The 57671-nt window shown below is 47.7% G+C and carries 47 protein-coding genes (1 of these 47 running past the window's edge); 28 read left to right on the top strand and 19 right to left on the bottom strand.

All coding sequences use genetic code 11. The features are described from left to right. On the top strand, positions 1–689 hold the 3' portion of the coding sequence (gene dnaA / locus IAQ59_RS16365) for a chromosomal replication initiator protein DnaA (protein WP_209331920.1). It extends 748 nt beyond the left edge of the window; the window shows 689 of its 1437 coding nt (coding positions 749–1437); its start codon lies beyond the left edge, outside the window; its stop codon occupies positions 687–689. A 21-nt stretch (positions 690–710) separates the two neighbouring features. On the opposite strand, the gene IAQ59_RS16360 is transcribed toward dnaA, so the two are convergent. From IAQ59_RS16360 to IAQ59_RS16350, 3 genes are all read right to left on the bottom strand, one after another. Further along, positions 711–1493, bottom strand: coding sequence for a DUF3298 and DUF4163 domain-containing protein (locus IAQ59_RS16360; protein WP_209331919.1), 783 nt, complete (start codon positions 1491–1493; stop codon positions 711–713). Between the two features lie 122 nt (positions 1494–1615). Continuing rightward, positions 1616–2623: a methylmalonyl Co-A mutase-associated GTPase MeaB gene (meaB, locus tag IAQ59_RS16355; protein ID WP_209331918.1), complete on the bottom strand. Its 1008-nt coding sequence runs from the start codon at positions 2621–2623 to the stop codon at positions 1616–1618. Beyond that, entirely contained in the window at positions 2620–3030 is a 411-nt protein-coding gene (locus IAQ59_RS16350; protein ID WP_209331917.1) for a hypothetical protein, read from the bottom strand. Before IAQ59_RS16350 ends, meaB begins: the two co-directional genes overlap by 4 nt. A 50-nt stretch (positions 3031–3080) precedes the next feature. Between IAQ59_RS16350 and IAQ59_RS16345 the strand changes: the two genes are divergently transcribed. Genes IAQ59_RS16345 through IAQ59_RS16335 form a run of 3 tightly spaced genes read left to right on the top strand, consistent with a single transcriptional unit; the run spans position 3081 to position 4747 of the window. Further along, positions 3081–3617: a CopD family protein gene (locus IAQ59_RS16345; RefSeq protein WP_209331916.1), complete on the top strand. Its 537-nt coding sequence runs from the start codon at positions 3081–3083 to the stop codon at positions 3615–3617. Between the two features lie 34 nt (positions 3618–3651). Further along, on the top strand, positions 3652–4314 hold the full coding sequence (locus tag IAQ59_RS16340) for an SCO family protein (RefSeq protein ID WP_425342617.1): 663 nt from the start codon (positions 3652–3654) through the stop codon (positions 4312–4314). Further along, positions 4301–4747, top strand: a complete 447-nt coding sequence (locus IAQ59_RS16335) for a c-type cytochrome (protein ID WP_209331914.1) — start codon at positions 4301–4303, stop codon at positions 4745–4747. Before IAQ59_RS16340 ends, IAQ59_RS16335 begins: the two co-directional genes overlap by 14 nt. 9 nt (positions 4748–4756) lie before the next feature. Here IAQ59_RS16335 and IAQ59_RS16330 read toward each other — a convergent pair whose 3' ends face one another. Beyond that, entirely contained in the window at positions 4757–5173 is a 417-nt protein-coding gene (locus tag IAQ59_RS16330; RefSeq protein ID WP_209331913.1) for a hypothetical protein, read from the bottom strand. Between the two features lie 115 nt (positions 5174–5288). On the opposite strand from IAQ59_RS16330, the gene IAQ59_RS16325 reads away from it, so the two are divergent. Next, on the top strand, positions 5289–6110 hold the full coding sequence (locus IAQ59_RS16325) for an aminotransferase class IV (protein ID WP_209331912.1): 822 nt from the start codon (positions 5289–5291) through the stop codon (positions 6108–6110). A gap of 392 nt (positions 6111–6502) precedes the next feature. On the opposite strand, the gene IAQ59_RS16320 is transcribed toward IAQ59_RS16325, so the two are convergent. The 5 genes from IAQ59_RS16320 to IAQ59_RS16300 are packed head-to-tail and all read right to left on the bottom strand — an operon-like array spanning position 6503 to position 13456. Beyond that, positions 6503–6928 (bottom strand): hypothetical protein, encoded by a 426-nt coding sequence (locus IAQ59_RS16320; protein ID WP_209331911.1) that lies wholly within the window; start codon positions 6926–6928, stop codon positions 6503–6505. 23 nt (positions 6929–6951) lie between these two features. Further along, positions 6952–8172, bottom strand: coding sequence for an ABC transporter permease (locus tag IAQ59_RS16315; protein WP_209331910.1), 1221 nt, complete (start codon positions 8170–8172; stop codon positions 6952–6954). After that, on the bottom strand, positions 8169–8801 hold the full coding sequence (locus tag IAQ59_RS16310) for an ABC transporter ATP-binding protein (protein ID WP_342450719.1): 633 nt from the start codon (positions 8799–8801) through the stop codon (positions 8169–8171). The genes IAQ59_RS16315 and IAQ59_RS16310 overlap by 4 nt, the downstream gene beginning before the upstream one ends. 11 nt (positions 8802–8812) lie before the next feature. After that, a complete protein-coding gene (locus tag IAQ59_RS16305) occupies positions 8813–9988 on the bottom strand; it encodes a hybrid sensor histidine kinase/response regulator (protein WP_209331908.1) in 1176 nt (391 codons plus the stop codon). Between the two features lie 39 nt (positions 9989–10027). Then, positions 10028–13456 (bottom strand): sensor histidine kinase, encoded by a 3429-nt coding sequence (locus IAQ59_RS16300; RefSeq protein WP_209331907.1) that lies wholly within the window; start codon positions 13454–13456, stop codon positions 10028–10030. Positions 13457–13586: 130 nt separating this feature from the next. Here IAQ59_RS16300 and sucD point away from each other — a divergent pair, with 130 nt between their 5' ends. The 13 genes from sucD to tsf all read left to right on the top strand — a co-directional run bounded on the left by sucD (position 13587) and on the right by tsf (position 29280). Continuing rightward, positions 13587–14468, top strand: a complete 882-nt coding sequence (sucD, locus tag IAQ59_RS16295; protein ID WP_209331906.1) for a succinate--CoA ligase subunit alpha — start codon at positions 13587–13589, stop codon at positions 14466–14468. A 213-nt stretch (positions 14469–14681) separates the two neighbouring features. Continuing rightward, positions 14682–16646, top strand: coding sequence for a DUF1592 domain-containing protein (locus tag IAQ59_RS16290; RefSeq protein WP_209331905.1), 1965 nt, complete (start codon positions 14682–14684; stop codon positions 16644–16646). Positions 16647–16737: 91 nt separating this feature from the next. Continuing rightward, entirely contained in the window at positions 16738–18120 is a 1383-nt protein-coding gene (locus IAQ59_RS16285; RefSeq protein WP_209331904.1) for a DUF1552 domain-containing protein, read from the top strand. Between the two features lie 55 nt (positions 18121–18175). Then, on the top strand, positions 18176–19696 hold the full coding sequence (locus IAQ59_RS16280; protein ID WP_245189655.1) for a c-type cytochrome domain-containing protein: 1521 nt from the start codon (positions 18176–18178) through the stop codon (positions 19694–19696). Positions 19697–19900: 204 nt separating this feature from the next. Continuing rightward, on the top strand, positions 19901–21229 hold the full coding sequence (locus IAQ59_RS16275) for a PhoPQ-activated pathogenicity-related family protein (protein WP_245189654.1): 1329 nt from the start codon (positions 19901–19903) through the stop codon (positions 21227–21229). 129 nt (positions 21230–21358) lie between these two features. Next, positions 21359–22744 carry an MBOAT family O-acyltransferase gene (locus IAQ59_RS16270; protein ID WP_209331902.1) on the top strand — a complete coding sequence of 462 codons (1386 nt, stop codon included), beginning with the start codon at positions 21359–21361 and terminating at the stop codon, positions 22742–22744. Between the two features lie 3 nt (positions 22745–22747). After that, entirely contained in the window at positions 22748–23689 is a 942-nt protein-coding gene (locus tag IAQ59_RS16265; RefSeq protein ID WP_209331901.1) for a hypothetical protein, read from the top strand. Between the two features lie 137 nt (positions 23690–23826). Next, positions 23827–25587, top strand: coding sequence for a hypothetical protein (locus IAQ59_RS16260; protein WP_209331900.1), 1761 nt, complete (start codon positions 23827–23829; stop codon positions 25585–25587). Between the two features lie 155 nt (positions 25588–25742). Further along, positions 25743–26453 (top strand): RluA family pseudouridine synthase, encoded by a 711-nt coding sequence (locus IAQ59_RS16255; protein WP_209331899.1) that lies wholly within the window; start codon positions 25743–25745, stop codon positions 26451–26453. Between the two features lie 192 nt (positions 26454–26645). Beyond that, positions 26646–27089, top strand: coding sequence for a 50S ribosomal protein L13 (rplM, locus tag IAQ59_RS16250; RefSeq protein ID WP_209331898.1), 444 nt, complete (start codon positions 26646–26648; stop codon positions 27087–27089). A gap of 12 nt (positions 27090–27101) precedes the next feature. After that, on the top strand, positions 27102–27488 hold the full coding sequence (rpsI, locus tag IAQ59_RS16245) for a 30S ribosomal protein S9 (RefSeq protein WP_209331897.1): 387 nt from the start codon (positions 27102–27104) through the stop codon (positions 27486–27488). Between the two features lie 57 nt (positions 27489–27545). Then, entirely contained in the window at positions 27546–28307 is a 762-nt protein-coding gene (gene rpsB, locus IAQ59_RS16240; protein ID WP_209331896.1) for a 30S ribosomal protein S2, read from the top strand. Positions 28308–28449: 142 nt separating this feature from the next. Continuing rightward, the gene (tsf, locus tag IAQ59_RS16235) at positions 28450–29280 is read left to right on the top strand and encodes a translation elongation factor Ts (RefSeq protein WP_209331895.1); all 831 of its coding nucleotides are present in this window, start codon (positions 28450–28452) and stop codon (positions 29278–29280) included. 102 nt (positions 29281–29382) lie between these two features. Here tsf and IAQ59_RS16230 read toward each other — a convergent pair whose 3' ends face one another. The 4 genes from IAQ59_RS16230 to IAQ59_RS16215 form a co-directional block, all read right to left on the bottom strand. Beyond that, positions 29383–29964, bottom strand: coding sequence for a peptidylprolyl isomerase (locus tag IAQ59_RS16230; protein WP_245189653.1), 582 nt, complete (start codon positions 29962–29964; stop codon positions 29383–29385). Between the two features lie 81 nt (positions 29965–30045). Continuing rightward, positions 30046–32406: a S9 family peptidase gene (locus IAQ59_RS16225; RefSeq protein ID WP_209331894.1), complete on the bottom strand. Its 2361-nt coding sequence runs from the start codon at positions 32404–32406 to the stop codon at positions 30046–30048. 82 nt (positions 32407–32488) lie between these two features. Beyond that, a complete protein-coding gene (locus tag IAQ59_RS16220; RefSeq protein ID WP_209331893.1) occupies positions 32489–33580 on the bottom strand; it encodes a glycerate kinase family protein in 1092 nt (363 codons plus the stop codon). Positions 33581–33680: 100 nt separating this feature from the next. Further along, on the bottom strand, positions 33681–35036 hold the full coding sequence (locus IAQ59_RS16215; RefSeq protein WP_209331892.1) for an alanine/glycine:cation symporter family protein: 1356 nt from the start codon (positions 35034–35036) through the stop codon (positions 33681–33683). A gap of 107 nt (positions 35037–35143) precedes the next feature. Here IAQ59_RS16215 and proB point away from each other — a divergent pair, with 107 nt between their 5' ends. The 6 genes from proB (at position 35144) to IAQ59_RS16185 (ending at position 43078) form a co-directional block, all read left to right on the top strand. Beyond that, complete coding sequence (gene proB, locus IAQ59_RS16210) at positions 35144–36220, top strand: glutamate 5-kinase (protein WP_209331891.1); 1077 nt, start codon at positions 35144–35146, stop codon at positions 36218–36220. A gap of 28 nt (positions 36221–36248) precedes the next feature. After that, positions 36249–37496, top strand: coding sequence for a glutamate-5-semialdehyde dehydrogenase (locus IAQ59_RS16205; protein WP_209331890.1), 1248 nt, complete (start codon positions 36249–36251; stop codon positions 37494–37496). 62 nt (positions 37497–37558) lie between these two features. Further along, positions 37559–38398 carry a sulfurtransferase gene (locus IAQ59_RS16200; RefSeq protein ID WP_209331889.1) on the top strand — a complete coding sequence of 280 codons (840 nt, stop codon included), beginning with the start codon at positions 37559–37561 and terminating at the stop codon, positions 38396–38398. 228 nt (positions 38399–38626) lie between these two features. Further along, on the top strand, positions 38627–41179 hold the full coding sequence (locus IAQ59_RS16195) for a DUF7133 domain-containing protein (protein WP_209331888.1): 2553 nt from the start codon (positions 38627–38629) through the stop codon (positions 41177–41179). A gap of 9 nt (positions 41180–41188) precedes the next feature. Continuing rightward, positions 41189–42253 (top strand): sugar phosphate isomerase/epimerase family protein, encoded by a 1065-nt coding sequence (locus IAQ59_RS16190; protein ID WP_209331887.1) that lies wholly within the window; start codon positions 41189–41191, stop codon positions 42251–42253. A gap of 42 nt (positions 42254–42295) precedes the next feature. Continuing rightward, on the top strand, positions 42296–43078 hold the full coding sequence (locus IAQ59_RS16185) for an SDR family NAD(P)-dependent oxidoreductase (protein WP_209331886.1): 783 nt from the start codon (positions 42296–42298) through the stop codon (positions 43076–43078). A gap of 63 nt (positions 43079–43141) precedes the next feature. On the opposite strand, the gene IAQ59_RS16180 is transcribed toward IAQ59_RS16185, so the two are convergent. The 5 genes from IAQ59_RS16180 to recA form a co-directional block, all read right to left on the bottom strand. Beyond that, positions 43142–45655: a PAS domain S-box protein gene (locus tag IAQ59_RS16180; protein WP_209331885.1), complete on the bottom strand. Its 2514-nt coding sequence runs from the start codon at positions 45653–45655 to the stop codon at positions 43142–43144. 7 nt (positions 45656–45662) lie between these two features. Further along, positions 45663–47957 (bottom strand): PAS domain S-box protein, encoded by a 2295-nt coding sequence (locus tag IAQ59_RS16175; protein WP_209331884.1) that lies wholly within the window; start codon positions 47955–47957, stop codon positions 45663–45665. A gap of 195 nt (positions 47958–48152) precedes the next feature. Then, positions 48153–49484 (bottom strand): GntP family permease, encoded by a 1332-nt coding sequence (locus tag IAQ59_RS16170; protein WP_209331883.1) that lies wholly within the window; start codon positions 49482–49484, stop codon positions 48153–48155. A gap of 110 nt (positions 49485–49594) precedes the next feature. Further along, positions 49595–52060, bottom strand: a complete 2466-nt coding sequence (locus tag IAQ59_RS16165; RefSeq protein WP_209331882.1) for a DUF3857 domain-containing protein — start codon at positions 52058–52060, stop codon at positions 49595–49597. 490 nt (positions 52061–52550) lie between these two features. Beyond that, on the bottom strand, positions 52551–53585 hold the full coding sequence (gene recA, locus IAQ59_RS16160) for a recombinase RecA (protein ID WP_209331881.1): 1035 nt from the start codon (positions 53583–53585) through the stop codon (positions 52551–52553). A gap of 187 nt (positions 53586–53772) precedes the next feature. Here recA and IAQ59_RS16155 point away from each other — a divergent pair, with 187 nt between their 5' ends. The 3 genes from IAQ59_RS16155 to IAQ59_RS16145 all read left to right on the top strand — a co-directional run bounded on the left by IAQ59_RS16155 (position 53773) and on the right by IAQ59_RS16145 (position 56466). Then, positions 53773–54561, top strand: a complete 789-nt coding sequence (locus IAQ59_RS16155; protein WP_209331880.1) for a DUF3108 domain-containing protein — start codon at positions 53773–53775, stop codon at positions 54559–54561. A 146-nt stretch (positions 54562–54707) separates the two neighbouring features. Then, positions 54708–55397 (top strand): response regulator transcription factor, encoded by a 690-nt coding sequence (locus tag IAQ59_RS16150; protein ID WP_209331879.1) that lies wholly within the window; start codon positions 54708–54710, stop codon positions 55395–55397. A gap of 4 nt (positions 55398–55401) precedes the next feature. Continuing rightward, entirely contained in the window at positions 55402–56466 is a 1065-nt protein-coding gene (locus tag IAQ59_RS16145) for a sensor histidine kinase (RefSeq protein WP_209331878.1), read from the top strand. Here IAQ59_RS16145 and IAQ59_RS16140 read toward each other — a convergent pair. Next, positions 56463–56651 carry a hypothetical protein gene (locus IAQ59_RS16140; protein WP_209331877.1) on the bottom strand — a complete coding sequence of 63 codons (189 nt, stop codon included), beginning with the start codon at positions 56649–56651 and terminating at the stop codon, positions 56463–56465. The two genes, IAQ59_RS16145 and IAQ59_RS16140, sit on opposite strands and share 4 nt — an antisense overlap. A gap of 325 nt (positions 56652–56976) precedes the next feature. On the opposite strand from IAQ59_RS16140, the gene IAQ59_RS16135 reads away from it, so the two are divergent. Continuing rightward, a complete protein-coding gene (locus IAQ59_RS16135) occupies positions 56977–57486 on the top strand; it encodes a winged helix-turn-helix domain-containing protein (RefSeq protein WP_209331876.1) in 510 nt (169 codons plus the stop codon). The last annotated feature ends 185 nt before the right edge of the window (positions 57487–57671 follow it).

Genomic DNA, 57671 nt, shown 5'->3' with positions numbered 1-57671 from the left:
GAAAAGGCCGCACCCAAGAAATGTTTTTCCACATCTTCAATCACCTCCATCAAAACAAAAAGCAAATCGTAATGACCTCCGACTGCGCCCCCAAAGACCTCATGGGGTTAGAAGAGCGTCTTTTGTCCAGGTTTAAATGGGGCCTGACAACAGATTTGCAGATGCCCGACTTTGAAACCCGTGTGGCTATAATCAAACGAAAAATGCAGAGTGAGGGAATTTCGATTCCCGAAGATGTTATCGAATACTTAGCCTACACCGTGGACACGAATGTACGTGAACTAGAAGGTGTCATGATTTCGCTCATCGCCCATGCATCGCTAAACCGCGTAGATATAGACCTTAGCCTGGCTAAGGCAATCATGAAGAACATTGTCAAAGACATCGAGGCTGAGGTCGGTATTGACTTTATCCAAAAAACTTGTGCGGACTATTACGACATCAAACTCGACGACCTAAAAGCCAAAACCCGCAAAAAAGAAATTGTGACTGCCAGGCAAGTGGCGATGTACTTTGCAAAAGAATTCACAAATCACTCCTTAAAATCCATAGGGTACCATTTTGGAGGTAGAGACCACAGCACGGTCATCCATGCAGTGCAAACTGTGAATGACCTGATGGAAACTGACAATTCTTTTAAGGCCTCTATTTTGGAACTTCGAAAGAAGTTTAAAATGAAATCATATTAATCGGATACGAAATAGGTAACCTCAGGGAGACAGAGGCTGTCTCACCACACCCTCCAACTTGCTGATCGGAATACTGAGTTCCGTAATTCCCATGACATAGGGGCCTATTTCGTAAGGATTATATAGCAGCACAAAATCCCCCTCCGAATACCCCATTGCCTGCGGGAGAAAGAAACTTCCATTGTCTAAAAAAAAGCGCCCATCATCCTCCAGAGAAACTCCATCTGCCACATCATGGTGAATACGAAACGCTGCGATGGCTCGATCAAGCAATGCTTCTTTATCTAAAATAAGGGCATCATTTTTCAATTTGATTCCGCCCTGCGCCAAATCGAAGGTCACGAAGGAATAAGAACTGTTCGGGTGGGCTCCGCCGGTGAAAGAAAACATCGTAAACTTTAGGGTAATCAAATCCCCCGACCGAAACACCTCCTTTCCGTCAAATTCAATCATCCAGTCTACGCTATTGTACCCATCCCGCTCGACTGTCTCAAAGGAGGCCATAAAATCGGCTATCGCTGCCTCGTAATTTTCAAACGGGGTAGTTTCTTCTCCCCAAGTGAGGCTAGCAGTTAAAAATTCTTCTACTGCCTCATTTATACTGGTATAAGCGGGACTATTTCCGGCATACCGAGGAAATGCGATATCTACCGTCACGCAATTTTCACCTACACAACTTTCGTAGCTTTTTTGAATAATTTCGGGAATCTCATTTTTTTGTTTTGCTTCTTCCACACGGTTGGTTCCTCGGCCACAGGCAGCCAATGCCGTCATCATCAAAACCCAACTTATTGCTACTTTCATCTTTGTCCTGATTTATTCTTTAGTTAGCACACCAAATAGTAGTTGCGCTGAGTGGCATCATCATTTCACTGAATTCCGTTCCGTCGGATATGGCTGCTATCAGGGACTTTTGAATACATCATTCATTTCAAAAACAACTCCATTAGCCTATTGGCTGCAGCAATAGAAGAAATCTGACCCACCCGTACCTGTTCCCTTACATGGGGTATTTGCTCACTGATTTCAGGGTGTTCAAAGAAACGCCTTTCAAGCAAATACCGTAGCTGCTGATGTAGCCAATGCACCCGTTGCTCAGCGCGATGGGCCTCCATGAAGCCACCGGCCGACATATGTACGGCAAACTCTTCCAAAACCGAAAGCACTTGATCCAACCCCACCGAATCCGTCGACGAACAAGTGAGAATCTTTGGAATCCAACCGTTTGATTTGGCGGGAAAGAGCAGGAGGGCATTTTCCAATTCCGCATGTGCCAAAAGGGCTGCGGCAATGCGGTCTCCATCAGCTTTATTGATCATGATTAGATCCGCCATCTCCATGACACCCTTTTTTATTCCCTGTAACTCGTCTCCCGCACCGGGCATGGTAAGCAGTACAAAAAAATCAACCATTTCCCTTACCGAAACCTCCGACTGACCCACTCCCACTGTTTCTACGATGATGCGGTCAAAGCCCGCTGCCTCGCAAAGAAGGGAACTTTCACGGGTGTGCGCACTGATTCCACCGAGCGTTCCCTTGGAAGGAGAAGGCCGAATATAGGCGTTTGGCTGTTGGCATAATGCCTGCATCCGGGTTTTGTCACCCAAAATACTTCCCTTATTTTCTAGGCTGCTCGGATCCACCGCCAATACCGCCACACGGTGGCCTTGGGAGATCATAAGCCCACCCAAGCGGTCAATGAACGTGCTCTTCCCCACACCTGGTGGGCCGGTAATCCCTACCCTTAATGATTTACCCGTATAGGGCATCAGCCGCTCCATGAGTTGCCCAGCTAACAGCTGATCCGATGCAAGGCTGCTCTCGACCAGGGTAATCGCCCTACTAAGCACCACCCGATCACCTTCTAACACCCCCTGAGCGTACGTATCTAAATCCATCCTATGCCTAAGTGGATGCTCTTGGGGATTACTCATAGCTCTCCGAATGGAAATTTCCGCAAACTCACCTGTCCCATAGGGGATTTATCGTATCTGCCGATGCAGATTTTTTGGATATCCTCGGAAATGTGGGGTTCGTCAAGTGCTAACTCGATTTTTTTGTCCAAACGCTCATTGACGAAAAAAATCCGGGTAATGCCGTACTTGGTATGGGGCATAAAATTACCATAGGCCTCCATTTCTTCCCAATCGGTTTCAGGTGTGTAGACCAAGTAAATTCTTACCACCGGCCCCGTGTTGTTTTCATTGCGCTCAAAAGCGAGCTCCTCGTACTGTCCATGTAGATCTCCGACGCCCGGCATGGATACGGTATCGGCAATCACCCATGCTATCACGCCAATGACCACCAACAGGATCGCATAAAACAAATAATTCCTCTTCATGCTTTACTGTTTTCAGCGTTAAAGACTTAATTTCGAACAAAATTACCGAAATGGCATTCGAATACATCAAAGCACTGCATATAATTTTCATAGTTACCTGGTTTGCGGGACTGTTTTATATCGTCAGGCTCTTCATATACCAACGTGAGTGCTTGGATCGCCCACAGTCTGAGCAATCCATCTTGAAACCCCAGCTGGATTTAATGGCTTACCGACTTTGGTATATCATCACCTGGCCTTCGGCTATCCTGACACTGATTTTTGGGATTTGGGTACTCAGCTATCGGTGGGGATACCTGGAGATGCCTTTTATGCAGGCCAAATTAGGCTTTGTCGCATTACTCTACGCATACCATTTTGCTTGCCACACCATTTTCAAGAAGCTACAGCAAGGAAACTTTTCGTGGAGCAGCAGCCAGTTACGCATGTGGAACGAAGCGTCTACACTTTTACTATTTGCCATCGTATTCCTCATCGTTGTCAAAAACCTTCTGAGCATGGTGTGGGGGATTGTAGGGCTTATTGGCCTAGGCTTACTAATGATGATGGGCATCAGACTATACAAAACCATCCGAGAAAGGAACTAATCCAATCGGCTCTTTGTCATTTCCTTTAAACACAATGACCATGCGAAATCTGTGGCCTACCCTGATAACTACAGCGTTAATTGGACTCACGTCCTGCACCGACGGCCAAAACGACGGGGAACTCCCCATACTTGGAAACAAATATACCGAAGAAATACTGGTAGACGGAAAGCCCGTGATTGACACGGTCTACCATCAGATTGCCCCTTTCGAGTTCAAAAACCAAGACGGGGCTGCCTTTTCGAGCAAAAATGTAGCAGGTAAAGTATATGTAGCCGATTTTTTCTTCACGAGCTGCCCTACCATCTGCCCAGTCATGAAAACCCAGATGTTGCGGGTGTACGACGAATTCAAAGACGAGCCTGACTTTTTAATCCTCAGTCACACCATTGACCCGGACCACGACACGGTGGAATTATTGGCCGACTATGCCGTTCGGTTAGGGGTGCCCAATGCCCAAACCTGGAACTTCCTGACAGGGGATCAAGAGCAAATTTTTGAAATCGGACAAACAAGCTACCTGACCACAGCCATGGAAGACAAGAACGAACTGGGAGGGTACCTCCACAGTGGCGCCTTTGTATTGGTAGACCAACGAGGGAGAATCCGGGGTGTTTACGACGGCACCAAAGAAGAGCAGGTGAATCGCCTGATAAAAGATATCCCAAAACTCCTGAAAGAAAATGGCTCCAGCTAAGCTCCGACTATTATTGGGTATCGGGTTGATGTGGTTAATTGGCTGTGGCAGCAAGGGTCCGGAAGAATCAAAAAACCTAAATCAAATCAAGGATCTTAAAACCAAACAGTACGCCATAGCTGGCCGGGAGCTATACATGCTACATTGTGCAAATTGCCATCAAAAAGACGGTACCGGCTTGGGGCTGTTGATTCCCCCACTGAAAAATGCCGACTACATGCTGGAAAATCCCGAACGGACTGCACGCATCATTCGTCACGGGATAAAAGGCGAAATAGTGGTCAATGGGGAAAGGTATAATCAACCTATGCCAGGAAATCCCAGCCTCAAACCGATCGAATTGGCGCAGCTGATGACCTATATCTTCACAAACTGGGGAGATGGGGAAATTCGTTATTCGGTTGAGGAGGTTAATCAGTTCTTGGCTCCGTAACCGTTAAAATTACTTTTTCAGAAGTGATTCGGCCTGCTCCAAGGCCTTCTTAATGTTTGAATTTACCAATGCCACTTTTTCCTCTTGTTCTTTCAGGTATTGGAGTGCCTTCTCTTCGTCCATTTCTTCCACCTTTGGGTCAAACTGACGCATCCAAACAAACATCCCATCATACGCTTCCGCACAGGCCTCGGATGCTTCCTCGTAGGTCGCTACCTCCGCCGCGTCCGTACCCAGTTCCACCAATTCAGCAGCCTTCTCCGTAAGCATCCGCTGATAAGACTTAAGCTCACCCATCAATGGCATTACCTCATCGTGCACACCAATAACCTCTCGCTTCAAGGCCTCTACTTGTGACTCTCCACCTCCACAAGATGACAGTAAAAAAGAACCCAAAGCCATCAAAAATATCCAGATCAATTTCATTCTATTGTTGTACGTTTATCTTTGTGCAAAGATAGGCAGGTTACCACTGCCAAACCAAAGAGTCTTTGTAAAATCTAAGTCAGAAAATACCACGCACATTCACCTAGGAGCCACTATGAAGCCATTTTGTTTTGCCGGAGATCGTATCTTGGAGAGCCAACTTGCCAGCCTGCACCCCTTGGATATCGGGTTAATTCGGGGGTACGCTATTTTTGACTTCTTCCGAACAGTCAATTCCACTCCCCTGTTTTTGGAAGATTACCTTAACCGGTTTATTCGATCTGCGGTCAGTGCACGTTTGCCATTACTGTACGACAAAGTATCCCTAAAATCAATCATCAAAGAACTCATCGAAAAAAACCAGTTGCTTAACGGAGGAATCCGAATGGTACTGTCTGGAGGTATTTCGGAAAACTTCTTCAGCCCGGCTGAAGGAAAGCTTTTCATATTCTGCGAACCGCTAAAACTACCCGGCCCCGATAAATACGCCTCCGGCGTAAAACTGGCCAGTGTAGATTATGTGCGCCCCATTTCCGAAATCAAAACCACCAACTATACCTTACCCGTACTGTTAAGCACCGATTGGCAGGTTCAAGGTGTAGAAGATGTATTGTATCACCATCAAGGAATCGTTTCTGAAAGTTCCCGAAGCAATGTCTTTATGGTCAAGGATGGCCAAATCTCCACTCCGGAAAAACATATTCTAAAAGGTATCACCCGCCAAAAAGTCATGGATTTAATACAGGCAACTACCGTTCGGGACATATCTCTAGAAGAGATCCTACAGGCAGACGAGGTTTTTATCACAAGCACCACAAAACGAATATTACCGATCACTTCCATTGACAATGCTTTGATCGGCAATGGCAAACCGGGCCCAATCACCGAAGAACTTATGGGGAAATTTGAACGCTTTGAAGCAGCCTCCATTGCATGAAGCCACAAAAACTTAGGTCAACTTCATCCACTGCTTGTTACTTTTCAAGCGGCGGTTCATCAGGTAAACCCATAAAGGCGGAATCATACCACAGACGTTTGATGAAAATTGAGAAACATCAACACGACGCAAATAGAAGGACTTAGAAAATGACCAATATCAAAAAAAGGATTGGAATAGAATAGGCAAAAAGATATTTCAACTCTTTCATCAAAACAGGAGGCTAGGTTGCCAAACCAGGTAGAAACAACCCCCAAAATAAAAATCCCGAAATAGCTAAAAAAAAGGGAGATAGGCATCTCATGGCGAGCCTATCTCCCTACTAATTGAAGTCGCTGACCTTCTTAAAATAACAGTCTTTCCTCTAGCGAATACTGCCCAGATCCAGCATGCTAGTTTATCAATTGGGCATCGGTAAGGATGTACATCAGTTTTTCGGGATCCTTATCGTTTAATGTCAACGTGCCTCTCACCTTGACCCGCTTAGAGGTATAGGTTATGGGATTTTTTAACATAACTTCCATTACGGTTTCCGGTCCACCGGATCCACAGAAGAAACATTCTGCAAGGGGCAGGGAAGACAAAATGATATGTTCTGGCTTGAACATTCCTTCAAAAGGAATGATATACCCATCTGCCTCTACCACCGTCCCCTCTATTTTCTTTATTTTAGGCCCAAAAACCGGCAGGTACAGCTCACCCCATTCGTCCTGTCCGATCTTGTAGGTCACCTCGGATAAGTCCTTCCAAACGGAGTTCTGTGCAGAGAGGGCCGTGCTCAGCAACATGGCCACGAAAAGCCCCAGTATATACTTCATAGTCGTCATCTTTTTTCAATTATCTATTTGGTTAATTGCGTTGCGATATCGGTTCGGTAGGCATTGAAGGCCGGGATCAGGGAAGCGACCACACCAACTCCTAATGCAAATAGTACCAGATAAAGTTCCTCTATTAAGAAGACATTTGCACTAAGGGAGGATAATGCGCCTTGTTCAAAATTAATAACCAAGAGTAGCAGAAAAAAGTGTCCGATGCCCAAGCCTAACAAGGCTCCCAGAAAAGTAAGCAAAACGCCTTCCAATAATATATGGAGAAACAACTGACCTTTGGATGCACCTATGGCTCTCATAACCGCCAAGTCATATTTTCGCTCCTTAAGCGAATTATACAATGCAATAAATATACCCAGCCCGGAAATTACAATGATGATAATGGCCAATCCTTGAATCAGGGTCACGCCAACACCCAACAATTCAAATAATCTCGAAATCTCAAAGGAAGGTGACGCAGCCTGTAATGAACTCCGGCTATTGATAAAACGAGGAAGCTGAACGGCTGCAATGGGATTGCTATACTTCACCAAGAGCGACGTCACTTCCCTGTCCTCCTCTGTCTCCGGAAATCCCGTCTTTGCTACTGGACGGTGCATGACCTCGTGATCGTGCGCTTCGTCGTGGGTAAACCATACCGACTCGATGCTGGTCAATATCAACTGATCCACAACACTGCCTCTCTTATCCAAAATACCCGTGACCACGTAATCGTGGTCATCGTGGTCATGGCTCGCCGAACCAATCCCGTGGGAACCGACAAAGGTATCCCCTAATCCAAGGTCAAGCTTTTCCGCTACGCTTGCACCCAAAACCACCTCAAAAGGTACCTCCCAAGGCTTTCCCTCTCGAAAGGATACCTGATAGAGCTCAAGGTAATCGTGATTCGTCCCCACGATCCTATACCCCGAGTAATTATCTCCCATTCCCAAGGGAATTACGCTCTTGATAAGACGGTTTCTCGAAACTCCCTTGGCTTCCTTTAGATCTATATTACCTGTTGGAAAATCGATGTGATAAACCGAGGACAACACCAATTGCAGCGGACTCCCTTTAGCCCCAACCACTAAATCAATGCCCACGGCATCTTTGTTCATTTTATTTTCAAACTGATCCTGCATTAGAAGCAGTACCGTAATGATCGCCAACCCCAATGCCAAAAGCAGGATATTCAATCCCGTATTAAGCGGCTTTGCCACCAGATATTTCCAACTCAGCTTAAGTAAATTCATACCTTTCCTATGGTCACGTGGGTTGATACATGGTTTTTCACACGTTGGTCATGAGTGACCACAATCAAAGCCGCCCCTAAACGCTTCGCTTGGGCCTTGAGCAGCCGAATCACAATTTCTGCGTTGGTGTCGTCTAAGCTGGCGGTAGGTTCATCTGCTAAAATAACACGAGGCTCATTGGCCAAAGCACGTGCAATTGAAACCCGTTGGGCTTCCCCTTCACTCAAGGTGGTTATTTTTGCCCTTTTTTTGTCCAGAATACCCAGCTCTTTCAAATTTTCCTCTATTAGCGATGTTTTTTCCCTTCCCACAAAAAAATTCGCCATTTGAAAGTTTTCCAATACATTCAGGGCGGTCAGCAAATGAGGCTTTTGAAATACGATACCAATGTGTTCTCCCCTAAATTTATCCAATGCATGTCCTTCCAATTGGTAAAGTGATTTGCCATTTACCATCACTTCTCCCTGATGGGGTTTAAGAAGCCCGCCAAGTATATTCAAAAGGGTTGTTTTTCCGGAACCGGATTTTCCGAGTACCAATAGTTCTTCCCCGGATCGCAATTCGATATCTGGAAGATCAAATCGGATAGAATGGTTGTATGCAAACGCTAGGTTAGTAGCTTTTAGAATGTTCGTCATGTCTACTTTATCGGGATTTCCAGATAAAAAGTTGTGCCTTTATTGACTTCAGATGCAAATGAAATTTCACCACCGATCACTTCCACGCATTTCTTGACGATGGAGAGCCCCAATCCAGAACCCTCTCGTAGGCCTACGTTTTTGCCGCGAAAAAAGCGGTCGAAAAGTTGGTTTTGTTCCGAAGGAGCAATTCCTATCCCATAGTCCTTGATTTCGGCTTTCAGCAGGCTTCCGTCTACCCACACTTTGAATTCCACTAACCCCCCATCCTTGGAATATTTAACCGCATTAGCGAGCAAGTTTTCAAGGATCTGATAGAGCAAATCCATATCGGTCGTGATCATCTTGGGCAGCTTATCAAACTTGGATTCGATCTTCACCTCGTTATCTATACCCGCCTTGACCATGTCAACCACATCCTTCAAAAAGGCCGCAGTATAGACTTTAACGGGTTTGTAGTTCATTTTATCCGCATCTGCCTTACCAAAAAACAGCACGCTGGTAAGTAAGCTATTCAAATTCCTAACCGAGTTCTCAATCTTGGTTGCATGCTTACTGATTTTTGCCTTGAAAGGATGATCCTTTTCTGCATACATCTGAAGTAACTGTGCGGAACTGAGTATAGACGTTAATGGCGTTTTGAAACCGTGGGACACATTCTGTACGATTCTGGACTTTAGCTCACTAAGCTCCCGCTCCTTTTCCAATGCCTTTTGCAGCTCCTTATTTGCCTCGTTCAAATCCGCCGTACGCTGTTTTACCTTTTCCTCAAGTTCATTATTCAGATTTTGAAGTTCCTTTTCCTTTCGATCTTTGAAGATGGCAAGTTCTATCACCATATTCAGTTCCCGAATGTTAAAGGGTTTAATTACATAGGCACTCGGATTGGTCACGGCAACCTTTTGCAGCGTTTCGGTATCAGAACTGGCCGTCAAATAAACCACTGGAATATTAAACCGCTCATTGATTATCTCGGTCGTCTTTATCCCGTCCAGCTTACCGGAAAGGTTAATATCCATCATCACGATATCCGCCCGCGTGCTTTCCAGTATTTCCAATGCCATCTCACCGGAGTCGGCCATCCCGATAATCTCATGATGATTCTTCTCCAATGCCTTCTTCAACAACAGTGCAGACACTGTATCATCTTCGGTAATTAAAATTTTCAGCGAGAACATAGATGTAAAATTAATGATAAATTTTTACAGGAAAAACGATTAACTTCTGATAGGAAGCTGTATGGCCACAGTAGTACCTACCCCCTTGGTACTCTGTATGGAGATGGTACCAGCCAACTGATCCAATAAATGTTTAGTAACGGCAAGGCCCAACCCGGATCCTTCAAATTTGCGATCATACCCTTTACTCTCCTGTTCGAAGGGAACAAACAGCCGTTCCAAATATTCTTCGCCTATCCCAATCCCTTGATCTGCCACCTTTAACAGTAATAGTCCATCCCCTTTTTCCAACCAAACGGTTACCATTCCCTTTTCCGAATACTTCACCGCATTACTTACAATGTGATTCACCACGATCTCAAATACCTTGGTGGGAATATTTGAAATGAAAGGCTTGGTCATATACTTCACAGAGAGCAGGACTCCTTTTTTTACCGCAGCCGCCTTGTGAGGAAGCAATACCTTAGAAAGAAATTCATTGACGTTGACTTCATGAAACTCAATATTTTTGGTGTCCGACTGAATTTTAGATAAATCTAAAATGGAATTAATGGTCTGCAGCAGGCGGTCGCCGCTTTCTTTTATGATGGTCACCTGTTCGATTAGGTCTCCATCATCTTGGTGACTGAGAAGGATGTTTTCGGCACTTCCCAGAATGCCGTTTAGCGGTGTCTTTATTTCGTGACTCATATTGGACAATATACTACTTTTCAACCTACTTACTTCCTCCGCCCGCTCCTTTGCCAGGCGAAGGCTTCGTTGGTACTCCTTTTTCTGGGTAATGTCTTTCATGATGTTGAGAAAAAACGGCTTGCCCTCGTAGTCCACCTGCATGCGAGTGATATACACTTCTACCTCTCTTGAACCCTTTTTAAATGGCATGGTCATTTCTACGGTCACCCCGTTCTCCTTATCCACTCCTTTGGTCACGTAGTCTCGGTTTTTCATGTAATAACCCGCATCGGCAAACATGAAAGAAAGCCCGTGATTGATCAGGTCTTGCTCTTCTACCCCAGCCATTCTGCAAATAGCAGGATTCGCAGCAATCACCTTACCGCCAACCACCGACAATATCAACCCATCTTCCGAGCTATTCCACACATTTTTAAACTGATCTTCTGTTTTCTGGATTTCTTCCTTCTTTTGATTCAGATCGCTCTTTAGGATATCTTGGTATTTGTATTGAACAAAAAGAAAATTGATCAAAATACCCAATCCCACAAACAAAAGAACAACAATCCCAATAAACCAACCTTGCAGGTAATAGGGGTAATCCACTCTGAAAGGTTCGCTGTAAATAACCTCAGACTCCAGTTGTCCACCCAAGCTGGATTTTAGCAGAAGCTGATAATCTCCTGGAGGAAGGTTGTTTAAAAACAGTTTGTTGTCACGCGGGTTTTCTATTAGCTTCCACTCATTGTGTAGCCCCTCTAGCTTATACGAAACCAATAGGCGAGGCCATGGAATAAAGCTCACCGCTCGGTAATCCACTTGAACGTTGTTATAAGCATAGGGTATGTTTGTGGTAGAAGAAGATTTGAAATAATCCGATATGACCGTGATCCGCTCCAAGTAGGTCTTAGGAGGTGTCTTCCGTACATAGTCCTCCTCCGGCACATAAACCGAAACCCCATTTTGAGTGCCTATTAAGACCCTTCCCGAGTCGGAAACACACAAAGCACCCCGGTTCACTTCATTTCCGATCAGCCCATTTCTTTCTGTAAAATGCCTGACACCATCGACTGAGAGCAAGACAACCCCCACATTTGTTCCTAACCATATGGCTCCTCTTGCGTCACGCTTAACGGCATAAACCGGGTTGGTAAACTTGACACCCCCAATGGAATAGGGCTTAAGTGAGTCCTTCTCCAGATAAAACAATCCTGACTCTTTCCCGACCAAAAGTGTATCTTCCTTTTCCAAAAAATCGTATCCTGCTATTCGGATATGGTGCTCACTGGCTTTTATCACCTGTGGATCTGAAACCCCATCGTTATCCAAGATCAGCCATTTTCCTTGGTACTTTCCGATTTTTCGGATAAAGTTTTTAACCTTGTCGTCACCTAAGAAGGGAAAGGTTTCCTCAAAGTCCGAAACCACCCCGCCAGGCCCCAAATTAGCACGAAACACCTTTTCATTACAAACCACGTACAGTTGGTCATCTTCCACTTCCACATAACTGACGGGGTGATTCGTGGGCAATGGAATAGCGGCCAACTCCAAGGATTTTCCGTCCAATCGCATTACACCCGCTTGATAGGCTGAGAACCAAACTCCTCCGAACCTATCTTGCGAAAAGTTTAAAACCCTGCTTAACAATGCGTTTCTATTTGGTGAAAAGGTTACGGTTTTAACAACTCTCGTCCCTTCCCAAACCTGCAACCCGTTGTTATATCCCAACACGTACTTTCCCGAACCCAAACTCGCTATGGCCGAAATATCGGTCTCTGGCAGACCAACGTTTTTATCAAAATTCTGAAAACGCAGGCTCTCCAGCACCACCATCCCCCTGTAGGTACCAATCCATACCTGACCCTCTCGATCGACCATGCATGACTGTACATTAACGACTTTCAGCTCATCATAAACGGAAATTTCAGTGATCCTGCCTGATTTTCCGGTGATCTTGAAGAGTTGTGAGTTATAGAAGAAGTAAAGATCGGCGCCATAATTTACCATTCCCGACACATCCCTCACAGAGTTAATGAGTTCTGAAAACCCCGTGTAAACCAACTCCTCCACTTGCCAAAGGTCTCTCCCTCGATAGAGGTTATTTTTCTCCAAATAATAATAGTACCCGTCTCCCTCATGAAAGATTACCCTGGCTATATTCAATTCCCTGCCCTCATAATCGACAATAATCGGCTCTAAGCCTCCTCTCCCCGCCCTGAAAATTCCATTTTCAAACAAGAAGTGAAAAGCGCCCTCTTTGGATACAAAAAAAGAAACAAACCGGCCGGTTTGTACGGGGTCTACGTTGGCATGAAACAACAACTCACCATCCATATTCTGAACCAACACCTCGTAATCGAACGCAATGGCCAGTTGTTTCTCCGCACCGCTACCTGCTACCCGCAATTGGATATTTGGCTGCGCCAGTTCCAATACATCTTCCGGAATTGCAACAGGAGTGGTCTTCCAAACCCCATCGGCAAAATGAAAAAACACAGGAACACCCTTGGTTTGAAACGCCCATACCCATCCATCTTGATCAATGAGCACCTGCTTATGACTCCTAAACGCCGAATTGACAGAGTCAGGAATACTCTGCTCCATGATACCATCGGAGTACCTGATCACCTTGTCGGTAGCTACCCAAACAAATCCATTGTGATCCTGTTGGATGCCCAACACGTTTTCGCTGGATAAATCAAACCCCCTTATTTGTTTGCTGGATTTAAAGGTTTGCCCTTGCAACGATGCAATGATCCCGAAAAAAAGAATAAGGTAGGGTAAGGATTTGCTCATGCCTTGCTGTTATAATTTTAAAATTATAAAAAGTTATCTATTCTCTAAATTAAATTGATATTGTTTAGCAATTCTTTTTGCGAAAGGGTGTAAACTTCTATTTTTGCAACGGATCTTTAAAAATCGCATTATGAGTGTATTAATAAATAGCAGTTCAAAAGTCATCGTGCAGGGTTTCACCGGAAACGAAGGCTCCTTTCATGCACAGCAGATGATCGAGTACGGTACAAATGTCGTGGGAGGAGTAACTCCTGGCAAAGGTGGCAGCACGCACCTTTCCAAGCCCGTTTTCAATACGGTAGAGGATGCCGTAGTAGCCACTGGTGCAGACACCTCCATTATTTTTGTGCCTCCGGCATTTGCCGCCGATGCGATTTTGGAAGCTGCGGATGCGGGAATTAAAGTAATCATTACCATCACCGAGGGAATCCCGGTTAAGGACATGATGAAAGTGAAGCCTTATGTGAAGAAAAAAGGAGCTACACTCATTGGACCGAATTGCCCAGGGGTTATCACTCCAGGCGAAGCCAAGGTTGGCATCATGCCAGGCTTTGTGTTTAAGCCAGGTAGGGTAGGTGTAGTATCCAAATCCGGAACACTCACTTACGAGGCAGCAGATCAGATCAGCAAGGCCGGTCTGGGGGTATCTACTGCTATTGGCATTGGAGGGGATCCTATCATCGGTACCTCTACCAAAGAAGCTGTACAATTGCTAATGGAAGACCCAGAGACCGATGCCATCGTCATGATCGGTGAAATCGGAGGTAACTACGAAGCGGATGCTGCCCGATGGATCAAAGAGAACGGCAATAAAAAGCCAGTGGTTGGTTTTATCGCAGGACAGACCGCCCCTGCGGGTCGAAGGATGGGCCACGCGGGCGCAATCATCGGTGGAAAAGACGACACGGCGGAAGCTAAAATGAGAATCATGCGGGAAAACGGCATCTATGTAGCCGAAACACCAGGAGAAATTGGAGAAGTAATGGCAAAAGCACTGGGAGTAGACGCCTAAGTACGTCTTTTGCCCATTTATACTAGGTATGCTGGTTAACGCAATTTGTTAACCAGCTTTTTTTTGCCATAGATCACCCTCGCTAATTCGTAGGTCAAACTAATTTGGCTGTTACTATTTTTCCTTTCATCAAAAGGCTGTTGAATTAAAACAATAATTTACTTATATTTTCAGCTAAATTTACCCTAAGTGAATGGCTGAAAATTTGGCTATATGAGACTTACAGGCAATTTCGCTGGACTGCTTATTGTGTTCCTTACTTGCTACCCCGCCGCAGCACAGGAAACGCTGAGCTTCGCTAAAGACATCATTCCTGTCTTGCGAAATCACTGTTACTCCTGCCACAACGTCGGGAACCCTAAGGGCGGCGTCAATCTGGAAATCTACGAGGAAGAAGGAAGAGTGATCAAAGATGGGCAGTTTTGGCTCAAGGTGATTGACGAGGTCAAAGGAATGGCGATGCCTCCGAGCAATAAACCCCCTTTGTCTGCTGCTGAATACCACACCTTGGTAGACGGAGTCAATGACATCCTCATTAAATCCCTTGAAAACAAAACACCGGGCAAAGTGGTGATTCGGAGGCTAAACCATACCGAATATCATTACACGGTGTTGGATTTAACAGGCATTAGTTTCGATGCCAAAAACCGCTTTCCCTCAGACGGATCGGGAGGAGGAGGTTTTGATAACCAGGGAAGGGCACTGTTTTTCACCCCTCTCAAGATGGAGCGCTACTTCGATGCTGCGGAAGAGATCATAGAAACACTGTACAAGGATGAAAAGAAATGGCGAAAAGCAGTTCCCATAGCATTCCGGGTCAGCCTTTGGGAGCAGGTTGTCGACTGGTTCAAATCCATCTTTAACGCAGATTACGACCCGGAAATCCGTGTAAAAAACGCTGCTGAAGAAGTCATATACCCCTTCGCCAGCAAGGCATATCGCAGATTCCTGAAGGCAGAGGAAAAGGAAAAACTCACCAAATTATTCCGGGACGTTTATACAGCCAACCATTTACTAAAAAACCCCGAACGTTTCGACCGAAGCATGGCCGAGGTTTATAAAGCCATTCTGATTGCACCCTCTTTTCTATACAAAATGGAAGAAGAGCCCGATCTGGAAAGACCCGTTCCGCTGAACGATTTTGAAATGGCCACGCGCTTGTCTTATTTCCTGTGGTCCAGTATGCCGGATGATGAACTATTTCAGTTAGCAGCGGAGGCAAAATTACAATCAGAGGATGTGCTGGATAGGCAGGTAGACCGCATGCTGAATGATCCAAAAGCTTTGCGGTTCTCAGAATCCTTTGTGAGTCAGTGGCTGGGAATTACCAAGCTAAAGGATCCTAACGCCCCACTAGCCGATGCAAGCCGCTTCCCTCAATTTACAGAAGCAATCAAGGACGCCATGTACAAAGAAACGACGGCCTATTTTCACCATGTACTGACGGAAGGAAACAATTTTCTGGAGCTAATCAACAGCAACTACACCTTTGTCAACAAAGAACTTGCTGACTTTTATGGATTAGACGGTGTAAATGGCGATGACTTCCAGTTGGTGCGGGTAACAGATGGCATACGAGGAGGATTGTTAGGCATGGGGAGCGTACTCACTGTGACCTCCCTTCCCACTAGAACGAGTCCGGTTCTACGTGGAAAATGGGTGATGGAAGAAATTTTGGGCACCAGCCCTCCTCCGCCACCACCGGATGTGAGCGAACTCCCAGAAGACGACGGGCTGCATGAAGACCTGGGGCTGCGTGCCTTACTGGAGCGGCACCGATCGGATCCGGCCTGTCAGTCCTGCCACGAGAAGATGGACCCACTCGGTATAGGGCTCGAAAATTTCGACGCGGTGGGCAAATGGAGGGACAGCTACGGAAATATTCCCATCGACCCTTCCGGAGTTTTGAGTACCGGTGAAAAATTTGCAGGGCCCCAAGAACTTAAGCAATTGCTGCTTGCTGATAAAGAGAAGTTTGCTCGGAACATTAGCCGGAAGTTCCTATCGTATGCAGTAGGTAGAGGCGTGTTGTTTTCGGATGAAATTGCCATACGGGACTTGACAGAAAACCTCCTGAGCAATGACTTTCATCCAAAAAGCTTCATTGGAGAACTGGTAAAAAGTTACCCGTTCCGAATGAAGATCAAAGACTTTCAAAAACGATCAACTGAAATCTAAGGAAGTGGCCGCTTTATCCGGTTTGATAAACCGGATAAACTAGCTAACTTGCTCATTAGCAATATTTGTAACCCAATCAACCCTCACTGAAATGAGAAAGAAGTGGCATATCTCCAGGCGAAAAATGTTAAAAGGTGTGGGAGCTGCAGTAGCACTTCCTTTTTTGGAAGCCATGTTTCCACTCACCGCCTCGGCAAGCACCCATCCGCAATACCCGGTTCGGTCTGCTTTTATCTTCATGCCAAACGGTGTACATCCGGACCGCTGGACTCCCTCCGGTGTAGGAACGCACTTTGAACTCTCGCCTACACTTCAGCCCCTGAAATCTCTGAAAAATGACATCTTGGTCCTCGGCCAAATGATGAACAAGAATTCCATATTTCAAGGAGCAGATGGCCACTATGCCAAGGATGCCAACTTGCTGACCTCTATGCCTATCACCAAAACAGCAGGAGACAACATCAATGCCGGCGGTATTTCGGTTGACCAACTCATTGCCGAATACTACAAAAACGAAACCCTTTTTCCTTCACTGGAATATGGACTTGACCGAATAGCTACGGGGGTAGATATTAACGTGGGATTTACCCGGCTGTATGCATCCAGTATTTCCTGGAAAAACCCAACTACACCGTTGTCGAAAGAAATTGATCCCCGACTTGCCTTCGATCGGCTTTTCAAATCGTTTGTAGATGGGCCGGCAAAAGGAGAAAATCCGCATAAACATAGTATATTGGATGCGGTAAAGGAAGATGCCAAGTCCCTAAAAAACAACCTGGGACGGTCAGATCAAGACAAACTGGAGGAATACTTAGAATCCATCCGCTCCATCGAAAAACGCATCTCCAATCAAACCAGCATCAAGGACTTCGAGAATAAAATCACTCCGGACATTCGCAAGGAGTTGAATAGACTGCACATCAACATCGACGAATATACCGAGCTAAATGCCGGGATAGACATCACGGAAAAAACGAGGCTCATGTACGACATCATGGCATTGGCACTTTGGAGTGACGCAACAAGGGTGCTAAGCTTTATGTACGGCAACTCGGTAAGTAACCGCAATTTCTCATTTTTGGATGGGGTAACCGGTGCCCACCACTCGCTGTCACACCACATGAACAACGAAAGCAACCTGGAGCAATACGACCGCATAACGAAATGGCACTTGGAACAGTACGGATACTTCTGCGAAAAACTTAAATCGATCAAAGAAGGTGACCGAAGCCTACTAGACAATTCCTTGGTGATGTTTGCCTCTGGCTTACGTGATGGTAATCGACACTCTCCAAGAGACCTGCCCATCATCGTGGCCGGACGAGGTGGGGGAAAAATCAAAACAGGTCAAAACCTGATTTTTGAAGACAACACCCCACTGGCTAACCTGTATGCCACGTGGATGCAGACTATAGGAATGAACACCACCAAGTTTGCAGACAGCACACGAACCCTACATGAAATTTTAGTTTAAGCCCGCCTGCCAAGACTGTTGTGCGTTGAAACCTTCCCGGAAGGCTCGTATTCTTATGACAAGATCCAACTTCAATGATTCTCCAAATACCGGGAAAACCAAAAGTTCCGGCATTTGGGGAATCATTCTGCCTCTGTTGCTAGCATCACTGATTCTCGGCCTAACCTTTCTCCCAACCTCTTTACGCGACGTCTCCTCCGTACTGGTTTTGGCCGGACGATTTCACCCATTGATCCTACACTTTCCCATCGTCATCATCATGCTGACTGCGGTCTTTGTCGTGATCGGTCGGTATCAACCGGTATTTATTCATCCACTCTTGGTGCAAGGATTACTGATCATGGGCTGCCTGACTGCTTTTGGTGCCGCTTTTGCAGGTTACTTCCTTTTTATATCCGAAAATTACACCGGAGACACCGTTTACAACCACTTGTATGGTGGAATTCTTACCGGTGTAGGAATTTGCCTGACGACGACCTACTACTTTTACCAGAAACAAAACACGCCCCATGCAGCCAAAAACCCCGTTTTCGTTGGACTTTTGTTACTAACGAACGGAGCCCTCGCCTATACCAGCCACATTGGCGGTTCGCTTACCCACGGACAGGATTTTCTGACTGAACCCCTATCAAGACTGTTTCCCGGGAGTGAAGTCCCTTTGAAACCTCGGGAAGAACTCTTGGTTTACGAAGACGTCATCCATACCATTCTTGATTCCAAGTGTCTAAACTGCCACAACGACAACAAGACTAAGGGAGACCTACTGATGACTACGCACGATCAGCTGCTGAAAGCAGGCAAAAGCGGAAAAATTGCCCTGATACCCGGCAACCCTTTGGAAAGCGAACTGCTTGTTCGGGTGCACCTGCCGGTATCTGACGATGAACGTATGCCCCCAGAGGGCAAACCCGGCCTTTCTGAAGAGGAAATCCAGCTGATTACCTATTGGATTGAAAACGGAGCAGAAAAAGAACTTCCCATCATGCAACTACTTAATGATCCTACCATTGCGCCTACCCTTCAAGCCTTGCTGCCCAAAGTGCAGCAAGCCCAACAACGTCTGAGTTTGGAGAAAGAGGCATTTGAGGAAGTTGCTGCTGATTTGGAGAAGCTGGCTTTGAAACTAAGTGTTCAGATAGAACAGGATACAGAAGCAGAGGGCTCCTTTTTCAGGCTTCGCATGAATTTTCCTCCAAAGCGATTCTCGAATGCGGAACTACTGGAGTTGGAGCCCTACTTTCCTTATTTTTCTTCGGTTTCCCTTGCTTCTGCGGATGTCTCTGACGACGAACTGTTTTTTATTGCCAAAATGGCCAACCTCCAAAAGCTATTTGTCCAAAAGACACGAATAGATGGATCCGGGCTTCCCTATTTCCATACGCACCAAAAGCTGGAAACCCTCAATATCTCCTTTACCCCTCTGGTGCCGGGCAATATATTCCACCTGCTGGACATACCACAACTGAAGGAAGTCTACATTTTCGGTACCCCCGTGAAACTGGATATTATAGAAGCCTTGCAGACCTACCGGCCGGACATCACCTTCCATATCGAGGAAGGCCCACTTTTTCAGTGAATTGAATGGTACACCTAGCGCAATAAGCCGTATTATTGTATGGTAAAATAAAGTACACTCTCTAATTAAATCAGTATGCGCAGTTTCCTTTTTGAACGTAAAATCCAGACCTTATTTCTTGTTGTTTTTGCAACGGTTATGCAGGCGTGTCAACCATCTGCTACAGAAACAACCACAGCAGATACCCCCCCGCCTTCCAACCCCTTGAAAGAATACGTGGCACTAGCTGACCCGGCAACTTCGTACGAGATGGTGCACCATGCAGAAGCGGAAGGGTACGACTACTACGTGATCCGCTTGGAGTCGCAAAACTGGCTCAGCGAAAAAGAGGTAACGGAGACGCTTTGGTGGCACTGGGTATCCTTTGTGATCCCAAAGAAATTGGAGCACGACACCTCTTTTCTCATGATTTCGGGAGGTAGTACCAACACAAAGCTACCTGAACAACCGGATCAGATGCTGGTAGAAGCTGCCCTCGCCACCAATTCTACCGCAATCAAAGTTCACAACATCCCCTTTCAGCCGGTCACGTTCGTTGGCGACACGGTTGAGGGCCGGGTGGAAGATGGACTGATCGCCTACGGATGGAGAGAGTTTATGGAGCGCGGTGCCAAAGACGAAGAGGCCATTTGGTTGGCGAGACTTCCTATGACCAAGGCAGTGATCCATGCCATGGATGCAGTGGTCGACTATACTGGAAAGGAACTGGGGCTTAACCTCGGAAAATACGTGGTAGCGGGTGGATCCAAACGAGGTTGGACCACCTGGACCACGGCAGCCATGGACGACCGGGTAGTGGGTATGGCACCTATCGTGATCGACCTGCTAAATCTCGTGCCCTCCTTCCAACACCACTGGAGAAGCTACGGATTTTGGGCACCCGCAGTAAAGGACTACGTGAGGGAGGGTATAATGGACTGGATGGGTTCGGAAGAATACGATAGGCTACTGGAAATCACTGAGCCCTACTCATTCATAGGAGCATATAAAGATCTTCCCAAATTGTTGATCAATGGTTCGGGAGACCAATTTTTCCTCCCGGATAGCTGGAAATTCTACTGGGATGATCTGTCGGGCGAAAAACACCTCGCCTACATCCCAAATGCCGGACACTCGCTGGATAATTCAGACGCCGTTCAGATTCTACTGGGCTTTTACAAACGCATTCTCACCAATCAACCCCGTCCGGAATATTCTTGGGAGGTTACCGACACCCACATCAACCTAACGATAGACACTCAAAACCCACCGGTGCAGGTAAAGCTTTGGGAGGCGCATAATCCCGATGCCCGGGATTTTCGGATCGATGTTTTTGGCCCTCACTGGAAAGACACGGTAATTCCTTTACAACAGAGCGGGACATACAGCATCCCCATTCAAGCGCCTGAAAAAGGGTGGAAGGGCCATTTCGTAGAGCTGACGTATGCAGGAAATGCCCCTATAAAGGTTACCACCGGTGTCAAAGTCTTACCGGAAACCTATCCCTTTGAAGCCTATAAACCAGAAACACCAAAAGGTACTCCAAAGAGGTAGAACCCTTCCATTCAAGGCTGTGACGGAATTGATTCCCTCACAGCCTTTATTTTTTGCGTATCTGCACGTATCTTTAGCAGATAATCGGCACCTCTCGCTGCAGAGAACGCCGTCCAATACAAAACAGCCATGCTTTTTAACTCCTTTGGATTCATTTTCCTTTTTCTCCCATTCACGCTGGCTTTCTATTTCTTATTAGCTAGGTTCTTTGGAAGTATTGCCGCTAAGTGGTGGCTACTAGCTACTTCACTCTTTTTTTATGGCTGGTGGAATCCCCTCTACTTAGCCCTTATTGTCGGTTCCATGGCCGTCAACTTTGCCCTTGGAAAGGCATTGATGAGAACCTACCGAAAAAAAGCGCTTCTTGTCACAGGGATAGTCGCTAATTTGGGGGTACTTTTCTACTACAAATACGTTAACTTCTTCCTAGAAACCGTAAATGCACTGTCTTCCAATGATTGGCCATTGCTTCAGGTGGTGTTGCCTTTGGGTATCAGCTTTTTCACGTTTCAGCAAATCGCATACCTGGTAGACAGTTACCGGGGTCTTACCGCCGAATATAACCCCGTGAGCTACGGTGTTTTTGTTTCTTTCTTCCCCCAGCTAGTAGCCGGCCCCATCGTCCATCACCAAGAGATGATGCCCCAATTCCATTCTTCCACAAACTTTAAAATAGACGGGTTTAATCTCAGCAAAGGATTATTCATTTTCCTGATGGGACTAGCGAAGAAGATCGTCATAGCGGACACCTTCGGGATAATTACGAATACAGGCTATGCCCATGCGGCTTTGCTAAGCACCGCAGAGGCTTGGATAACCTCACTGGCCTATTCCATTCAGCTTTACTTTGACTTTAGCGGCTACTCCGACATGGCGATAGGACTGGCTTTGATGTTCAATGTTCGCCTACCGATCAATTTTGACTCCCCTTATAAATCCAAAAGCATCAAAGAATTTTGGAGGCGCTGGCATATTACGTTGGGAAGGTTTTTGAGGGATTACGTGTATATCCCTCTTGGTGGTAGCAAGCAGGGCATGCCAAAGACACTGGCAAACCTATTTCTGACCTTTTTGCTAGGGGGTATTTGGCACGGAGCCGGTTGGACCTTTGTGATCTGGGGAATGCTTCATGGCTTTGCATTGGTCTTTTACCAACTCCTACAACGGTTTCGATTCCGGATTCAGCATGCTTTCGCCATCATTTTTACCTTTTTGTTCGTAAATTTCACTTGGGTATTCTTTCGGGCCGCAGATCTTTCCGAAGCCTTGAGCTTACTCGAACGCATGGTGATGCCGTTCCCGGGTTCCACGGATTTCTTTCTAGTGCCCAATAAATACGACTCCCCTATCTGGCTGGCTGGAGTTATTCTGTTATTTTGCCCAAATAGTTTGGAGCTGGGTGAACGGTTTCGACCCACCCTTCGATATGCTATTTTGGTGGTACTGCTTTTCGTGCTTGATATGGTTTTTCTCAATTCCATGATACAGCAGGATTTCCTTTACTTTGACTTTTAGGCTATGAAGAATGAAACCTACTTCATTATTCTCCTGATAGCTTGCCTAATTGGCGCGGCGGCAGTCGTAGGCATCAACCGGAAAATCGATATTTTTGGCCTGTATGGAGACCATCCCTGCGGAAACATTTCCATCTATGGAGAAGAGCAGTATACCAAGTACCTCCACATGCACCGATATGTTCCTGAGTGCTACAATGGATTACTGCTAGGTGCTTCGCTCTCCGCAAACCTAGATCCAGTGGACATTCAAGGATATCGGGTATACAATGCCAGCTTGATGGGAGCCCGAATAGGTCAGCTGGACCAGCTTTATTCCGCAGCAGTGGATCAAGGTGCCCAATTTGATGTGGTTATTATCGGCATTCACCCTTACCTGACAGGTGTAAGTGAGGGGCCCAACATGCACTTGGCCGAAAAAGGATTGCAATCGGCTTGGGGCTCGCTATCTCTTTTACGGGTTTATGGTTTTGCGTTGATCCGGAAATTTGGCCTTTGGGAAAGCAAGTTTCCGAGAAACCAATACGATGCCAACGGAAGGAATGACTATAACCGCTTCTTTCAGGTGCCTGACGTGGATGCGCATATTCTTGAAAAGGCGAAAAACACGGAAATACAGGCCCTGGCAAACAACAAAGAGGGAATGAAATCACTTGCCGGTTTACTGGAAAAAATCTGCCAGTCCAGAAGCAACCTTCTTCTGTATTTCCATCCCATACCCGATGAGATTTACCGCGCCAACCAAGAAACCCTAGCAAGCTACTGGCAGCAGATTGAACACCTGGCCAACCTATATGACAATCAGGTGATCGCAGCAGATTTTAATACACATCCCGCCAAAGTGAATAAAAATTACAAAAATTACATCGATCACGGCCACCTCAGCGAACAGGGGCAGCAAAAACTGATTGAGTTGATTAATGAGCGATTACGGGAATTTCGGTGAAAGCCAAAGGAATCGCTAAAAGTGCAGGAAAAGGACAATGCCAGCAGATTATTTTTTAGCGAAAAAGCGGGAGAATTAAGGATCAAATGCCTTACTTTAGTTGCAAAACTTCCCCCATTTATCCGGTTAAGAATATCATGTCGCTACTTCTGATTTTTCTGTTTCATTCGTTGACAAGTGCCACAGTCGGCATCACCGAACCAACTGATTCCATTCCGGTTTCGTTTCACAGGCTGTCCAGCTACCCTCAAGCCTACCTATTTGCAGAAACCCCGACCTTTGACCAGTCTGGAGGACATATTCAGGGGATTCAACTTCAACATACCGGTCAGGACACCTTTGCCTTTCTTTCCGGGTCTTCTTCCGAAATTGCCTACATGGCCAAAGTCCAACTGAATGCCGGATTAGCAAAGACCCTAGCCATAGACACATTACTTCAAGCACCGTTTCGGCATGCCGGAGGCTTTCAGCTGATGGGCCAAAACTTGGCGGTAGGTATCGAAGACAATCACCTACGTACACGCTCTCAGGTTTTGGTCTATGACGTATCCCTTGAGCAGCCATGGAGGCAACCAATCTATACCGTTCAAAGATCCGGACCTTACGAGCGCTCGACAGCCGGCGCAGTGGGCATCACTTCGCACCAAGGACAGATTATCCTGGCTGTAGCAGATTGGAACGCCCGGAATTTGGACATTTACAGCCTTCCGGAAAATGACTTTCAGGAACGGACAGGTACGTTTGAGCCTATCACTAGTTTGGAAATCGACGGCTTGGATCGAACCGAGTGGCAGGATGCCGAGTGGCACCCGTACCAAAACATCCATTTGATTTCAGACCAGAAACATTTGTACTTGGTGGGCTTAGCCCGAACCTCCTCCGATCAACACATTGCAGACCTTTTTACACTACATATCAGCGATGTGGGAGAAACGGCCACTACGGCCGTCAACTTGCAAAGCTCCAATCGCGTAAATTCTTCCAAAACATGGCCTTCCTACAAAAAGAAAACGGCCATTCTTAAGAAGATAGGCGCGCGAGTCTTCTATCCTTCTTCCAATGCGGATTTCAAGGCTGCAGGGGGTATCCATGTCGAAAATGCGCGCATCCAAGTCCTAGCGGCACCCTATACCCTTTCTGAAAATCAGGGCATCAACATCTTTGGAAACTTATCAAAAAACATCCCGACTCCCGCTACGTTAGTTTGGACACAGACAGAAGTGTTTCCTGCCAAAGAAGCACATCAGGCCGCAGCTGCAGACAGTCTTTATTTTTTTGCCATTAACAATACCCGAATTGGACAGTATGAACGTAAATCCGGAAAGCTTCAAAAGCAGGTAGACGTTCCAGGCGCCGTTCACCTCAACAGTGGCTTTTTCCATAATTCCTACCTCTATATGGCCCACTCCAATTACCCACAAAAGCCCGACCGAAGCGATATTCGCAGGTTTGACCCAAGATCGGGAGATCTTTGTACGGTGGTTGACTTTGGCGAAACCGATGGCAGTCTAACCTGGCTCGTCAACCATGATGGGCACTGGTGGGGCATGTTTGCCCTTTACAAAGAAAATAATGGTGCAAGTTATCTGGTTAAATGGGACGCTGAATGGCAGGAGATAAGCAGGTTTACCTTTCCGAAGGAGGTGGTCCAAAAGCTAGGCACCATGAGCGTCTCTGGAGGTGTGGCCTACCGGGAAGGATTTCTGATAACCGGCCACGATGAAAGGGAGGTCTATTATGTGAAAATCCCCCACGTAGGAACCGTGTTGGAATACGTCGGTACCATTCCGGCGCCCTTTACCGGGCAGGGAATCGCTAAAGATCCGCTTACCGGTGGCTTGGTGGGCATAGACCGAAAAGCGAAAAAAGTAGTGTTTGCCACGGCAGGCGGAGATTGAACAAAATGCTTTTTATTAAATAATATTATGGACGGTATAAGGCAAGTTCACTTAACCGGGATATGGAGAGGAGATCAGATGCCAAAATCAGCTTACCATTTCGTTGGATATGGATAATTGCCTAGCTTTGCAGCCCAAAGACGAAGGGGTACCTTATGAAAAAACCTGATTTTAAAAGCCTTATCCTGTTTGAAAACGAGGATTTGATCGTAATCAACAAACCTCCGTACCTGCCCACGTTAGATGACCGGCATGAGGCGCAGAACATTTTGCACTTGGCCAAAGCGTATTCTGAGGGTGCACAGGTTTGCCATCGATTGGACAAGGAAACGTCAGGCTGTTTGGTCATTGCCAAAAACCCAGAGGCCTACCGGCACATGGCTATCCAATTTGAAGACCGCAGCGTGGAAAAAATCTACCATGCGGTGGTAGACGGCATTCACGACTTCAAGCAAACGATGGTGGATCGAAACCTTTACGCCAATAATAAAGGCGTTGTAAAAGTCAGTATAGATGGAAAACCCGCTCTTACATACTTTGATACCATAAGGACATATGTTCGCCACACGTTGGTAGCCTGCAATCCAATCACGGGAAGGATGCATCAAATCCGGGTGCACTTAAGCTTTCTGGGGGCTCCCATCTGCGGAGATATACTATATGGTGGCAAGCCGCTGTACTTATCGCAGATAAAACGCAAATTTAACCTCAAAAAGGGCACCGAAGAGGAGCCCTTAATGCAACGGGTGGCTTTGCATGCTTACGCCATATCGTTCCGTTTGCTGGACGAAAGCCCGATCACCGTAGCGGCCCCATACCCGAAAGACTTTGCTGTTTTGATCCGGCAGTTGGAAAAATTCAGTTAAAGCCGAAATAGTATCCTTGACGGGGCATATTTAAGAAAACAAGGAGGCTAACCCTTAAAAATGGGGCTATACTTGTGAAAATAAGGCAGTAAAGTTGTCAATGTATTGCAAATAAATTTATTTACATCTATCTTTGTGTCCCTTTTTGAGGGTGAACTGTACATAACAAGCTAATAATTAAACATTTAAACAGTGGATACTTTAAGCTATAAGACCATTTCGGCAAACAAAGCTACGGTACAAAAAGAATGGGTGGTTGTGGATGCCCACTCGCTTGTACTTGGTCGAGTTGCCAGCGAGGTGGCAAAAATTTTAAGAGGTAAGCATAAGCCGAATTTTACCCCCCACGTAGACTGCGGCGACAATGTGATTGTCGTAAACGCGGAAAAAGTGAGGCTAACAGGCAAGAAGTGGAATGACAAGGTATATGTGAGGCACACTGGATTTCCCGGAGGTCAGCGCATTTCTACCCCCCGACTTCTGATGGAAAAATCCCCTATTACCCTGGTAGAAAAGGCGGTAAAGGGCATGCTTCCTAAGAACCGTTTGGGCAGAAAGCTATACACCAACTTGCATGTGTATGCAGGGTCAGAGCATCCCCACAGCGCGCAGCAACCAAAAGAAGTAAAATTTTAACGTCAGCCGTCAATGGAAGTAATTAACACGATCGGAAGAAGAAAGACATCCGTAGCAAGGATTTACATGAAGCCGGGAAATGGCAACATTACCGTCAACAAAAAAGCGTTGGAGGTGTATTTTCCGTTTGACCTGCATCAAATCGTCGTTAAGCAGCCTTTGGCGCTTGTGAGCGAGGATGGGTCATACGACATCGCCATCAACGTGGATGGTGGTGGAATCAAAGGACAGGCTGAAGCCATCCGAATGGCCATCTCCAGGGCGCTTTGCGAAATAAATGCTGAACACAGACCACCTCTTAAGAAAGAAGGATTCCTAACCAGGGATTCCAGGATGGTGGAACGTAAGAAGGCTGGCCGAAGAAAAGCAAGAAGAAGATTCCAGTTCTCCAAGCGATAATCGTCGGAACTGTATCTCATACATTCGATACAACAACCTATATATCTTAATTAATAAATGGCCAATATAGAATACAAAGACTTACTGGATGCTGGTGTTCACTTCGGACACTTAACGAGAAAGTGGGATCCAAGAATGGCACCCTATATCTTCATGGAGAAGAATGGGATCCATATCATCGATCTAAACAAAACGCTTGTTTGCCTTGAAGAAGCATCCAACGCAATCAAGCAGATAGTACGCTCCGGAAAAAAAATCATGTTCGTAGCTACTAAAAAACAAGCCAAAGATTTGGTGGCAGAGGAAGCAAAAAGGCTGAAGATGCCTTACGTGACCGAAAGATGGTTGGGTGGTATGATGACCAACTTCGCCACCATCCGAAAGTCATTAAAAAAAATGTCCTCAATCGACAAGTTGATGAAGGACGAAGCTTACAAAAACCTGGCGAAAAAAGAACGGTTGATGATTACTCGCCAGCGTGAAAAGCTTGAGTTGGTACTTGGTGGTATCGCTGACCTTACCAGACTTCCTTCGGCGCTGTTTGTGGTAGATATCAAAAGAGAACATATTGCAATTTCCGAAGCCAAAAAGCTTGGTATCCCTGTTTTCGCATTGGTGGATACAAACTCCAACCCCAACGAGGTGGACTTTCCAATCCCGGCCAATGACGATGCGTTCAAGTCAATCTCCCTTTTGGTGAAGGCCTTCGGTGCTGCCATCGAAGAAGGATTGAGTGAGCGCAAAAAAGATAAAGACGACGCAAAACTCTCTGAAGAAGAGGAAGCCAAAAAAGCGGTTGACGCAGAGTCTAACGAATAATCCACAATGATTTTATGCTTTCAAAAAATTGAACATCAGGTTAGCCTATGTTCAATTTTTTGTTTTTAACTACGGCACAGATTCCTTCTGCGTAAGGAACGTCTGGGCGTTCAAAAAAACATTCAAATAAACAACTATTACAATGGCTATTACTGCACAAGAGGTAAACAAACTGAGACAAATGACCGGAGCCGGTATGATGGACTGTAAAAAAGCCCTTACCGAAGCTGAAGGCGATTTTGAAAAAGCTATTGACATCCTTCGTAAAAAAGGACAGAAAGTATCTGCTTCCAGAGCTGACAGAGAAACCAAAGAGGGTGTTGTTGTAACCCATATTGCTGAAGATGGCAAAGCGGGCACCCTGCTTTCCCTTACCTGTGAAACCGACTTTGTAGCCAAAAACGACGAGTTTGGATCACTTGCCAATGCGATCCTAAGCTTGGCAGTGAAGGAAAATGCCGCTTCTATCGACGCGATACTCGCACTCCCCTATGAAGGCATCACAGTGGGAGAAAAAATCACCGAAATGACCGGTAAAATCGGTGAAAAGATCGAGGTGTCCCACTTTGAGAAAGTAAGCGGTGACCAAGCCGTAGCCTATATCCACTCCAACGGCAAATTAGGTGTGTTGGTAGCCCTGAAAAATACGGGAGGCAACAACGTAGAAGAAGCAGGAAAAGACGTGGCCATGCAAATTGCAGCGATGAACCCTGTGGCTGTTGACAAAGACGGTGTCGACGCTTCTACGGTAGAACGTGAAATTGAGGTCGGAAAAGAACAAGCCCGTCAAGAAGGAAAGCCTGAGGAAATGCTCGAAAAAATTGCATTGGGCAAACTGAACAAGTTCTACAAGGAAAACACCCTGCTTAGCCAGGCCTTTGTAAAGGACAATAGCAAAACTATTGCGCAGTACCTTGACGGCGTGTCCAAAGGGCTGACCGTTTCGGAATTCAAGCGGGTTTCTATCGGATAATCATCCGCTATTAGACCATAAATAGGTAAAAGCTGCCGCTACTTCGTGTATTGCGGCAGCTTTTTCATTTCAGGGTTCCGCAAAAGTACTTTTCCTTTCACACTATTTTCGAAAGACCCTGTGTATACGCACCGAGTCAATCAAGTACTGTCCTTGATTTTCCATATGCTGAATGGTCCGCACCACGTGCATACCGGCAGTAACCTTGCCAAAAGCAGCAAAACCCTGCCCGTCTGGATTGCGCTTCCCTCCGAAATCCAGCTCAGGCTGATCACCTACACAAATAAAAAAGCTGCTTTGGGCGCTGTGGGGCGTAGACCTTGCCATCGACAAGGTACCATCCCTATGGCTAAGTCCAGTCATCTCCGTAGTTTCCAATTGAATGGCGGGCAGCAGCCTCTCATCTGCCACATTCCCGCCCTGAATGACTTCAATTTTAACCTCCCGGTCGGCCTCGTTCTCCGGAGTACAGACCCGAAAAAACGTAGATTTCTCATAAGCTCCGCTTTCGGCATAGGCCACAAAATTGGCTACGGTACCGGGTGCCTGCTTGGGATATAGCTCCACTTCTATTTCTCCCAGCTCGGTGGCTATCACGTAATAGACAGCCTTTCCCGAACATCCCACTACACCGAGCAAGACAACCAAGCAGGCACTAATCCAACCCATTATTCTTCTTTTCATTTGCTTTACCATTTATTTTTGGGATGAAATCAATAAACACATGTAATTCTCCTCTTGCTATTACCAACTTACCGAGACACCCTACTCCAACAACGTTTGATTAAAAAGCTTCAGGATCCGCTTATATTCATCTATCCAACTGCTGGGTTCGGCAAAACCATGGTCTTCTGCGGGATAAACGGCCAGTTCCCAATTGTCCTTGCCCAGCTCAATCAGCCGTTGGGATAGGCGCACGACATCTTGAAAATGCACGTTTACATCCACCATGCCGTGCGCCATCAGCAGATGTCCGCGTAATCCCTCCGCAAAGTAAATCGGGGAAGAGCGGCGATAGGAAATGGGATCCTCCTTGGGTTCGTTGAGAATATTGGCGGTATAGGGATGGTTGTAATGTGCCCAGTCGGTAACCGAGCGGAGTGCCGCTCCGCTCTTGAAAGTATCGGCAGCGTTAAACAGTGCCATCAAGGTGATAAAGCCCCCGTAGCTGCCACCATAGATCCCGATCCGATCAGGATCTACCCCGTGTTGCTGCACCAAGTAGACAGCACCGTCTACCTGATCTGACAAGTCCTTGCCGCCCATGTGCCTGTAAATGGCCGTTCGCCAATCCCGCCCATAACCGGCGCTGCCCCGGTAATCAATATCCAATACGGTGTATCCCAAATCTGCCAGCAGATTATGGAACATGTATTCCCGAAAATAAGAGGACCACCATTTGTGCACATTCTGCAAATAACCGGCACCATGGACAAATATCACCGCGGCGCCATTGCCTCTATCCGGTTCGGGGAGGTAAAGTCGGGCAGGAACCTCATTGCCATCCGAAGCGGTAAACTTAATCAATTGGGGATCACGCCAAGGGTAGGCACTGAATATCTCGGATTGACCGGAAGTAAGCTGCTCTGCACGGGCGTTCGGCTTATTTGCCTGCAGGTACAATTCCCAAGGCTTATTGCTATAAGAATGACGAATAGCCAACCATTTTTCGTCCGGAGAGAGCGTAACTTCGTTGTTGCCTTCCATGGACGTGAGTTGCGTCATCTTGCCTCCCATTAGAGGCATGCGATAAAAATGCCTTTCGCCAGAGTGTACCTCCGAGGTCGTTAAGTACCAGTGCTTTTTGTCAGCCGACAACTGAGGATCAAACACTTCAAATGCCCCTTGCGTCAGCGCTTTTTTGGTACCGGTGGAAATGGATGCCAAGTACAGATGGGAATACCCACTCTCCTCCGACTGAAAATAGACATGCTCCCCATCGGGCAACCAACCCAACAATCCTCCCCCACCGGACCAGCCTATGCCAGGACCAGCTACCCAGGCTTCGTCCCTTTGACGGTCCAAAAGACGCGGTATAGCAGTAGCTAGGTCCACCTCAATAATCCATCGGTCTTTGTTGTCTGTAGAACGGACCTGCGTAACCGCACGATTGCCTTGCGGCGAAAAAATCGCTTGGGAATAAACCAACTCCCGCTTGTAGGCTTTCCAATCCCTACCCGGGTAATCGACCGCGAAATCCGGAAGGTCATCCAATCCCGGTAAATCATTCCCTGTTACAAAATAGAGAGTGTCCTGTTTTAGATCATACAACGCAAGCTCCGACTTACCGGCCTTGACACCAACCTTTGGTCGTGCGGAAAGATCCCTGGTATAGCCTCCTGCATCGATGTAATCCGGCACATTCGTTCCGGAATTCTCCGCCGGGGTATTCAGCAGCACAGAAACGTACTTTTCATCCGCTGAAACACGTAATCCAACCAACTGCCGCTTACCCAGGTAGAAGGAAAATTTCTCATTGTTTTGCTTCTGCTTATTGATGGTGTCTGTTTGCTTGGACTTCTCCAACCGATCTTGGACTACTTGGAGAAGCTCCAAATTTTCCTGCTTAATCCAGGCATCCTGTTCCGTAGGATCCTTTTCCTCCTTTTTTTCCCCAGATCGAATCTGGGTTAATTTACGCAGAAACCCGGTTTTGAGCTGATACACATAGGCATCTGTACCAAACCGAAAGGCCAGCCGATCACCGTTGCCCAGAAAATGAATATCCTGCACATTACCTCCAAGCTCCAAAAGATGCCACTCGGTACGGGAAGCAAGTTCATACACCTTTAACGCCCCATCCTTGACATAAGCTTTGTGGGTTTTGTCCGCATCGTATACCCCGTTGAATGCCACCAATGCCCGCTCCTCGGCCCAGGTCAGCTTGGACAACTCCCCAGTGCGTACCGAAACCCGATACAGGGAGTCTTCCGGATCTTGGTCTCGGTTATACTTAAAAAAAACTTGCTCCCCGTGCTCATCCCACTGAATACCGGAAGGAAAGCTCCCCATCCACTTGGGATCCTGCATGATCTTAGATACAGATAGAACGGAATTCTGCCCCACACAGGGCCGAACCAGTAGTAGACCTAGAAGAAGCACTATTGCTTGAGGGAAATACTTCATTGAAAAAAGGTTTGATAGAAATACGATGGCATGTAATGGTTGTCAAATTTGCCTACAAATCAGCGCACTTGCAAATAAGGCGCTAGCAGGAACTTCTTATAGTCTCCAGCAGGTTTCTCTCCGCCCTATCGGCTAAGTCAGGCGCAGAAAAATCCAAGTCAGGAAGCTGCAATACCCGATCGAAGCCGCTGTTCGTTGCATCCGTGCCTGACGTAACCAGCCAAATCTCCTTCCCTGCCGCCTTGGCCAACTTCAGCAGTTCATGGCTGCCCTTTCCTTGATCCGACTGACTGTCGTACCTACCTTCGCCAGTCACGATACGATCTGCCCTTTCTATGCGATCGGCCATGTGCACTTTGTCAAAAAAGTACCTGGCACCGGACACTAAGTTGGTCTCAAAAAACGCGCTCAACCCCAACGCAATTCCTCCTGCCGCTCCGAAGCCCGGTTTATCCTCCAGCTCCCGATTTGCCTTACGCCCGAAAAGACGCACAAGATTACGGGAGGCTTTTTCAAACGCCGGAAAATCCTCCGGTTTCAATCCCTTTTGCGGGCCAAATACAGGGATAGCCCCCCGCTCTCCAAAATACGTATTGTCCACATCACAGAGGATGGTAAACTTCAAATCGCTCCAAGGCCTCGTCTGCTGAATATGGGCGATTTTTGACAGAAATCCGGGTGAAAAGACTGGTATTTCCCGCCCATTTTCATCCAAAAACAAAAAGCCCAACGCCCGTAAAATGCCCGTGCCCAAGTCCACCGTTGCACTGCCTCCAAGTCCGAGTACCACCTCCTTTGCACCTAGATCTACGGCCCGAAGGATCAACTCTCCGGTACCATAAGAACTTGTCGTCCAGGGATCCCTTTCCCAGTCTTGGAGCCATTTGATCCCGGAAACGGTAGATACATCCACAAAAGCAGTTTTGGAAATTTCCTCAAACCCAAAGAACCCCTCCATGGGCCGACCAAGCGGGCCACAGGCGTGGAGTACCACCCGTTCCATGGCCAAAATATCGGACAGCAAGTGGCAGGTACCGTCGCCACCGTCGGCAATCGGACAAAGCTCCACTCGATGGGAGGAATTTGCGGCGAGAATAGTCTCTCGGATCAAAGCTGCCGCCCGATCCGCTTCGATGGTGCCCTTAAACGCATTGGGTGCTACTAACCAATTCATGTGTCTATAATTGTTTTTCAGTGGTCACATGGAATCTCGCATGGATGCCCCGATAGCTATCGGGGCATCCCAGTGTGTGACGGATACGTCATGCTCGATTTCATGTATCCATGTTTTTCATCCGTTGGAAATAATCCTTAGAGGCCTCCCGGACTCTTGGAGAGAGGTATAGTGCCGATATCATGGTAGGGAATGCCATCACGGCATACATCGCATCTACGAAACTCATCACCACACTCAAGGAGGTGACAGCCCCCCCCACCAAGGTAGCCAGGTAGAAATAATTGTAGAAGTCTGCCTTGTCAGCTCCAAATAGGTAATTAAAGCACTTGTGCCCGTAGTAGGAATAGGTAAACATGGTAGAGAGTGCAAACACCAATACCGAAACCATCAGCAGGTATTTGCCTATCCCCGGCAACCCTTGCTCGAAAGCCGACAGCGTAAGCAGTACCCCATCTTTTTCGCCGGTTTGCCAGACTCCCGTCACCATGATAGCTAATGCGGTAAGAGTACAGACCACAATGGTGTCAATAAAGGGTCCCAACATGGCGATCAATCCTTCCCGCACCGGCTCGCTGTTTTTGGACGCACCATGTACCATGGGAGCGGTTCCGATTCCGGCTTCATTGGAAAATGCCGCCCGCCTGGCACCGATGATGATTACCTGTCCTACAGCCCCGCCCAATACGGCATCTCCGGTAAAAGCATCCCGTAATATCAACCAAAGCATCTCCGGCACCTGCCCCAAGTTCTTTGCTAAAATAACGAGTACACTTATAAAGTAAACCGTCACCATAAAAGGTACCAAGCGTGAAGCCACTTTGGCTATCCGCTGAATACCCCCGAGGATTACCGTGGCAACCAACCCCATCAAAACCAATCCAATGGCCCAGCGTGTAGGCATGCCCTGATCTAGGCCAAAGGGTTCCAGCATTACGGCCCGTAAAACAGCAGTAAGCTGATTGGCCTGGAAAATAACCAACAGGCCCAAAATACCCGCTACACAAAAGATGACCGATAGAAACTTCCATTTCTTGCCCATTCCCTCCTCAATTACATACATGGGTCCTCCCTGGACGTGCCCGGAGGAATCCTTCCCTCTGTACATGATCGCCAGTGTACAGGTAAAAAACTTGGTGGCCATGCCTACAAAGGCGGACATCCACATCCAAAAGATCGCTCCGGGACCACCCATACCGATGGCAAGGGCAACCCCTGAAATATTCCCCAGCCCTACCGTAGCGGCTACAGCGGAGGAAAGCGCCTGCAAGGATGTGATGTCTCCGGTAGCGTTCGGGTCATCGTACTTGCCCCCCACCACCTTAAGGGCGTGCCGGAACCCCACAAAAGGGATAAAGCCTGAATATACAAACATGTACAAGCCACCGCCCAGCAGCAGCACAAGCAATGGGGTGCCCCATATCCAATTGCTAAAGTCAATAATTAAGTCTCCCACGACGGTTGGTTTTGGTTGTTGGTAGGTTTTGTCGCCACAAAATAGCCATATTGCCCAAAGAGTTCTATTTTTGCACCTATTAAATTCACGCCAAACCTCATGTTTTTATGGCCAAGACGGTTGTCATCAAAATAGGCTCCAATGTACTGACCCAGGACGACGGTACTCCTGACCATAACCGCATGGCCTCCCTGGTGGACCAGATGGTATTTCTTAAGGAGCTTGGCCATCAAATTGTTCTGGTAACCTCTGGCGCGGTAGCCTTTGGGCGAAAGGCACTAGCCTTAAACCCTAAGACGGATTCGATTACCAAAAAGCAGGTTTGGGCCTCTATCGGTCAAATCGAACTGATCCGCTCGTATAAAAATCTCTTCCTGGAAAAAGGCCATACCATTGCCCAACTGATGGTAACCAAAGAGGACTTTCGCGACCGGGTACATTACCTCAATATGAAAAACTGCCTGGACGGTCTCCTCAAAAACCAGGTGATACCGGTGATCAACGAAAACGATGCGGTGGCTGTCACCGAGCTGATGTTTACCGACAACGACGAGTTGGCGGGATTGGTAGCAGCCATGATCGATGCCAACAGTTTGGTACTGCTTACAAACGTGGATGGTATTTACAAAGGACACCCCTCAGATCCCTCGTCCGAACTCATCACCAAAGTAGGTAGGCAGGTGCCCGACCTCAGTCAATACATCACCACCGGCAAATCTTCCTTTGGGCGGGGAGGCATGCTTACGAAGATGACCATGGCCAAAAAATCTGCCGATCTGGGCATCGAAGTACTGATAGCCAATGGTAAACGGGATGAGGTGTTGAAAGGATTTACAGATGGCACGCTGGTATGCACCTACTTTGAACCGGGTAAAACCCGACACAACCAGAAAAAATGGATTGCCCACAGCGAAAACTACTCCAAAGGCGAAGTAGTGGTAAACGAAGGCGCAAAAAAGGCCCTCAATTCCCAAAAAATAACCAGCCTACTTCCCATAGGTATTGTCACAGTAAAAGGCGATTTTCTGAAGGGTGACATCATTCGAATTGTGGACGAAACCGGTCAAATACTCGGCCTCGGAAAAGCAGAGTATGGCGCTGGTTCAGCCTTAGAAAAAATCGGTCAGCCGCATCAGCGGCCCTTGGTTCACTACGACTACCTATACCTTTACGACCTAAAATAATCATCCAATTACCGAATTAAAAGCTATTATGAGTTTAGAAGGCACTTTCAAACGAGTACAAAATGCCAGCAGGGTCCTGTCCATGCTCTCGGAAGAAACCATTAACCGCATCCTCCGCTCGCTTGCCGATGAAGCATTGGCGTCGATGGAAACCATCCTGCAAGCAAACAAATTGGATCTTGGGCGTATGGATCCCAAGGATCCCAAGTATGACCGGTTGATGCTGACCGAAGAACGGATTTCAGCCATCGCTTCCGATATCCGAAATGTGGCCAACCTTCCCTCGCCCCTGGGAACGCAGCTGAGCGAAAAAACACTCGAAAATGGCCTGCACATCGAAAAGATACGGGTTCCCGTCGGTGTTATCGGCATCATCTACGAATCACGGCCGAATGTTACCTTCGATGTATTTAGCTTGTGCCTAAAAACCGGAAATGCACTGGTGCTTAAAGGTGGATCGGATGCCCATGACTCCAATACGGCCATTTTGGACTGCATTCACCGAGTACTGGAAAGAGAAGGGGTCACGACGGATATCGTCACGCTGCTTCCCGCAGACCGAGAGGCTACCAAGGAAATGCTGCAGGCGGTCGGCTACATCGACATCATCATTCCAAGGGGAAGTCAGGGACTGATCAACTTTGTCCGGGACAACTCCAAGGTGCCGGTTATCGAAACCGGTGCCGGAATCGTGCACACTTATTATGACCGCTCCGCCGATCTGCAAAAGGGAATGCCCGTGATCGTGAACGCAAAGACCCGCCGGGTAAGCGTATGCAACGCGTTGGATTGCCTGGTGATCCACCAAGATCGGTTGCAGGACCTGATCCCTATCGGAAAGGAATTGGCAAAAAAAGAAGTGGAGATCTTTGCAGACGGGCCGGCCTACGCGGTTTTGAAAGGCTCCTATCCCGACACCTTGCTTTCGAAGGCCACGGAAGAGCACTTCGGCACGGAATTTCTTGCGATGAAACTGTCCATCAAAACCGTAAACAGCTTGGAAGAAGCGTTGGCCCATATTGCCCGGTACAGTTCCAAGCATAGCGAGGCGATTATTGCCGAAGACAAGGCAACCATAGACCACTTTCTTCGGGCGGTCGATGCTGCGGCCGTGTATGCCAATACCTCCACGGCGTTTACCGATGGGGCCCAGTTTGGCTTGGGGGCAGAGATCGGTATCAGCACGCAAAAACTGCATGCCCGAGGCCCCATGGCCTTGGAAGAACTCACTTCTTACAAGTGGGTGATCCGGGGAGATGGGCAGGTCAGAGCCTGAGGTCATTCGAAATCCACTAATTCATCTTACAAAGCGCCTATTGGCACAAATTAACGAAAACCATGACACAACCACTAACTCCATTGATTTCCCCCGAAGGTCTTCTTTCTATGACTGAAAGAAACTATATCTTGGTTGACACCTCTTTTGGCAAATCCACCTATGAGGCTAGCCATCTAAAAGGTGCCATCTACGCAGATCTGAACACCGACCTGTCGGATATACAGCCGGACGCTGCCCAAGGTGGCCGGCACCCCCTGCCTACACCAGAAAAATTTGCTCAGACTTTGGGAAAGTGGGGCATACAGCCCGATACCCATGTGATTGTATACGACAACAAGCAGGGGGGCATGTCCGCGGCGAGGTTTTGGTGGATGCTACGCGCGGCGGGACACGAAAAAGTACAGGTACTCGATGGTGGGTTTCAGGCAGCGGTAGAAGCGGGATTTCCAACCGAATCAGGCGAGGTAACCCCTACCCCGGTAGCACCCTACCCTGTTCAGACATGGCAACTGCCCTTGGTAAATATGGCAGAAACGGAATCGGCGGCGGCTGACCCTACTAAAACGGTGATTGACGTTAGAGAAAGGGACCGGTACCTTGGCAATACGGAACCCATAGATTTGATAGCCGGTCATATACCTGGGGCCATCAATATTCCCTTTGCCAACAACTTGGACGCAATGGGCCGATTCAAATCCCCCGAGGAACTGAGACAACTCTATATGTCCACCACAAACCATTCCGCTCCTGAAAACGTAACCGTGCATTGTGGATCCGGCGTAACGGCTTGCCACACGTTATTAGCCATGGCACATGCCGGGCTTCCAATACCAAAGCTGTATGTAGGTTCCTGGAGCGAGTGGTCCCGTAACGACAAACCGATCGCAACAGGAGAATAGGTCAGCGGGAGGGCAGAAAGGTGGACAAATCTACCTGTGTGAATTTCTTCGTGCTGACCACTGCATGCGCTGAACAACGCCAAAAATCCAACCACAACTTTTAGATAACTTCCCATTATTCCAAAACCAATAGTTCATCAGACAATAAAAAAATTAATCTCAAAAGCATTTCAAATTTTCTTCAATATCCCTTACATTTAAACAGATTGACAGTCAACCCAATACCCATTGCGAAAAATAGTCTTTTTTGGAGCCTTATTCTGCATCTTGTGCCTTTCGGCGGGGTGGTTTTTCTTTTTTGGGACCTCCGAAACCCACGGTACTTCCCCCGCCCTCACTCCGTCCGACCAATTGAAAACGTTCCGCCTCCACGAGGGGCTTGAGATACAGCTGGTCGCTTCGGAACCCCTCGTGCAGGATCCCGTACACATCCAATTTGACGCTGATGGGCGTCTATGGGTGGTGGAGATGCGCGGATTCATGCCCGACATCGATGGCATCGGCGAGCAGGAACCGGTGGGGAGAATAAACATCCTCGAAGACCTCGACGGAGACGGCACCATGGATACCAGCACCATCTACCTGGACAGTCTGATCATGCCCAGGGCATTGGCTTTGGTAAAAAACGGGGCACTGGTCGTGGAAAACGGCACCCTGTGGTGGACGGAAGATCTGAATGGTGATTGGAAAGCGGACGTGAAAACCGCCATCGACCCAGAGTATGCCGGAAGTAACCTGCCCGAGCATTCGGCCAATGGACTCCTGCGGGCCATGGACAACTGGTATTACAACGCCAAATCCACCTTCCGCTATCGATTGGAGGGCGATGAGTGGCTACGTGACAGCACCGAGTTCCGAGGGCAATGGGGCATCAGCCAGGACAACTTCGGCCGGTTGATTTACAACTACAACTGGTCCCAGCTCCATGGCGACCTGGTACCTCCCAACCTGCTGCAGCGCAACCCCTTCCACCAACCCACTACAGGAATCGACCACGGACTCACGGTGGAGCGGCGCATTTATCCCATCCGGCCAAACCTGGCCATCAATCGCGGATACATCCCCGGCATACTGGATGAGGAAGGCAAATTGCAGGAATTTACGGCTGCCTGCGCACCGTTCTACTACCGTGGCACCGCTTTACCTGAGGCATTTCAGGGCAATGTGTTTGTCTGCGAACCGTCTGGAAACCTGATCAAACGAAATCAAGTTATCGAGGAGGGAATCAACCTCCGGGCAATCGATCCCAATCCCGGCACCGAATTTCTCGCCTCTACGGACGAGCGGTTTCGCCCGGTGAACCTATGCAGCGGGCCAGATGGAGCCCTGTACATTGCCGATATGTACAGGGGATTGGTGCAGCACGGGGCGTATATCTCTCCCTACCTCAAGGAAATAACCTTGAGCCGAAACCTCGTTATGCCTATCAACCGGGGCAGAATTTGGCGGATAGTCCCCAAAGGATGGAAATCCAGCCCATCCGAACACCTCTCGGCCAAATCCTCTGATCAACTGGTTAACCGCCTGGCCCATCCGGATGGTTGGCAGAGGGACATGGCACAGCGGCTATTGGTGGAGAGGGGTGACGCAACGATCCTCCCCCAACTTTGGAAAACCGCTGACCGGAACCGAAAGTCTTGGGGAAGCCTACATGCACTATGGACTTTACAAGCGCTGAACGGCCTGCATGTAGATAGCCTTCTACCATTTTTGGATAGCGAAAATCCCTATTTGGCAGCCACAGCCCTACGCCTCATCACCTCCGGATCGGCTCCTACCCCAAGTATGGAAGCAGCGGTATGGAAAGCCATTCAGCCCTTTAAAAAGACGGAATCGTCCGTTTTCTCCTTGCAGATGTGCTTATCAGCCGATTGGTTTTCGCAAGGCCGAACGGAAGAACTGCTCTTGGATTTACTGATTAAGCACCGGAATGCCCCCCTTTTTCGTGACGCCGCGCTAAGCAATCTAGGCAATAATTCCGTTGACTTTTTCCAGGCACTGAACGCGCATCCCGATTGGCAGGCCTCCGACCAGGATGGTGAGATTTTTATCGAAATGGTTACCGTATCTATCCTTCGGCGGAGAGATCCCATTGAAATCCAAAAACTGGCAGACATCCTCACGGAGCTTCTCCAGGAAAAAAAATGGACCGCCAAACCCACCTTGGCTGCCATGACCCTGCTAGGTCGGGCTCCTATGGCAGATCCCATTCCACTGAAACGGGCTCCTGTTTGGGCCTTTCAAGATAGTTCATTCCTAAGCCCGGATCAAGCTGACGCCCTGCAAAACCTATTTACTTGGCCCGGACACAACCCACCCCTTGTAGCTACAGCTACCACGGTAGCACTGACCGAAAAAGACCTGCTACTCTTCACAAAGGGCCGGTCCCACTACCTCAGTGCTTGCGCCGGTTGTCACGGCTCGGATGGAGCTGGGGTTAAACGAATGGGGCCACCTCTCGCAGGTTCTGAATGGGTCATTGGGGATGAAAAACAACTTTCCTTAATTGTATTGCACGGCATGGAAGGCCCTATCGAGGTGAATGGTGTACGTTATGACAGTCCCGAGATTCTCCCCTCCATGCCTGCCCATACCCGACTGGATGATGGAACCCTAGCTGCCATCCTCACCTATATCCGCAATGAATGGGGTAATCAGGCCGGCGCCATTGACCGTCGCTTCGTAGCTACAGCCCGAAACGTCACGCAGGGACGGGTATTACCTTGGACTTCCGAAGAACTTCGCAACTACCTCGCCAACGAACCACCTCCTTCCCCTTAACTATCGCTCATGTCCGATTCCTTAAACCAGCCGATTAGCCGGCGAAACTTTCTAAGACTAGCCACCCTTGGTGCTTTGGCTGCTCAATTGCCCCTCCTTTCTGCGATCACTGCTACCCATCGCACAGGCGTTGTGGTGCATTCCTATGCTGCCCGATGGCAATCGAAAACCGCAGACGAGCAATTTCCTCCTATCACAGACGCGCTGGGGCTTTTACGCCATTGCCACCAAATAGGGGCTGGTGGTATACAAACGGGTATCAGAGGCTGGACTAATGCTTTTGCCCGGCAGCTTCGGTCCGAAAGTGAGGGATTCGGAATGTATGTGGAGGGATCCGTGGCACTGCCCAAGGATGCCGCTGATTTAGGCCAATTTGACCAAGAAATTCAAATTGCCAAAGAAGCCGGCGTACAGGTACTGCGATGCGTTAGCTTGGGCCCGAGGAGATACGAATCCCTGCATAGCTACCAGGAATTCCTGAATTTCCAGGAGAGAGGAGTGAAGGCCTTGCAACTTGCCCTGCCCTTACTGGAAAAACACCGCGTTCGCTTGGCTGTAGAAAACCACAAAGACTGGCGCAGCGAAGAGCTATTGGCCGTTTTACACCAATTGGATTCCGAGTGGGTGGGTGTTACCTTAGATTTTGGAAACAGCATCGCCCTGATGGAAGATCCAATGTATACAACAAACATGCTGGCGCCTTACGTATACAGCACCCACATCAAAGATATGGCCGTAGACCGTCATCCCAGCGGGTTTAGCATGTCCGAAGTACCTTTGGGAAAAGGAATATTAGACCTTCAAAAGATCGCCCGGATCTGTAGGCGCTACAACCCCCAAGTCACATTTAACTTGGAAATGATCACCCGTGACCCCTTGGTAGTCCCTTGCCTCACAAAGGGATACTGGGCTACATTTGGTGACCAAATATCAGCATCCAGGCTGGCAGATATCTTGGCCATGGTGGAGAAATCCCGAGAGGAACTTCCTAGAGTGAGTCAGCTTTCCGCTAGGGAATTGCTGGCGCTGGAAGAAAAAAATGTGGTAAGCTCCTTGGCATACCGGATGGGATGAGTTAGCTTTAGGATGTAGCGAAACCAAAGAAAACAACAACCCATGACGCAAAAACTACCCGGCATAAAATTGTTTGACCTGACCGGCAAAACCGCCATCATCACCGGAGGCTCCAAAGGCCTAGGCTTAGCCATGGCGGAAGGTCTTGCCTCTGCTGGAGCCAATATCCTGATCGCCAACCGAAATGCCGATGAAGGCCGCAAAGCCGCCGAACAGGTAGCGGCAAATTACCCCGTAAAGGTCGACTCCTTTTCCGTGGATGTAACCGACGAAGCACAAACAGCGGCCATGGCAAAATTTGCCCACGCCAGGTTTGGTCGCATCGATATCCTGATCAACAGTGCCGGCATCAATATTCGGGGGGCGATCGATGAGCTTACATTGCAACAGTTTGACGAGGTGATGCGAATCAACGTCACAGGAACTTGGCTATGCTGCAAGGCTGTCACGCCCTATATGAAGTCCCAAAACAGTGGCAAGATCATCAACCTCGCCAGTACACTGGGCTTGGTGGGGTTGGCGAACCGCACGCCCTACACCTCCAGCAAAGGTGCCGTTGTACAGATGACGCGGGCATTGGGCCTGGAACTGGCTCCTTTCCGCATCAATGTGAACGGCATCTGCCCAGGACCTTTCCTCACAGAAATGAATCTGCCGATCGCCCATACCGAGGAAGCCAAAAGCTTCATCGTAGGAGCTACCGCTTTGGCACGGTGGGGGGAACTGAAAGAAATTCAGGGGGCCGCCATGTTCCTGGCAAGCGACGCTGCCAGCTACATGGTAGGATCCATGGTCACGGTAGACGGAGGCTGGACGGCTAAATAAAAAGGGAACCAAATCACCCCCCTTAACTACGCACTTGGAGCAATGCGAAAAAACAGGATGTTGTCATCGTTCTATTTGGGCGCTTTTGGGAATAAAAACCCTAAAATCAGCACCTTTACCCAAGTCAGAATCCACCCAGATAGTACCCTTATAAACAGAAATAATTTTCTTACAAGCTGCCAGCCCCATACCGGTACCTGCATATTCCGCCTTCCTATGCAGACGTGTAAATAGGTTAAATACCTTTGCATGGTTTTCGGGCGCAATTCCAATTCCATTATCTCGAAAGGACAAGGTATACCCAACCTCGTTTTCCGAACTGTTCACTTCTATGTAAGGTTGATTACCGGGTGCCTGATATTTCAGGCCATTACCTATCAGATTTTGAAAGAGCAAACTCATGGCGGTTTTGTTTGCCCATACCTTCGGCAGCTCTGCTCGGGTCACCTTCGCATCCGATTCCGACAGTACGGACGCCTCGAGCTGTAGGGTTTCGTCAAACACTTCGTTTAGATCCACCCACTCAGGCGCTGCTTCTTCAAAACCGCCAATCTCGGCATAGGCAAGCAGTTCGTCGATGAGATTGCCCATCCGCTTGGAGTCATCTAATGCAAAATGAATGTACTTTTTCGCGGTATCATCCAGTTGGTCTCCATATTTTGTGGACAATCTATCCATAAACTGCCGGATCATCCTCAGTGGCTCGCGCAGGTCGTGCGCAGCTACTGCCGCAAAACCCTCCAGCTCCTGGTTTTTCGTCTCCAGTTTGCTTCGATAATCTATGAGCTCCTGTATGATGGTACCCTCTGGAATAATATACACAACCTCTCCATGGTGATTTCGGACGGGCTTAAGATTAAACAAGATGGTGACAGGCTTTTTGTCCACATCCCAAACGGCCACCTCGTAATTTACGGTTTCCCCCTTAGCCGCCCGTTCGATGGCCTCTTTTAGATGTGCTTGTGTTTGTGCACTTATCTGCCACCAATGGCAGTCCCAAAACTTCTTCCCGATTACGTCCTGTGTCTTCAAGCCCGCAAAGTTCATCGCGGTTTCATTTGCCTCTATCAGTGTTCCATCCAACTCCAAAAACCCAACAAACCGGTAGCTGGAATTAAAGATGGTTGTGAATTTCCGGCGTTCCTGCTCGAGGGATTCCTGAAGATTTTTCATGGAAGTAATCTCAATATGCGAACCAAACATCCACTCAGGTTTTCCGTCCGGTGTCCAAGACATGACTTTTCCCCGATCCATTACCCAAATCCAATCGCCCGATTTGTGCTTCATCCGGCAGGCACATTCGTAATACTCGCTTTTCTTGTCAAAGTAATCCTGTAATACTTGATTCGACTGGGCCAAATCCTCCGGATGCACAAACTTACCCCAGGTTTCGATCGAAATCGGTGCCAGATCACTGAGTGAATAACCGATCATTTCGGCCCATTTTTCATTGAATATGGTTTCCCCCGTTTGGATATTCCATTGCCAGGTACCTGCATCGGTGCCGTCGATCACCTGCTGCAACCTTGATTTCTCAAAAAGCAATTGATTCTGAAGTTCCTTCTGTTTGGTGATGTTTTGCATCTGTCCGATGAAATACTTCGGCTTACGATCCTCCCATACAAGGGATACGGAAAGTAGCACCCAGACGTATTCCCCCGCCTTGGTTATGTAGCGCTTTTCCATTTGATAGGTCTCTATCTCCTCCTTCAGCATTTTTTCATAAAAAACCAGGTTTTCAGCCAAATCATCCGGATGGGTGAGGTCTTGAAAAGTGAAGCCGGTCAGTTCTTCCCCTGAATACCCCAATAGGGCACATAAACTTCGATTCACCCGCAACCATCTTCCATCTATATCCACCAATGCCATGCCGATGGATGCGTAGTCAAATGCCGCGCTAAATTCTGCTTCCTTTTGTTGGGTGATTGCAAGCCTTTCTTCCGCTATCGCATGTCGAAGTTGTGACCTGACGTTCTTTCTAAGGGCAAAAATGAAAAAAACTGCCAATACCACCGTGCTCAAAAACCAAATGACGAATAACTGATCATTTAAATCTTTGTCATGGTCGTAATCTTCGGATGCTGTCACAGATAGATTGTCCCAATAGGCCAGTATGGCCTGCTGTCTCTCCTGCAATAGTGTTAAGGCGGAGTCTATCGCCTCAATTTCCCCATGCGTTTGTGACGTCAAAGAATCCACCCTTAAACCTCCCATCTCCGCATCCAGATCGTTTAGCCTTCTATGGATCAAGTTACTAAACGGCAAAAACAACGCACTATCTTGCGCAAACTCCGCTGACTCCGAGTATCGCCTTAATAAGCTCTGTGTGGCATTTCGATAGGAAAGATAGTTTTCCTGTCGGTTTTCGCTCTGATTTAACCGATAGCCCCTACTTTCCATGACGGCGGTCAGAAAGTTGATATAGATCTCGTTTAGCTCATTTATTTTCTGCTCTGCAAATTCGACGTTCTGCTTTTGCGCTACTTGATTAGAATAGTTCCAGCCATAGAAAGCCACTCCCCAGCATAATACACTGATGATCATGCCTGCGATCCAATACACGCTTTTATATTTCATGGAGCCTTTAGATTGACCTGTCAAATTTAGCTTTGGGAATAGTGAAATAAAAGACAGACCCTTCTCCCGGAGTGGATGTCAGCCATATCTTCCCTCCCCATGACTCCACTTGCTTTTTAGCAATTGAAAGACCAATGCCCGTTCCTTGGTGTTTATCTGTACGATGTAGACGTTTAAAAACAACAAATATATTATCAAAGTGCTCCCGATCTATCCCAATCCCGTTGTCCGCTACGCTAATCTGCCAAAAGGAGCCACTATCTTCTGCACTTACATGGATCACCGGAGATACACCGGGCCTTGCGTATTTTATGGCATTATCCAGCAGGCTATGAATGGTCTGTGTCATCGGTGCCCTATAGCATGCTATAACAGGCAACTCGGGGATATGTAGTGTAACGCGATTTTCAGCAATTAACTTCTTTCGAAGTAACTGGTAATCGGCAAACAACTCATTCAATGCGACCTTTTCTACCTGATCGACAAGCCTTCCTGCACGTGAGTATTCCAGCAGGTCGAGTATGATTTCCCTCATTCGTTTTGCGCCATCCGTGGCGAAGCCAATGTATTGATGCGCCTTTTCATCCAGCTGATCTCCATATTTCTTCTTCAGTTGCTCCATAAAACTGGAAATCATCCGAAGAGGCTCCTGTAGATCGTGGGAGACAATGAACGCAAACTGCTCTAAATCCGCATTCATCACTTCCAGGTCGTGGGTTCTTTTCTCAAGTGATCTATTTAATTCCTGCAACTTAAGCTCAAATTGCTTACGCTCACTGATATCCTCGCAAATAGCTACCGAAATGATCGGTTTACCCGTCTCATCCCGTACGAAGGCAATGTGCAGTCGTACCCATACAATCGACCCGTCTTTCTTTACATAACGTTTTTCATTTTTATATTCACACTCACCGGCGGCTGCTTTGCGGTAGATCTCCCAATCCCGCTGCCGATCATCCGGATGGGTAAGCTCTTTGAACTTCATGCCATTCAGCTCCGACAAGGAATAACCGGTGATGGTTTCGTAATAGGCATTAATCAGGGTAATCTCTCCGGAATTGGGATCAGCCTGTGCAATTCCAACCGATGCGATGTCAAAAATTGTCTTATACTTCACTTCACTTTCACGTAGCCTCTCTTCGGCTTCCTTTTGTTTGGTAATATTTTGGGTTAGTACAGCAATATCTTCCCCCATAGACACAATCACTAGGCGAAGCCAAGTGGGCACCCCAACAAATTCACGGAGGTTACTTTCTTCAAAAACCTCCGTTTTCCCTGTCGTGGCCACCGACACATAGGATGCAAACAGCGGCGAATGTTTATGCATGGGAAATAGTTTCAGAAGTCGCTTCCCAACCACCGAATTTGGGTTCGTTCCGTTAATTTCCGCGATTGCTTTGTTTTGAAAAACCCATTCAAAGTCAACCACCGTCCCATCTTCATCCTTTATCGGGTGCAGTATGGTAAATCCATCCGGCGAAATCTCCTGAGCAATTCTGAACCGTCGTTCACTTTCCTCCAGTTTTGCGGTGATCTCACCCAGTTGAAGCTCGTTCTGCTTTCGTGTACTGATATCTTGCACCGTTCCTTCAATTACCAGACCATCCGCGTTGCCATTAGCCCATATAGCTATCTGATCCACCCAGCGAACCGCCCCATTTGGCAATAGAATCCTATACTCAAGATGGAACCCTTCCCGTTCCTTTAGAGCAAGCCGATGGGTTTCTCTTACCAGCTCACGGTCCTCGGGATAGATAGTTTGCAGTAATTCTCCAAGATCCAGATTAAAAACTCCCTTTTCCCTACCCCAAATTCTGTAAGCCTCATCCGTCCATGATAACAGTTGCTTTCCGGCATCATATTTCCAATATCCCAATTTCGCCAAGGCTGACAGGTCCTTCAAGCGCCTTTCCGATTGGGCTAGTTGGGCCAAAAGTTTCTCTTCCTGGGTCACATCCTGACACACCACCATCATACAGGCCCTTCGCAGGTAATCCACCTTGTGCCCATTGACCTTCATGCGGATAATCTCTCCGCCCTTTTTTTGATGGGTAAATACACCGAAGTAAAAATTCCCTTCACGTTCCCATACATCTTCATGAGCAGCTACTAATTGGGGAATTTCAGCCTCAAGAAGGAGATGCTTGATCGTAAGGCTCAAAAACTCATCACGTGTATAGCCATAATGTGCGATGGCCGCCTCATTTACATCCAAGATTCGGTAGGAATCTAATTCGTACACCCAGGATGGTAACGGGTTGAAATAAAAAAAGCTGCTGAAATCCGGCCTATTGTCCTTCATAGTCGGTAGATTCTTCGGTAAACGCCTTCATTTAAAGCATACAACAAACTGAATAAAAACCTACTTCAAATACCGTGATCACTTTTCCCACGATCAATACGCAAACATGCCTCCAATGCTCCCCCGCTCTCGCCATTGGTGACACCGCACCAATCAGGCCACCTCAAGCCTTCAAGAAAACCAATCATTCTCCGCTTACGAAAGGTTTGCGATAAGCAAAATCAACGCCATAGCGGTAAATGACAGAATCACCGTCCCGACACTATGGGAAATATAGCCCTTTTTGATATCCATACCGGTAAGTTGGGTCATTGCCCAGAAGAAACTATCGTTTGCATGAGAAACCGCGATAGCGCCCGCACCGATGGATAGCACCGTAAGCACCTTCATGTGCTCGCTCTCCAATCCTAAAGTTGCCATAAGCGGCACCATGATCGACGCAGTGGTAACCAGTGCTACTGTAGAGGAACCCTGCGCAGACTTTAAAGAAAACCCCATCAGGAAAGGGAGCAACAAGCTGTAATTTCCGCTAAGCAGCGTGGCGCCCACCTGGTCCGCGATGCCGGAATTCTCCAGCATCTTTCCAAATACCCCCCCGGCACCGGTAATCAAAATCACCGGCGAAGCTATCAACAAGGCCTCACCGAACCAGCCCGATGCAGAAAGTAACTGCACATCAAACTTTTCCGGAAGCGTAAAGGATAACAAGACGCCAATCAGTAGTGCAATGATGGGATTACCTGCAAACAAGATAAACAGGGTGAACAAATTTTCCTCGCCAAACGGACGCGTGGGGTACGCAGCGATGGAGGCCAACACAATTAAGGTAAGAGGGATCATCACGGGCATAAAGGACTTGCCAAGACTGGGGAATTTCTTCTTAGACTCCTGTTCCGCCACTTGGGCGAAAACGGGCTCCAAGTGATACCTAGGAAGAAAATACTTGCAGTAAAAGTAACAGGGAACCAGTCCGATCGCACTGACGATCAACCCATAAAAGATAATCATCCCTAAATCCGCCCCCAATATACCGGCTGCTGCGATGGGGCCTGGTGTCGGAGGTACTAACGAGTGGGTAGCTGTAATTCCCAAGGTAAGTGCAACCGTGGTCGCCAAAAATGGAAGTTTTCCTTTAAAGGACAGCGATTTGTTGATGGGATTCAGCATGATAAAGGCGCTATCGCCAAAAACCGGAATGGATAATATATACCCGGTAATCATCATGCCGAGCATCACAAACTTCTTCCCGATCCAATTCAGCACCTGTTGGGCGATGACAAATGCCCCTCCTGTCTTTTCCAAAAATGTGCCAATGATCACCCCAAACAGAATCAGCAACCCAATCCTCCCCAACACCCCACCAAACCCATCAGAGATCGATTTGATGATCAGATCGGTGGACATGCCATTGATGAGACCGTATAGGATCGCGCCAACGAATAGCGCAAGAAAGGGGTGGATCTTAAAGCGGATGATGGCAACAAGTATGAAGGCTAATGCCAACAATACAAAGGCAAAAATCGACATGATGGCTGGGTTTGGGGTATTGTTTTGGCAACAATATAGCGATAAAGCCGTCAAAAAACGCCATAAACCTCAGCCTTTTAACGAAAAAAGCAGCTCTAAAACAACCGAATCTAGGTTAGGCGCACCGATTGATGTTCGTATGTTTTACAAAAGGTTGACTTGGCCCGTTCCGAAAACCGAAAATAAGGAATCCAAATACAGGCAGACAATAAAGCATTGCCAATATCTCGGTATCCAAGTTCCGAAGCCGGTAGCTGTAGCACCTTAAGGGACAGGTAATGGTCCACCACGACAATGAACAAATTTGCTGCATAAAAAAATGTAATAAGCATAGGCAGGCTGGTCCTCCTGGCATAAAAATGCACCAAAACGATCCATACATAGACAAACAAAGCGATGTTTACGACAAATGAAAAAACCATCACGGATTTTAATCCCTGATATTCGAGACTGGTCCACACATGTTGGTTAAAAAAATCCACCTCCATAAATTCTATCAGCAAACGCACGGGGGCAAGAGTTATCCCTATCGTAGGCAAGATCAGCCATCCACCGATCGCTTTGTTTTCCGCAAAACGCCATGCAGCCGGATCATACCCCACATACAGTCTCCATCCCAAAAAGCCCCCTACGCCCATGATCAGCACGGCAAAAATCACAGCGATCGTATCCAGTTTAAAACCTTCTAACGGCGGCTGATAGCTTAGATAAAACATCCAATCATTCTCCACAGTCTGGTAATCCTTAAGGAAAGTCGTCACCCTTTCAGCGGAAACCTCCTTCTTACGCTGGGTATAGGTGTAAGAAACATACACTTTGTCTCCAGCTCCACCTACCGTACCATGGTAAAACAGCTCGTCCGTTTCTACCTTTTTCTCTTCGGGCGCGACGTTCCAAGCTTCCGGAAGATGTACCACCGATTCTTGGATAAAATGGAAAGGCGGCCCCAGGTAATACGGTGAGCTTCGTGCGGGTGTACCGGCGTAGTTCGTCATGGACTCAAGTACCAAAGGGTAAATTCTAGCCACGTGCATATCGCTGACTTCGTCTACACTCCAAAACTCGGGAATACGATAATGCTCGACTGTCCGGACAGCATTGAGTGCTCCCTCGGCCTCATCGGTAAACTCCACGCTATACGCTGACTCTATGCCTTCGTATAGGTTATGGTAAAAATCCCGGTATTCCCGCTGTATCTGATCTCTCGGGTTATCCTCAAAATAAGCCCTGATATCGTCTGCCCTTTCCCCGATGTACGTGGTCTCTATGCGCAAAGAAGCATCTCCACCAATCCCGTGAACGGTATACGACTCCTTGATCCGCACCTCCGATGGCTTCGGGGCGGGTAGGGAGATCAAGGCGGTAATCCCCGGCTTAATGGGCAATCCCATGCCATAATCCGGAAAATACCTGCTTGCCAACTCCCCTTTTTGGTTACTAATGGTCGGGTCTACAAAATACTCCTCCCCTTCAAACTCATACATCACTACGCAATGGTCAAAGGCAATTGGTGAAGGCTGAAATCGACGGACATGGTGCCGATACTCCGTGTTCACCAACATCGGGAAGGCGTTGATTCCTTCCTTCCGAAGCAGTGCCGCCAGCAAAAGAGACTTATCCTTGCAGTCCCCAAATTTCTGATTCCACACCTGCATGGGAGAATAGGGCTTATACGCACTGATGCCGTCTTCCAGACCCAAGTAACGCACATCATCCTGCACCGCCGTAATCAACGCGTTGATCGTTTCCAATTTGCTCCCACGCTCCACCGATACGCGCGGCACCTCTCCAGTCTCGTAAAATGGCAACGCCCACCGAACCACTTCGCCCCAATCCTGCTGCGTGGAAATGGATGTGATGGGATACAGCAGTTCCCAAGGTGACAGGTTATTTTCTACCGTGAGGGCAGGCACATCCCTGTCCTCCCAGAAATATTCCCTGATGCCTTCCCTTTCTTGTAGTTCAGGTTCCTTATCGTGGTTTAGCTTGGTAAAATACAGCTTTTGAGAACTGTCTGTGATAACCCGATAATGAAACCTATCCACCGGCACCGTAAATCCATGGTACAACTCCGCGAAAAAATGATTACCGTAAGCTGGGTTAAATCCCTTAATCGAATAACTGTAGAGGACTACATCATTTTTGCGCACATCCGAGAGGTGAACCACCGCAGTTAGGTTGCCATCATACAGCGCCACATCGCTGTCGGCCTCCCTCCGAATCAGTTCTACCTCGTTGACGGCAAGCTGATCCATGATCTTTCCATCTCGCACAATTTGAATTTGATGGAACACCAACTCCTGAAAAGTCGGATCGAAATCCACTGTGATATCCGAATACTCCTGCACGGCATCTGTGGAGATCAACTGGTATTGAAAATGAAAGAATACAGTAGAAGTCGGTAGGTGATACTGCCTATCCAGCACCAGGTAACGAAATCCACCTTCGCCTGTGCCCACTTTGCCATTACCTAACGATACCGACTTCACCCAATTTGGGATAGGCGACTTCTCCACCTGGGCCACAGCCGACTGCCAAAATGCCCAAAACATCAAAAACAAAAACGTTACTCTCATACAAACCAAAAGAAGCATTGATAAAAAACTATTGAAATATACGAGCAGAAACCCAAAACTTCAAAATTATTTCAAACGATTTTAGCGGCAAATAACATGGCCTACTCGAAAGCTAGCGTACTCGCAAAACGTTTGACTCTACATCCGTTTCAGCACAAAAAACCGAAGCGATCTTTTTGAGAAGACGTAAGACGTAAGATATAAGACAGGTTTAAGATCGAAACAGTAAACAACTCGGTTCAACGATTCAACAAAATAACGAGATTGCCACGCTCCTCCGTCGCTCGCAATGACGGGCCGGACTATAACAATCCCGGCACCGGGCGTAGGTTGCGTCTATACCCAACTATCCCTGCAAATTGGCAATTGGCTAATCCACATCGTAACAAAAAAACAACAGCAACCGAATAACTCAAGCCATAAAAAAAGACCATCCAGCGAAGACAGTCTTTTTTCGTTTTAATAAAATCAAATTTTACCCAAATTGCCGCTATTCTTCTGATTTGGAGCCTTTTTTGGCATCTGCCATTTTCAGTCCAGCCTTTTCCTTGATTTTGGCTTCCAACTCCTCCATCAGCTCTGGATTATCCAGTATCAGTGTCTTTACCGCATCGCGGCCCTGCCCCAGCTTATTGCCTTCGTAGGAAAACCAAGAACCTGCCTTTTTGATGATTTCAAACTCCACACCCAGGTCGATGATCTCTCCCACTTTGGAGATGCCCTCTCCATACATGATGTCAAACTCTACCACCTTAAAGGGCGGTGACACCTTATTCTTCACCACCTTTACCTTGGTACGGTTGCCGAGAATATTGTCGGGACCTTCTTTGATTTGACCAATACGACGGATGTCGAGACGCACCGATGCGTAAAATTTCAGCGCATTACCACCCGTTGTCGTTTCCGGATTGCCAAACATCACGCCGATCTTATCCCGTAGCTGGTTGATAAAGATACACGCGCAGCCCGTCTTGTTGATGGCACCGGTAAGCTTACGCAGGGCTTGGGACATCAACCGCGCCTGCAGTCCCATTTTGCTGTCGCCCATTTCTCCTTCCAACTCGCCCTTGGGTACCAGGGCAGCCACGGAGTCTATGACAATGATGTCTATCGCACCCGAGCGGATCAGGTGCTCGGCTATTTCCAATGCCTGCTCGCCATTATCCGGCTGGGAAATAAGGAGGTTCTCCGTGTCTATGCCCAGCTTCTCTGCGTATGCCTTGTCAAAGGCGTGCTCTGCATCGATAAATGCCGCCATGCCGCCCGCCTTTTGTGCCTCTGCGATGCAGTGCATGGAAAGGGTGGTTTTACCCGAAGATTCGGGACCGTATATCTCGATGACCCTGCCACGAGGTATGCCGCCTATACCTAGGGCCATGTCTAGCCCCAAGGAACCCGTAGATATCGCCGGAATATCCAACACCACGTTGTCACTCAGCTTCATCACGGTGCCTTTTCCGTAGGTTTTCTCCAGTTTGTCTAGGGTAAGTTGCAGGGCTTTCAGTTTTTCAGAATTACCGCTCATAGTTCGTTAAAGAGTAAAAGTTTATCTAAATAATCATGTGAAAGTACGCATTCACCCGCTCAATACCAACAAAGCATAACCATTGTTTTCCCATTACGTTCTACTATCTTTGGCCGCTTGCGGATCCGTGGAAACTTCAAAGATGGTATGGGATTTGAAGTTAGGCCTCCGAATCAACCCGTAAAACATGCAGCTAAAGGCTAAAATAGCGCTATTTTTCATCTTCCTTTCCTTTGGGATGCCGGATTCCCAACCCATAAGGAAAAATCAAGCCTTTTCCCAAGGCGAGGAACTTACCTTTAAGGTGAAATTTTTGTTCTTTAATGCCGCAGAAGCCAAAATGGTCATCCACGACCAAATCCACTACATCCAAAACCGCCCCACCTACAAGATCGATGTGTACGGACGCACCCTCAGCATTTTCCGGCTTTTCTATGTGCAGGACAACTGGGGCACCTACTTGGATACCGCCAAGATCATCCCCTACCGATCCTACCGCCACATCGAAGAAGGCAACTACCGAAAGCACGAAGTGATCGACTTCCACCACGAACAAAACGAGGCCAAAGTCAAACTCTTCGACCGTGAAAACCAAAAAGTCGTGGAAACCAGCACCTTTCGCATCCCATCCCAAATTCAAGACATCGTGAGCGGATATTACCTCCTTCGAACCATGGATTTTACCGGATTGAGGAAGGGACAAAATATTTCCATTCGCGGGTTTTTCGATAAAAAAATATATAACCTAAACTTAACATACGAAGGCATGCAGCAGCTGAGCACCAAACTCGGCAGCTACAATACGCACATTTTTTCACCCCAAATGCCCAAAAACAAGCTCTTCAGCGGTGACCGACCCATCAAAGTCTGGATCACCGATGACGCCAACCGCATCCCTGTCCGAATCAAGGCCAATCTCGTGGTCGGTTCCCTAGACATGGAAATTACCGAAGCCGTCGGTCTCCGCAACCCCTGACTTAACAATTCCTTAACACCTTGGCTGACAAGCCACACCCCACCATGGTATGAGCCGGGCAAAACCCCAAAACCGACGATTCTTTAGAGGGATTTATTAACTTTGCGGAAAATTGCACCCTGCTGACATCGGGTTGCCGACAGACCATGAGTGAAAAACGCAAGCAAAAAGTCCTCGTAGTGGATGATGAACAAGATATCATCGACATACTCACCTACAACTTGGAAAAGGAAGGATACGAGGTAGAAACAGCCAATAACGGTCTTTTAGCGGTCAAAAAAGCGGTGAGTTTCTTCCCGGACGTGATCCTGCTAGACATCATGATGCCCCAGCAGGATGGCGTGGAAACCTGCCGCCAACTGCGGGAGATCCCCGAACTTCAACATACATTTATCATCTTTCTGACCGCCCGATCCGAAGAGTATTCCGAGGTGGCGGCCTTTGACGTGGGGGCAGATGACTATATCAACAAACCCATCAAACCCCGGGCGCTACTTAGCCGCATCGCGGCGTTGTTTCGCCGTGAAACCAAAAAGGAACAGGACAGCACCCGCATACAGGTACGGGATCTCATCATTGACAGAAGCAGCTACACGGTGATTCAGTCGGGCAAAACCGTCATCCTGCCCAAAAAGGAATTTGAATTACTGTACTTTTTGGCCAAAAGCCCCAATACCGTATTTGGCCGGGATGAACTGCTACAAAATATCTGGGGCTCGGATGTCTTCGTGCTAGCACGTACCGTGGATGTACACATTCGTAAAGTGCGGGAAAAAATCGGTGACGACTACATCACTACCGTAAAAGGAGTAGGGTATAAGTTTGACCTGAACTGAACGGATGTTTAACCATTCCAAAGGCATCGCACTGCTCCTAGCGCTCGGAATCACCACCTTGGTGCTGGCATGCCTCTCCCTGCTAGAGGAAACCACCCCTACCCTCCTCACCGTAGCCGCCGCCGTCACCTTTGCCGCATCCTACTTGTTGGTTTACATTGTCCTACACTTTTTTATTTTCGAAGAAATCAGCAACATCTACCGGGTGTTGGAGAAAATCCAGAAAAAAAACCCTGGCCTCATCCGGACCAGACGGGGAGGCAAATTCCTAAGCCCCCTGCAAAACCTACAGGGAACCATTGACGCCTTCGCAACGGCCAAAAACCGGGAAATCGAAGTGCTGCAGCAAAATGAGACCTTTCGGCGGGAATTTATCGCCGACATCTCCCACGAGCTAAAAACGCCCATTTTTGCCGCCCAAGGCTACATACACACCTTACTGGACGGTGCGGTAGAGGATTTGGCCGTGCGGGACAAGTTTTTGCGCCGGGCAGCCAAAAGCCTGAACAACCTCGAATTGCTGGTCCTAGACCTCATCACGCTCAATCAGATGGAAAGCGGCGTGGTCAAGTTTACCTTTACCGAGTTTGACCTCAAAGAAACAATACAGGAAGTACTGGAGCAACTGGAGGACAAAGCCAACCGCCGGGACATCCGGGTCAGGCTTCAGGCCGACGCCGAAACCCACTACCTTACCGTGGCGGACAAAGACAAGATTTTTCGCGTGATCCAAAACCTCGTCTCCAACGCCATCAAGTACAACCGGGATGAAGGGAAAGTAACCGTGCAGCTTAAGGCCCTAAAAAACCGTATCCGGATCAAAATCAAAGACGAGGGTAAAGGCATCCCCGCTGAGGACCTTAAACGGATCTTTGAGCGCTTCTACCGGGTAGAGAAAAGCCGCTCCCGCGAACAGGGGGGCACCGGACTGGGCCTGGCCATTGTGAAACATATCCTGGAAGGCCACAAAACCAAGATCGCTGTGGCCTCGGTGGTGGGAGAGGGATCCGTGTTCAGCTTCGATCTTCCCCTAAGGGCCAAGGAACAAGCTTCCAAACCGAAAAGCTAGGCCTTGTCCGCTTCCTTTTGTGCCTGCCTAAACAGCCTGTAAAAGATCCCCGTGGAGATCGCCAAGCTGATGGCGGTGAGTACCATAGGCCATTGAAAGTCCCGGACTAACCGCATCAGGGTAACTAAACACGACGCGAAACTTATTCCTGCTATCGTCAGGTAAAACCAAGGATTTTTTTGCATAAGTAACGGGAAAAGGTTTACAACTCCGGCTAAAAACCGCCATTTTTGCCCTAATTTAGGGGGGCACACTGAAATTTCATTTCAGTAGTCCCAAAAACCTGAACTGCTTTCACAGACCCTCTGACGGTTAGTTATTGCCTAAATCACCCCCTATCCGAAATTTATACTCGATTGCTTGCTATTCTGAACACAACGAGTAAATTTGTTACTCATGCGACTTGGCTTGGCTGGGACTCACTAGGCGAAGCCATGCCACCCCGACTGCCGACCCGTGCTATCCATACAGGCATTTGCATTTTAAATCCACCTTTTTCGCTTTCCTACCTTGTTAGATTCGCTGATCACCTCCAAGACCCGCATCAAGCTGCTTGTGAAGTTCTTTTCCAGTGAGGGCAATGTGGGGTACCTCCGCGGCCTGGCCGAGGAGTTTCAGGAATCTACCAATTCCGTGCGGGTGGAGCTCAACCGCCTCAGCGAGGCAGGGCTGCTTACCTCCGGCGAAAACGGCAAGACAAAGCTCTACCGCGCCAACGAAACCCATCCCTTTTATCATGAACTGCGCAATATGGTGAGTAAGTTTTTGGGGCTGGATCAACTCGTAGAGCAGATCGTCCTGCGCATGGGGCCCGTGGAGAAGGCCTATGTGGTAGGCGACTATGCCCGGGGCATCGATTCGGGCACCATAGAGATGATTTTGGTGGGACGTGAATTGGATTTGGAGTATCTCGACTTTCTGGCCAATAAAACCTACGATAAGATACAGCGCAAAGTGTCCGTCACCGTGACCGAACAAGATCCGGAAGAGGTAGAGGGGTTTTTGGTGTATGGGGTGTGAAATGATATATACCTTCGGCGATATATTGGGTAACGTTTGTCAGGTTAGGCTCGCTCCGGATTCGTGGTTTTGGTAAGGATGTAGGGTCGCAAATTTTGCGAATCTCACATCTCACATCTCATATCTAGCTTCTTACGTCTACCTCACCACCCTTCTAACTACACATATCCACAAAGAAAACGACC

This window comes from Lunatimonas salinarum (genome assembly GCF_017811155.1).
Lineage (GTDB): Bacteria > Bacteroidota > Bacteroidia > Cytophagales > Cyclobacteriaceae > Lunatimonas > Lunatimonas salinarum.
The sequence above is the reverse complement of the archived record's forward strand: the minus strand, read 5'-3'. Positions and strand labels throughout refer to the sequence as shown.

Excerpts from the sequence above, each read along its gene's own strand:
- IAQ59_RS16280 (WP_245189655.1), top strand. The coding sequence starts at position 18,176 with ATGACAAGATCCAACTTCAATGATTCTCCAAATACCGGGAAAACCAAA.
- tsf (WP_209331895.1), top strand. The coding sequence starts at position 28,450 with ATGGCTATTACTGCACAAGAGGTAAACAAACTGAGACAAATGACCGGA.
- IAQ59_RS16320 (WP_209331911.1), bottom strand. The coding sequence starts at position 6,928 with ATGAAGTATATACTGGGGCTTTTCGTGGCCATGTTGCTGAGCACGGCC.
- IAQ59_RS16175 (WP_209331884.1), bottom strand. The coding sequence starts at position 47,957 with ATGAAGGACAATAGGCCGGATTTCAGCAGCTTTTTTTATTTCAACCCG.
- IAQ59_RS16270 (WP_209331902.1), top strand. The coding sequence starts at position 21,359 with ATGCTTTTTAACTCCTTTGGATTCATTTTCCTTTTTCTCCCATTCACG.
- rpsB (WP_209331896.1), top strand. The coding sequence starts at position 27,546 with ATGGCCAATATAGAATACAAAGACTTACTGGATGCTGGTGTTCACTTC.
- IAQ59_RS16205 (WP_209331890.1), top strand. The coding sequence starts at position 36,249 with ATGAGTTTAGAAGGCACTTTCAAACGAGTACAAAATGCCAGCAGGGTC.
- rpsI (WP_209331897.1), top strand. The coding sequence starts at position 27,102 with ATGGAAGTAATTAACACGATCGGAAGAAGAAAGACATCCGTAGCAAGG.
- sucD (WP_209331906.1), top strand. The coding sequence starts at position 13,587 with ATGAGTGTATTAATAAATAGCAGTTCAAAAGTCATCGTGCAGGGTTTC.
- IAQ59_RS16200 (WP_209331889.1), top strand. The coding sequence starts at position 37,559 with ATGACACAACCACTAACTCCATTGATTTCCCCCGAAGGTCTTCTTTCT.
- IAQ59_RS16360 (WP_209331919.1), bottom strand. The coding sequence starts at position 1,493 with ATGAAAGTAGCAATAAGTTGGGTTTTGATGATGACGGCATTGGCTGCC.
- IAQ59_RS16285 (WP_209331904.1), top strand. The coding sequence starts at position 16,738 with ATGAGAAAGAAGTGGCATATCTCCAGGCGAAAAATGTTAAAAGGTGTG.
- proB (WP_209331891.1), top strand. The coding sequence starts at position 35,144 with ATGGCCAAGACGGTTGTCATCAAAATAGGCTCCAATGTACTGACCCAG.
- IAQ59_RS16330 (WP_209331913.1), bottom strand. The coding sequence starts at position 5,173 with ATGAAATTGATCTGGATATTTTTGATGGCTTTGGGTTCTTTTTTACTG.
- IAQ59_RS16335 (WP_209331914.1), top strand. The coding sequence starts at position 4,301 with ATGGCTCCAGCTAAGCTCCGACTATTATTGGGTATCGGGTTGATGTGG.
- IAQ59_RS16180 (WP_209331885.1), bottom strand. The coding sequence starts at position 45,655 with ATGAAATATAAAAGCGTGTATTGGATCGCAGGCATGATCATCAGTGTA.
- IAQ59_RS16340 (WP_425342617.1), top strand. The coding sequence starts at position 3,652 with ATGACCATGCGAAATCTGTGGCCTACCCTGATAACTACAGCGTTAATT.
- IAQ59_RS16150 (WP_209331879.1), top strand. The coding sequence starts at position 54,708 with ATGAGTGAAAAACGCAAGCAAAAAGTCCTCGTAGTGGATGATGAACAA.
- IAQ59_RS16305 (WP_209331908.1), bottom strand. The coding sequence starts at position 9,988 with ATGTTCTCGCTGAAAATTTTAATTACCGAAGATGATACAGTGTCTGCA.
- IAQ59_RS16165 (WP_209331882.1), bottom strand. The coding sequence starts at position 52,060 with ATGAGAGTAACGTTTTTGTTTTTGATGTTTTGGGCATTTTGGCAGTCG.
- IAQ59_RS16300 (WP_209331907.1), bottom strand. The coding sequence starts at position 13,456 with ATGAGCAAATCCTTACCCTACCTTATTCTTTTTTTCGGGATCATTGCA.
- IAQ59_RS16155 (WP_209331880.1), top strand. The coding sequence starts at position 53,773 with ATGCAGCTAAAGGCTAAAATAGCGCTATTTTTCATCTTCCTTTCCTTT.
- IAQ59_RS16350 (WP_209331917.1), bottom strand. The coding sequence starts at position 3,030 with ATGAAGAGGAATTATTTGTTTTATGCGATCCTGTTGGTGGTCATTGGC.
- IAQ59_RS16230 (WP_245189653.1), bottom strand. The coding sequence starts at position 29,964 with ATGAAAAGAAGAATAATGGGTTGGATTAGTGCCTGCTTGGTTGTCTTG.
- IAQ59_RS16260 (WP_209331900.1), top strand. The coding sequence starts at position 23,827 with ATGTCGCTACTTCTGATTTTTCTGTTTCATTCGTTGACAAGTGCCACA.
- IAQ59_RS16255 (WP_209331899.1), top strand. The coding sequence starts at position 25,743 with ATGAAAAAACCTGATTTTAAAAGCCTTATCCTGTTTGAAAACGAGGAT.
- IAQ59_RS16170 (WP_209331883.1), bottom strand. The coding sequence starts at position 49,484 with ATGTCGATTTTTGCCTTTGTATTGTTGGCATTAGCCTTCATACTTGTT.
- IAQ59_RS16265 (WP_209331901.1), top strand. The coding sequence starts at position 22,748 with ATGAAGAATGAAACCTACTTCATTATTCTCCTGATAGCTTGCCTAATT.
- IAQ59_RS16220 (WP_209331893.1), bottom strand. The coding sequence starts at position 33,580 with ATGAATTGGTTAGTAGCACCCAATGCGTTTAAGGGCACCATCGAAGCG.
- IAQ59_RS16190 (WP_209331887.1), top strand. The coding sequence starts at position 41,189 with ATGTCCGATTCCTTAAACCAGCCGATTAGCCGGCGAAACTTTCTAAGA.
- IAQ59_RS16225 (WP_209331894.1), bottom strand. The coding sequence starts at position 32,406 with ATGAAGTATTTCCCTCAAGCAATAGTGCTTCTTCTAGGTCTACTACTG.
- IAQ59_RS16185 (WP_209331886.1), top strand. The coding sequence starts at position 42,296 with ATGACGCAAAAACTACCCGGCATAAAATTGTTTGACCTGACCGGCAAA.
- IAQ59_RS16140 (WP_209331877.1), bottom strand. The coding sequence starts at position 56,651 with ATGCAAAAAAATCCTTGGTTTTACCTGACGATAGCAGGAATAAGTTTC.
- IAQ59_RS16325 (WP_209331912.1), top strand. The coding sequence starts at position 5,289 with ATGAAGCCATTTTGTTTTGCCGGAGATCGTATCTTGGAGAGCCAACTT.
- IAQ59_RS16315 (WP_209331910.1), bottom strand. The coding sequence starts at position 8,172 with ATGAATTTACTTAAGCTGAGTTGGAAATATCTGGTGGCAAAGCCGCTT.
- recA (WP_209331881.1), bottom strand. The coding sequence starts at position 53,585 with ATGAGCGGTAATTCTGAAAAACTGAAAGCCCTGCAACTTACCCTAGAC.
- meaB (WP_209331918.1), bottom strand. The coding sequence starts at position 2,623 with ATGAGTAATCCCCAAGAGCATCCACTTAGGCATAGGATGGATTTAGAT.
- IAQ59_RS16345 (WP_209331916.1), top strand. The coding sequence starts at position 3,081 with ATGGCATTCGAATACATCAAAGCACTGCATATAATTTTCATAGTTACC.
- IAQ59_RS16145 (WP_209331878.1), top strand. The coding sequence starts at position 55,402 with ATGTTTAACCATTCCAAAGGCATCGCACTGCTCCTAGCGCTCGGAATC.
- IAQ59_RS16290 (WP_209331905.1), top strand. The coding sequence starts at position 14,682 with ATGAGACTTACAGGCAATTTCGCTGGACTGCTTATTGTGTTCCTTACT.